The sequence below is a fragment of the Sinomonas flava genome (assembly GCF_039531875.1).
In the GTDB taxonomy this organism is placed as follows: Bacteria; Actinomycetota; Actinomycetes; order Actinomycetales; family Micrococcaceae; genus Sinomonas; species Sinomonas flava.
Map to the genome: position 1 here is coordinate 10,300 of NZ_BAAAQW010000003.1, position 57,671 is coordinate 67,970.

The 57,671-nt window shown below is 70.6% G+C and carries 50 protein-coding genes (1 of these 50 running past the window's edge); 11 read left to right on the top strand and 39 right to left on the bottom strand.

Annotated elements, in window-relative coordinates:
- Positions 1-108: 108 nt before the first annotated feature.
- From ABD298_RS02745 to ABD298_RS02770, 6 genes are all read right to left on the bottom strand, one after another.
- Positions 109-846: a GntR family transcriptional regulator gene (locus ABD298_RS02745; protein WP_425564340.1), complete on the bottom strand. Its 738-nt coding sequence runs from the start codon at positions 844-846 to the stop codon at positions 109-111.
- Positions 847-1,073: 227 nt separating this feature from the next.
- Positions 1,074-1,475, bottom strand: a complete 402-nt coding sequence (locus tag ABD298_RS02750; protein WP_344298177.1) for a cytochrome c oxidase subunit 4 — start codon at positions 1,473-1,475, stop codon at positions 1,074-1,076.
- On the bottom strand, positions 1,472-3,199 hold the full coding sequence (ctaD, locus tag ABD298_RS02755; RefSeq protein ID WP_344298178.1) for an aa3-type cytochrome oxidase subunit I: 1,728 nt from the start codon (positions 3,197-3,199) through the stop codon (positions 1,472-1,474). The genes ABD298_RS02750 and ctaD overlap by 4 nt, the downstream gene beginning before the upstream one ends.
- A gap of 6 nt (positions 3,200-3,205) precedes the next feature.
- Positions 3,206-4,063 carry an aa3-type cytochrome oxidase subunit II gene (gene ctaC, locus ABD298_RS02760; RefSeq protein ID WP_344298179.1) on the bottom strand — a complete coding sequence of 286 codons (858 nt, stop codon included), beginning with the start codon at positions 4,061-4,063 and terminating at the stop codon, positions 3,206-3,208.
- Positions 4,064-4,276: 213 nt separating this feature from the next.
- Entirely contained in the window at positions 4,277-4,642 is a 366-nt protein-coding gene (locus tag ABD298_RS02765) for a HesB/IscA family protein (RefSeq protein ID WP_208712586.1), read from the bottom strand.
- Between the two features lie 109 nt (positions 4,643-4,751).
- Complete coding sequence (locus tag ABD298_RS02770; RefSeq protein WP_344298180.1) at positions 4,752-6,158, bottom strand: dipeptidase; 1,407 nt, start codon at positions 6,156-6,158, stop codon at positions 4,752-4,754.
- Positions 6,159-6,221: 63 nt separating this feature from the next.
- Between ABD298_RS02770 and ABD298_RS02775 the strand changes: the two genes are divergently transcribed.
- Positions 6,222-6,809 carry a DUF3043 domain-containing protein gene (locus ABD298_RS02775; RefSeq protein WP_208712588.1) on the top strand — a complete coding sequence of 196 codons (588 nt, stop codon included), beginning with the start codon at positions 6,222-6,224 and terminating at the stop codon, positions 6,807-6,809.
- A 74-nt stretch (positions 6,810-6,883) separates the two neighbouring features.
- Here the strand turns inward: ABD298_RS02775 and ABD298_RS02780 are convergent, their stop codons facing one another.
- On the bottom strand, positions 6,884-7,966 hold the full coding sequence (locus tag ABD298_RS02780; protein ID WP_344298181.1) for a quinone-dependent dihydroorotate dehydrogenase: 1,083 nt from the start codon (positions 7,964-7,966) through the stop codon (positions 6,884-6,886).
- 64 nt (positions 7,967-8,030) lie between these two features.
- On the opposite strand from ABD298_RS02780, the gene ABD298_RS02785 reads away from it, so the two are divergent.
- Complete coding sequence (locus tag ABD298_RS02785) at positions 8,031-9,035, top strand: alpha/beta hydrolase (protein WP_344298182.1); 1,005 nt, start codon at positions 8,031-8,033, stop codon at positions 9,033-9,035.
- Here ABD298_RS02785 and ABD298_RS02790 read toward each other — a convergent pair.
- The 3 genes from ABD298_RS02790 to leuA form a co-directional block, all read right to left on the bottom strand.
- A complete protein-coding gene (locus ABD298_RS02790; RefSeq protein WP_344298183.1) occupies positions 9,032-9,850 on the bottom strand; it encodes an isoprenyl transferase in 819 nt (272 codons plus the stop codon). The two genes, ABD298_RS02785 and ABD298_RS02790, sit on opposite strands and share 4 nt — an antisense overlap.
- Before the next feature lie 71 nt (positions 9,851-9,921).
- The gene (gene recO, locus ABD298_RS02795) at positions 9,922-10,686 is read right to left on the bottom strand and encodes a DNA repair protein RecO (protein ID WP_344298184.1); all 765 of its coding nucleotides are present in this window, start codon (positions 10,684-10,686) and stop codon (positions 9,922-9,924) included.
- Between the two features lie 88 nt (positions 10,687-10,774).
- Positions 10,775-12,523 carry a 2-isopropylmalate synthase gene (gene leuA / locus ABD298_RS02800; protein WP_344298185.1) on the bottom strand — a complete coding sequence of 583 codons (1,749 nt, stop codon included), beginning with the start codon at positions 12,521-12,523 and terminating at the stop codon, positions 10,775-10,777.
- Between the two features lie 217 nt (positions 12,524-12,740).
- On the opposite strand from leuA, the gene ABD298_RS02805 reads away from it, so the two are divergent.
- Positions 12,741-14,705, top strand: a complete 1,965-nt coding sequence (locus tag ABD298_RS02805; RefSeq protein WP_344298186.1) for a M13 family metallopeptidase — start codon at positions 12,741-12,743, stop codon at positions 14,703-14,705.
- Positions 14,706-14,735: 30 nt separating this feature from the next.
- Here the strand turns inward: ABD298_RS02805 and ABD298_RS02810 are convergent, their stop codons facing one another.
- The 5 genes from ABD298_RS02810 to ABD298_RS02830 form a co-directional block, all read right to left on the bottom strand.
- On the bottom strand, positions 14,736-16,154 hold the full coding sequence (locus ABD298_RS02810) for an LCP family protein (protein ID WP_344298187.1): 1,419 nt from the start codon (positions 16,152-16,154) through the stop codon (positions 14,736-14,738).
- Between the two features lie 233 nt (positions 16,155-16,387).
- Positions 16,388-17,341 (bottom strand): GTPase Era, encoded by a 954-nt coding sequence (gene era / locus ABD298_RS02815; RefSeq protein ID WP_344298188.1) that lies wholly within the window; start codon positions 17,339-17,341, stop codon positions 16,388-16,390.
- On the bottom strand, positions 17,334-18,632 hold the full coding sequence (locus tag ABD298_RS02820; protein ID WP_344298189.1) for a hemolysin family protein: 1,299 nt from the start codon (positions 18,630-18,632) through the stop codon (positions 17,334-17,336). The genes era and ABD298_RS02820 overlap by 8 nt, the downstream gene beginning before the upstream one ends.
- Positions 18,629-19,102 (bottom strand): rRNA maturation RNase YbeY, encoded by a 474-nt coding sequence (gene ybeY, locus ABD298_RS02825; RefSeq protein ID WP_344298190.1) that lies wholly within the window; start codon positions 19,100-19,102, stop codon positions 18,629-18,631. The genes ABD298_RS02820 and ybeY overlap by 4 nt, the downstream gene beginning before the upstream one ends.
- Positions 19,099-20,247 (bottom strand): PhoH family protein, encoded by a 1,149-nt coding sequence (locus tag ABD298_RS02830; protein ID WP_425564284.1) that lies wholly within the window; start codon positions 20,245-20,247, stop codon positions 19,099-19,101. Before ABD298_RS02830 ends, ybeY begins: the two co-directional genes overlap by 4 nt.
- Before the next feature lie 211 nt (positions 20,248-20,458).
- Here ABD298_RS02830 and ABD298_RS02835 point away from each other — a divergent pair, with 211 nt between their 5' ends.
- Complete coding sequence (locus tag ABD298_RS02835; RefSeq protein ID WP_344298191.1) at positions 20,459-21,403, top strand: GerMN domain-containing protein; 945 nt, start codon at positions 20,459-20,461, stop codon at positions 21,401-21,403.
- Positions 21,404-21,460: 57 nt separating this feature from the next.
- Here the strand turns inward: ABD298_RS02835 and ABD298_RS02840 are convergent, their stop codons facing one another.
- Genes ABD298_RS02840 through hrcA form a run of 3 tightly spaced genes read right to left on the bottom strand, consistent with a single transcriptional unit; the run spans position 21,461 to position 24,408 of the window.
- Positions 21,461-22,249 carry a 16S rRNA (uracil(1498)-N(3))-methyltransferase gene (locus tag ABD298_RS02840; protein ID WP_344298192.1) on the bottom strand — a complete coding sequence of 263 codons (789 nt, stop codon included), beginning with the start codon at positions 22,247-22,249 and terminating at the stop codon, positions 21,461-21,463.
- Between the two features lie 2 nt (positions 22,250-22,251).
- Positions 22,252-23,379 carry a molecular chaperone DnaJ gene (gene dnaJ / locus ABD298_RS02845; protein WP_344298193.1) on the bottom strand — a complete coding sequence of 376 codons (1,128 nt, stop codon included), beginning with the start codon at positions 23,377-23,379 and terminating at the stop codon, positions 22,252-22,254.
- 12 nt (positions 23,380-23,391) lie between these two features.
- A complete protein-coding gene (gene hrcA, locus ABD298_RS02850; protein ID WP_344298194.1) occupies positions 23,392-24,408 on the bottom strand; it encodes a heat-inducible transcriptional repressor HrcA in 1,017 nt (338 codons plus the stop codon).
- A 156-nt stretch (positions 24,409-24,564) separates the two neighbouring features.
- Between hrcA and ABD298_RS02855 the strand changes: the two genes are divergently transcribed.
- Together ABD298_RS02855 and ABD298_RS02860 are read left to right on the top strand one after the other, a co-directional pair.
- On the top strand, positions 24,565-25,416 hold the full coding sequence (locus ABD298_RS02855) for a DUF3097 domain-containing protein (RefSeq protein ID WP_344298195.1): 852 nt from the start codon (positions 24,565-24,567) through the stop codon (positions 25,414-25,416).
- A gap of 90 nt (positions 25,417-25,506) precedes the next feature.
- Entirely contained in the window at positions 25,507-25,911 is a 405-nt protein-coding gene (locus ABD298_RS02860) for a DUF4870 domain-containing protein (protein ID WP_208712604.1), read from the top strand.
- 42 nt (positions 25,912-25,953) lie between these two features.
- Here the strand turns inward: ABD298_RS02860 and hemW are convergent, their stop codons facing one another.
- Both hemW and lepA read right to left on the bottom strand, forming a co-directional pair.
- Positions 25,954-27,192, bottom strand: a complete 1,239-nt coding sequence (hemW, locus tag ABD298_RS02865) for a radical SAM family heme chaperone HemW (protein ID WP_344298196.1) — start codon at positions 27,190-27,192, stop codon at positions 25,954-25,956.
- On the bottom strand, positions 27,193-29,055 hold the full coding sequence (gene lepA / locus ABD298_RS02870) for a translation elongation factor 4 (protein WP_344298197.1): 1,863 nt from the start codon (positions 29,053-29,055) through the stop codon (positions 27,193-27,195).
- 66 nt (positions 29,056-29,121) lie between these two features.
- Here lepA and ABD298_RS02875 point away from each other — a divergent pair, with 66 nt between their 5' ends.
- Together ABD298_RS02875 and rpsT are read left to right on the top strand one after the other, a co-directional pair.
- On the top strand, positions 29,122-29,589 hold the full coding sequence (locus tag ABD298_RS02875) for a type II toxin-antitoxin system PemK/MazF family toxin (RefSeq protein WP_425564341.1): 468 nt from the start codon (positions 29,122-29,124) through the stop codon (positions 29,587-29,589).
- A 165-nt stretch (positions 29,590-29,754) separates the two neighbouring features.
- Entirely contained in the window at positions 29,755-30,015 is a 261-nt protein-coding gene (gene rpsT, locus ABD298_RS02880; protein WP_344298199.1) for a 30S ribosomal protein S20, read from the top strand.
- Positions 30,016-30,134: 119 nt separating this feature from the next.
- Here rpsT and holA read toward each other — a convergent pair whose 3' ends face one another.
- From holA to ABD298_RS02920, 8 genes are all read right to left on the bottom strand, one after another.
- Entirely contained in the window at positions 30,135-31,172 is a 1,038-nt protein-coding gene (gene holA, locus ABD298_RS02885) for a DNA polymerase III subunit delta (RefSeq protein WP_344298200.1), read from the bottom strand.
- A 52-nt stretch (positions 31,173-31,224) separates the two neighbouring features.
- Positions 31,225-33,027: a ComEC/Rec2 family competence protein gene (locus ABD298_RS02890; RefSeq protein WP_344298201.1), complete on the bottom strand. Its 1,803-nt coding sequence runs from the start codon at positions 33,025-33,027 to the stop codon at positions 31,225-31,227.
- Positions 33,024-33,896: a ComEA family DNA-binding protein gene (locus ABD298_RS02895; RefSeq protein WP_344298202.1), complete on the bottom strand. Its 873-nt coding sequence runs from the start codon at positions 33,894-33,896 to the stop codon at positions 33,024-33,026. The genes ABD298_RS02890 and ABD298_RS02895 overlap by 4 nt, the downstream gene beginning before the upstream one ends.
- Positions 33,897-33,982: 86 nt before the next feature.
- Positions 33,983-34,981, bottom strand: a complete 999-nt coding sequence (locus tag ABD298_RS02900) for a DegV family protein (protein ID WP_344298203.1) — start codon at positions 34,979-34,981, stop codon at positions 33,983-33,985.
- 13 nt (positions 34,982-34,994) lie between these two features.
- Positions 34,995-37,505, bottom strand: coding sequence for a leucine--tRNA ligase (gene leuS / locus ABD298_RS02905; protein ID WP_425564285.1), 2,511 nt, complete (start codon positions 37,503-37,505; stop codon positions 34,995-34,997).
- A gap of 214 nt (positions 37,506-37,719) precedes the next feature.
- Positions 37,720-39,252 (bottom strand): glycerol kinase GlpK, encoded by a 1,533-nt coding sequence (gene glpK, locus ABD298_RS02910; RefSeq protein ID WP_344298205.1) that lies wholly within the window; start codon positions 39,250-39,252, stop codon positions 37,720-37,722.
- 56 nt (positions 39,253-39,308) lie between these two features.
- The gene (locus tag ABD298_RS02915; RefSeq protein WP_344298206.1) at positions 39,309-40,061 is read right to left on the bottom strand and encodes an MIP/aquaporin family protein; all 753 of its coding nucleotides are present in this window, start codon (positions 40,059-40,061) and stop codon (positions 39,309-39,311) included.
- Between the two features lie 89 nt (positions 40,062-40,150).
- Positions 40,151-41,875 (bottom strand): glycerol-3-phosphate dehydrogenase/oxidase, encoded by a 1,725-nt coding sequence (locus ABD298_RS02920; protein WP_344298207.1) that lies wholly within the window; start codon positions 41,873-41,875, stop codon positions 40,151-40,153.
- A 105-nt stretch (positions 41,876-41,980) separates the two neighbouring features.
- Between ABD298_RS02920 and ABD298_RS02925 the strand changes: the two genes are divergently transcribed.
- The 3 genes from ABD298_RS02925 to ABD298_RS02935 are packed head-to-tail and all read left to right on the top strand — an operon-like array spanning position 41,981 to position 45,022.
- Positions 41,981-42,994: a sugar-binding transcriptional regulator gene (locus ABD298_RS02925; protein ID WP_344298208.1), complete on the top strand. Its 1,014-nt coding sequence runs from the start codon at positions 41,981-41,983 to the stop codon at positions 42,992-42,994.
- Between the two features lie 25 nt (positions 42,995-43,019).
- The gene (locus ABD298_RS02930) at positions 43,020-43,937 is read left to right on the top strand and encodes an alpha/beta fold hydrolase (RefSeq protein ID WP_344298209.1); all 918 of its coding nucleotides are present in this window, start codon (positions 43,020-43,022) and stop codon (positions 43,935-43,937) included.
- The gene (locus ABD298_RS02935) at positions 43,934-45,022 is read left to right on the top strand and encodes a glycosyltransferase family 4 protein (RefSeq protein WP_344298210.1); all 1,089 of its coding nucleotides are present in this window, start codon (positions 43,934-43,936) and stop codon (positions 45,020-45,022) included. Before ABD298_RS02930 ends, ABD298_RS02935 begins: the two co-directional genes overlap by 4 nt.
- Before the next feature lie 68 nt (positions 45,023-45,090).
- Here ABD298_RS02935 and ABD298_RS02940 read toward each other — a convergent pair whose 3' ends face one another.
- The 11 genes in view from ABD298_RS02940 to ABD298_RS02990 are tightly spaced (at most 43 nt apart) and all read right to left on the bottom strand, a layout consistent with a single transcriptional unit that may run on beyond the window.
- Positions 45,091-47,223, bottom strand: coding sequence for a primosomal protein N' family DNA-binding protein (locus ABD298_RS02940; RefSeq protein ID WP_344298211.1), 2,133 nt, complete (start codon positions 47,221-47,223; stop codon positions 45,091-45,093).
- 17 nt (positions 47,224-47,240) lie between these two features.
- Complete coding sequence (metK, locus tag ABD298_RS02945; RefSeq protein ID WP_255405676.1) at positions 47,241-48,476, bottom strand: methionine adenosyltransferase; 1,236 nt, start codon at positions 48,474-48,476, stop codon at positions 47,241-47,243.
- Positions 48,473-49,738 carry a bifunctional phosphopantothenoylcysteine decarboxylase/phosphopantothenate--cysteine ligase CoaBC gene (coaBC, locus tag ABD298_RS02950; protein ID WP_344298212.1) on the bottom strand — a complete coding sequence of 422 codons (1,266 nt, stop codon included), beginning with the start codon at positions 49,736-49,738 and terminating at the stop codon, positions 48,473-48,475. The genes metK and coaBC overlap by 4 nt, the downstream gene beginning before the upstream one ends.
- A 17-nt stretch (positions 49,739-49,755) precedes the next feature.
- Positions 49,756-50,031: a DNA-directed RNA polymerase subunit omega gene (gene rpoZ, locus ABD298_RS02955; RefSeq protein ID WP_208712620.1), complete on the bottom strand. Its 276-nt coding sequence runs from the start codon at positions 50,029-50,031 to the stop codon at positions 49,756-49,758.
- A gap of 38 nt (positions 50,032-50,069) precedes the next feature.
- Entirely contained in the window at positions 50,070-50,690 is a 621-nt protein-coding gene (gmk, locus tag ABD298_RS02960; protein ID WP_344298213.1) for a guanylate kinase, read from the bottom strand.
- 43 nt (positions 50,691-50,733) lie between these two features.
- On the bottom strand, positions 50,734-51,051 hold the full coding sequence (mihF, locus tag ABD298_RS02965; protein WP_208712621.1) for an integration host factor, actinobacterial type: 318 nt from the start codon (positions 51,049-51,051) through the stop codon (positions 50,734-50,736).
- Between the two features lie 15 nt (positions 51,052-51,066).
- The gene (gene pyrF / locus ABD298_RS02970) at positions 51,067-51,942 is read right to left on the bottom strand and encodes an orotidine-5'-phosphate decarboxylase (RefSeq protein WP_344298214.1); all 876 of its coding nucleotides are present in this window, start codon (positions 51,940-51,942) and stop codon (positions 51,067-51,069) included.
- Entirely contained in the window at positions 51,935-55,270 is a 3,336-nt protein-coding gene (gene carB, locus ABD298_RS02975) for a carbamoyl-phosphate synthase large subunit (RefSeq protein ID WP_344298215.1), read from the bottom strand. Before carB ends, pyrF begins: the two co-directional genes overlap by 8 nt.
- A complete protein-coding gene (gene carA, locus ABD298_RS02980; RefSeq protein ID WP_344298216.1) occupies positions 55,270-56,466 on the bottom strand; it encodes a glutamine-hydrolyzing carbamoyl-phosphate synthase small subunit in 1,197 nt (398 codons plus the stop codon). The genes carB and carA overlap by 1 nt, the downstream gene beginning before the upstream one ends.
- Positions 56,463-56,990 carry a PH-like domain-containing protein gene (locus ABD298_RS02985; RefSeq protein ID WP_344298217.1) on the bottom strand — a complete coding sequence of 176 codons (528 nt, stop codon included), beginning with the start codon at positions 56,988-56,990 and terminating at the stop codon, positions 56,463-56,465. Before ABD298_RS02985 ends, carA begins: the two co-directional genes overlap by 4 nt.
- On the bottom strand, positions 56,990-57,671 hold the 3' portion of the coding sequence (locus tag ABD298_RS02990) for a dihydroorotase (RefSeq protein WP_344298218.1). 659 nt of this gene lie beyond the right edge of the window; 682 of the gene's 1,341 nt are visible here — the last part of the coding sequence; its start codon lies off the right edge, out of view; the stop codon is at positions 56,990-56,992. The genes ABD298_RS02985 and ABD298_RS02990 overlap by 1 nt, the downstream gene beginning before the upstream one ends.

Consider the following 57,671-nt stretch of genomic DNA (forward strand, 5'->3'; position numbering starts at 1 on the left):
GGTGCTGTGCGGGAGTGGTGACTGAGAGCGGTGTCCGCTGCGCCGTCTCCAGTTTCAGGCCGCCCCGCTCCCGCGCGGACCGAGCCCTGACACGCCACAGAAGGGGGGTCAGAGGCCCGTGAACCTCTTGGCGGAATAGCTGCGGGGCGAGCGTGCGCCAGGGCGCTGGAGCGGCACCCAGAGCTTGTAGCGGTCGGCCCGGTAGTAGGAGACCGAGTAGTCCACGACGGACTTCGAGACGTAGGCATGCCGCTGGATCTTCAGCAGCGGCGCTCCCATGTCGACGTTCAACAGGCGGGCCGTCGACGGCGAGGCCGCCGTTGCCTCGATGGTGTCCTCGCCCCACTCCATGACGAGTCCGTACTGCTCGCTCAGCACCTGGTACAGGGACGTGGGCGGCGGACCGTCGACGAAGCCGGGGACACGGCTGGCGACGATGTAGTTCTCGTCGACGCTCATGGGCTCCTTGTCCGCAAGCAGGAGGCGACGGAACCGCACCACCGGTGTGCCCTCGTCGACCTGCAGCTCACGCGCCAGGTACGCGGACGCACCGATCTGCTCGAAGCTCAGGACCCGCGCGTCCGGCACCATCCCGCGGCGCTGCATCTCCTCGCTGTACGAGGTCAGCTTCATCTGCAGGTCGAGCTTCGGGCGGCTGACGAACGTGCCGAGGCCGACGATCCTGTCGAGCACTCCCTCGGCCACGAGGGCGTCGATGGCCTGCCGCACGGTCATGCGCGCCACGCCGAAGCGCAGGGAGAGGTCTCGTTCCGAGGGCAGGGCGGCACCCGGAGCCAACCGGGTGCTGATGTGCGATCGGAGGATCTCACGGAGCTGAACGTACATCGCCGTCTTGGAGGCGCGGTCCAGCTGGCCCTCAATGGCCTCTGCGTTGTCCACAGGACTCCTCATTTCTGGTTCCGACTCCATCGTGCCACAGGGCCCGGAATCGGCGGGAACGCCACCGGTGGTGAGGTCGCCCGCACAGTGCGCGCACGCAAACAAGGCCTGGGGCCAGCGTCCCTAAGGATGCCGGCCCCAGGCCTTATCAGAGCAGTGTTGGTGAGCGGTGCTCAGTGGGCGTGGTCGCCGCGGCTGTACTCGAAGACCCAGCCGACCAGCGCCACAAGCCCGAGCCCGGCGCCGATGAAGAGGATCCACCAGCCGACAGCCACGCCGAGGAACGCGATTGCGCACGCGGCGCCGAGGACCAGCGGCCACCAGCTCCATGGGCTGAAGTGCCCCTGCTCGCCGGCGCCCTCGTGGATCTCAGCGTCCTCGCGGTCCTCGGGACGCATGCCGACGCGCTTCGCGGTCACTCCGAGGTAGCTGCCGATCATCCCGGCGAGACCGCCGAGGAGGAGCATGCCGAGGATGCCGACCCACTCGGTCCAGTTGACGAGGAACCCATAGACGATCGCAACCGGGACGAAGAAGAATACGCCCGTGCCGAAGAGCCAGGATTCGATTTTCACTTGGTGCTGTCCTTACGGTCGGCGGAGGTCACGGCTGCGGCGGCGGTTCCTGCGTGCTGGATCGCACCGGCCATCGAGAGCTCCGGGTGGTGCAGGTCCAGTGCGGGGCGCTCCGAGCGGATGCGCGGCAGGGACGTGAAGTTGTGGCGCGGCGGCGGGCACGAGGTCGCCCACTCGAGCGAGGCGCCGAAGCCCCACGGATCGTCCACGGTGACCTTCTTGCCGCTGCGCGCCGTGATGTACACGTTCCAGAAGAACGGGATCAGGGAGGCGCCCAGGACGAACGAGGCGATCGTCGAGAACTGGTTCATCGCCGTGAAGTTGTCCTCGATCAGGTAGTCGGCGTAGCGACGGGGCATGCCCATGACGCCGAGCCAGTGCTGGATGAGGAACGTGCCGTGGAACCCGATGAGCAGGAGCCAGAAGTGGATCTTGCCGAGCCGCTCGTTGAGCATCTTGCCCGTCCACTTGGGCCACCAGAAGTAGAACCCTGCGAACATCGCGAAGACGACGGTGCCGAACACGACGTAGTGGAAGTGGGCCACCACGAAGTAGGTGTCGGAGACGTGGAAGTCCAGCGGCGGGGAGGCCAGGATGATGCCGGTCAGGCCACCGAAGAGGAAGGTGATGAGGAAGCCGAGGCTCCACAGCATCGGGGTCTCGAACGTGATCGAGCCGCGCCACATGGTGCCGATCCAGTTGAAGAACTTCACGCCGGTCGGAACGGCGATGAGCATCGTCATGAAGGAGAAGAACGGCAGCAGCACCGCGCCCGTGACGTACATGTGGTGCGCCCACACCGTGACCGACAGGGCGGCAATGGCAATGGTCGCGAACACGAGGCCCTTGTAGCCGAAGATCGGCTTGCGGCTGAAGACCGGGAAGATCTCGGAGACGATGCCGAAGAACGGCAGGGCGATGATGTACACCTCCGGGTGGCCGAAGAACCAGAAGAGGTGCTGCCAGAGGACGGCACCGCCGTTCTCAGGATCGAAGATGTGCGCGCCGAAGCGGCGGTCTGCGCCGAGGCCGAACAGGGCCGCCGCGAGCGGCGGGAACGCCATGAGGACCAGGATGCCGGTGATGAGCGTGTTCCAGGTGAAGATCGGCATGCGCCACATGGTCATGCCGGGAGCGCGCATGCAGATGATCGTGGTGATGAAGTTGACGGCGCCCATGATCGTGCCGAAGCCCGATAGCGCGAGGCCGAAGACCCACAGGTCGCCTCCCACGCCCGGAGTGAACGTTGTGTTCGACAGCGGCGCATAGGCGAACCAGCCGAACGAGGCGGCGCCCTGAGGGGTGATGAAGCCGGCGACCGCGATGGTGGAGCCGAAGAGGAAGAACCAGAAGGCCAGGGCGTTCAGACGCGGGAACGCCACGTCGGGGGCGCCGATCTGGAGCGGCATGATGACATTCGCGAAGCCGGCGAAGAGCGGAGTCGCGAACATCAGCAGCATCACCGTGCCGTGCATGGTGAACAGCTGGTTGTACTGCTCCTTGGTCTGGAGGATCTGCATGCCCGGCTCGAAGAGCTCAGCGCGGATGAGCAGGGCCATGACGCCACCGAGGCAGAAGAACACGAACGAGGCGATCAGGTACATGTACCCGATGGTCTTGTGGTCCGTGGAGGTGATCCAGTTGACGACGATGCGTCCCTTGGACTTCGGCACCACCGGCGCGCTCAGGGCGCCGGCTGAAGGCGACTGTGTATAGGTAGCCATGGTCCCTTACTTCTCGTTCAGGTTCGGGTTGCGGTCGTACTTCTCATCCAGCAGGCCCTTGTCGAGGCCGGCCAGGTGTGACTGGAACTCCGCCTCGGAGACGACCTTCACGCGGAACAGCATCTCCGAATGATACTCACCGCAGAGCTCGGCACACTTGCCGTCGTAGGTGCCCTCCTTCTGCGGGGTGAAGTACATCGTGTTGGGCTTGCCAGGGATCATGTCCCGCTTCTGCAGGAACGCAGGCACCCAGAAGGAGTGGATGACATCGCGCGAGGTGAGCTCGACGGTGACCGACTTGTTGACCGGCAGGTACAGCGTCGGCAGGGTGTCGAGGTTGTATGGCTGGCCAGTCAGGTGGGCCTGGACGCCGCCCTCGTGGACGTCCTCCTTGATGACGCCGCCCTGCTTGTAGTTGAAGTCCCACGACCACTGCTTGCCGACCACGTTGACGGTCACGTCGGGGTTCTGCTGCGGGGTGTCGACGGCGCGCTGGTCACGGTCGGTGAAGTAGAAGAACGTCACGATGAGGAACAGCGGGATCGCCGTGTAGAAGATCTCGAGCGGCAGGTTGTAGCTGATCTGGCGGGGGAAGCCGGTCGCGCCCTTGCGGCGGCGGTAGGCGACAACGCACCAGAGCATGAGGCCCCACGTGATGAGGCCGATCACCATGGCCGCGATCCACGAGTTCACCCAGAGGTCGGTCAGGATCCCCGTGTTGCTCGTGGTATCCCGCTCAGTGGGTAGCCAGCCACGCTGGACCTCGGATGAACATCCAGACAGTGCGAGCGCACTGGTCACGGCGACCGCCGAGACCGTGATGATGCGAGTGCGCTGGCTGCTGGTTCGGTTCTGCGACCTCACAGACGGCCCTTCCTCTTGGTGCTTCTCTCCGGTGACGGCGCAGCAGGCGAGCCAGCGCGCGCGAGACCGGGTGACATAGTTTTACTACTCGGTGTAGAGCTTACAACCATCCCCGGCGAATATCCCACATGTCCCGGACACGCGTCGGCCGTGCGTCCCGGAGGCCTTTGGGGTCCCGGTGCGCACGGCCGAATGCATGGCTCGAAATGCGGCTCAGTGGAAGGAATCACCGCATGCGCAGGAGCCCTGCGCATTGGGGTTGTCGATGGTGAAGCCCTGCTTCGAGATCGTGTCCTCGAAGTCGATGGTGGCGCCCGCGAGGTACGGCACGCTCATCTTGTCCACGACGACCTCGACGCCGTCGAAGTCTCGGACGGCATCGCCGTCGAGGAGGCGCTCGTCGAAGTAGAGCTGGTAGATGAGGCCCGAGCACCCGCCGGGCTGGACGGAGACGCGCAGGCGGAGGTCGGTGCGGCCTTCCTGCTCCAGGAGGCTGCGGACTTTGCCTGCGGCCACCTCGGTCAGGGTCACCTCGTGCGAGGCGAGCGCCTCGGAGGTCTCGTTGGTTGCAGTGCTCATTCCCTACCTTCTCTCGGTGCCACGGTGGCGGCGGGGCCGCCGGCGTCACGGGGCCTTCCATCCATGCTACGACTCCCCTCTCGCCCATCGCCAACCCTCTGGGCACAGATCACATGGCGCGTCCGAGTCCTGCCAGGAGCAGCGCCTCCGCGACGATGCACTTCTCGAAATCGCCCAGATGGAGGGACTCGTTGGCGCTGTGCGCGCGGGAATCCGGATCCTCGACGCCGGTGATGAGGACATCCGCGTCCGGGAAGACCTCCTTCAGGTCCGCGATGAACGGGATGGATCCGCCCATTCCGGTGCGGACCGCGGGCACCCCCCAGGCCGCTGCAAGCGCCCACAGCACGGTGCGGGCCGCTGCCGTCTCCGTGTCGGCGAGGTAGGCGCTCCCCTGCTCACCCGGAGTGAATGTCACGCGCGCTCCAAAAGGCGCGTGGTGCTCGAGGTGCCGCCGCAGGGCATCCATCGCCGCCGAGGGGTCCTGGCCCGGCGCGAGGCGGAGGCTGAACTTCGCCCGGGCACGTGGCTGGATCGTGTTGGAGGCGACGGCGACGCTCGGGACGTCGATGCCGATGATGGACAGTGCGGGCCGGGCCCACAGGCGCGCCGCGACGCTCCCACTGCCGGCGAGCCGGACCCCGTCCAGCACGCCCGCATCGCGCCGGTACTGGTCCTCGGGATAGTCGACGTCGGGATCATCCCCGGCGGTGAGGCCCGCCACCGCGACATTCCCCTCCTCGTCGTGGAGGGTCGCGATGAGTCTGGCCAGGAGCGTGGGCGCGTCGAGGACGGGGCCGCCGAACACACCCGAGTGGACCGCGTGCTCGAGGACCGAGACCTCGAAGGTGCCGTCGACGAGTCCTCGGAGACTCGTGGTGAGGGCCGGCTGCCCGACGGACCAGTTGCTCGAGTCCGCGACGACGATGACATCCGCGGCAAGCCGGTCGCGGTAGGTGTCCAGGAACGACCGGAAGCTCGGCGAGCCGGCCTCCTCCTCCCCCTCGATGAAGAGCGTGACCCCGACACCGCTGCGCTCGCCGAGGACCTCCTGGACCGCCCGGCATGCACCGAGGTGCACGAGCAGGCCAGCCTTGTCGTCCGCGGCGCCCCGTCCGTAGAGCCTGTCGCCGCGCTCGGTGGCAATGAACGGCTCGGAGTCCCACAGTTCGAGGTCGCCCGGGGGCTGGACATCGTGGTGGGCATAGAGCAGGACGGTCGGCTGGCCTGGGTCCGCTGGGCGGCTGGCCACCACGGCCGGACCGCCCAGCGTGCCGTCCGCCATGGGCGCACGGAGGATCTCGGCGTCTTCGAACCCGGCCGCGCGCACGAGGCGGAGCACCTCCTGGGCGCTGCGTTCCAGTTCTGCCGAAGGAAAAGCCGGCCATGCGATGCCGGGAACCGCGACAAGCGCGGACAGCTCGGCGACGGTTTCGCCGAAACGACGGGCGACGGCGTCGCGCAGCGCCGCGACCTCGTCTTCGGACAGGGGCGGCTCGATCGCATCTGAAGGCATGGCTTGACAGTACAAGGGGCGCCGTCCCCCATCAACGCTCCGCCCGGCCGGTATTCTAGGGAGGTGTTTGGACGCAAGAACGAGCCCGCCGCCGAGAGCCCCGGGCAGCCCGAAGAGGACCCCGCCCAGCCCCTGACGGGCAAAGGCACGCCGACCCCCCGTCGCAAGGACCAGGAGGCGGCCCGCCGGCGCCCCCTTGTCCCGACTGACAGGAAGGCCTCGAAAGCCGCCGAACGGCAGGCCGCCGCGGACGAGCGCGTCCGCGTGCGGCGCGCCCTCGAGACCGGGGACGAGCGCCACATGCCCTGGCGCGACCGCGGCCCGCAGAAGCGCTTCGCCCGCGACACGGTCGACGCGAGGTTCAACCTCGGCGAGTACCTCATGTTCGCCGCGCTCGCCTTCGTCGTCGCATCCTTCATCATTCCCCAGGACAGCCAGATGCAGATCTACATCCTGAGCTCGTTCTGGGTCGTGTTCCTCCTCGTCTTCGCGGACACGTTCTGGCTGTCGCGCCAGCTCAAGAAGCGGCTCACCGCCAAGTTCGGCGCGGTCGAGCGTGGGACGGTCTGGTACGGGAGCATGCGGGCCCTCCAGTTCCGCCCACTTCGGCTGCCCAAGCCGCAGGTGAAGCGGGGACAGTACCCCTCCTAGGCATCGCCCACCGCTGACCGCGCGACGGCGCGGCACCCACCCGGGTGCGGCGCCGTCGTCGTGCGTGGGGTCCCTCAGGCGCGGACCGCCGGGGCGCTGTGCCGGGCGAGGCCGCGGTTGACCTGTGCGGCCCAGAAGGGGCCCTCGTAGAGGAACGCCGTGTAGCCCTGCACGAGGGTGGCCCCGGCGTCGAGGCGCTCCCGGACGTCGTCTGCGGTCTCGACCCCGCCCACAGCGACGAGTGCGAGGCGGTCACCCACCGCGGCCTTGAGGCGCCTGAGCACCTCGAGCGAGCGGGCCTTGAGCGGCGCCCCGGAGAGGCCGCCTGCGCCGGCGGCCTCGACTGTCCCGGCAGGGCTGGCCAGGTTCTCGCGCCCAATAGTCGTGTTGGTGGCGATGATCCCCTCGAGGCCCAGGTCCAGGGCGAGGCGTGCGACGTCGTCGACATCCTCGTCGGAGAGGTCCGGGGCGATCTTGACCAGGAGGGGCACACGCCGGCCGGCGGCCCACTCGGATTCCTCGCGCACTGCGGCCAGCAGCGGGCGCAGGGACTCGGCGCTCTGCAGGAGCCGCAGGCCCGGGGTGTTGGGCGAGCTGACGTTCACCACCAGGTAGTCCGCGAGGGGGGCGAGCTCGCGTGCGCTCGCGCGGTAGTCGTCAACCGCGTGCTCGAGCTCGACCGCCTTCGTCTTGCCGATGTTGACCCCGATCACCGGCCGGCGCGCACCGTAGCGGGCCTCGAGCGCGGCGCGGGCGGCCGCGATCCGGGGAGCGACCGCAGCGGCGCCGTCGTTGTTGAACCCCATGCGGTTGACGACGGCGCGGTCCTCGATGAGGCGGAACAGGCGTGGCTTCGGATTGCCCGGCTGCGCCTGGCCGGTGATCGTCCCCACCTCGATGTGACCGAAGCCCAGCTCTGCGAGGGCCTCGATCCCCCGGCCCTCCTTGTCGAAGCCAGCCGCGAGGCCGAACGGTGACGGGAAGGAGACGCCGAAGGCCTCCGTTGCGAGCGCCGGCGCCGGCGCGGTGAACCGTTCCAGTACGCGGCCCAGGCCGCACGCGTGCACGGCACGGATCGCGCCGAAGCCGATCCGGTGCGCGCGCTCGGCGTCCATCCAGGAGAAGGCAGCACGGAAGAAGAGGGGGTAGAAGCGCATGGCTCTAGTCTCCCATGGCGGGACCGGCCTACCCTCGGATCGAGGAGCGCCGGAAAGGAACACGATGCTCGACTGGACTGACGACTTCCTCGGCCCCGGCGTCGAGGCGGCGCCGCTCGGGCGGGGACAGCACGGTGACTCGGGCACCCTCATCCGGTTCGCCCCCCACCGTCCGGCAGACGGTAGCGCGCCCGGCGCGCCCGGCGTCGGCCCCCAGCCGCCAGGCGCGCTCCTGTACGTGCACGGCTGGAGCGACTACTTCTTCAACCAGGAGCTCATGCACTTCGCCACGGACCGTGGCTACCGGTTCTACGCCCTCGACCTCCCGGAGCACGGGCGGAGCCTCACGGCGGGCGAGATGCCCGGCTTCGTGGGATCGACAGAACACTACCTCGAGAGCTTCGGCGTAGCAGTCGAGGCGGTGCGGGAGGACAGCGGCGCGCCGCCCGTCCTCATGGGGCACTCGACCGGAGGCCTTGCCGCGGCGCTCTACGCCCAACGCCATGAGCACCGGCTCGCCGGCGTCGTGCTCAGCAGCCCGTGGCTCGTGGCGCACGGCGGCGCTGCAACCGGCCGGCTCCTCGAGGCTGCGCTGCGCCCCGCCGCCATGAGGTGGCCGCGCGGGCGGCTGCCGCTGCCAGCGCGGGGCTACTTCTGGCGGGCTGTGGCCAAGGAGGCGGGCGGCGAGTGGGAGCTGCGGGAGGACCTCCGTCCCCGCAACGCCTTCCCGGTGCGGCTCGGGTGGCTCCACGGCGTGCTCGAGGGCCAGCGGATGCTGCGCACGGGCCCGCGCCTCCGGCTGCCGGTGCTCCTGCTCGCCTCAACCACCTCGGACACCGGCCTCGTCTGGCGCGAGCACATGCGCGAGCGCGACGCTGTGCTGTCCATCGCACCCATGCGGCGCGCCGCCGCGGGACTCTGCGACAATCTCGACGAAGCGCTCGTCGAGGGCGGCCTCCACGATGTCCTGCTCTCGAGCGGTGCTGCGCGGGCGGAAGCGTACGCTCGGCTCGGGCGCTGGCTCGACGGGCTCCGCGCCACGGCGCGGGCGACGCCGTCGCAGTCCTAGCCGACAGGCGCGCGGTCGACTGCGCCGCCGTAGCGCCGGTCGCGGCGGGCGTAGATCTCCACGGCCTCCCACAGAGTGCGGCGGTCCACGTCCGGCCAGAGGGTGTCGAGGAACACCATCTCGGCGTAGGCGGACTGCCATAGGAGGAAGTTGCTCAGCCGCTGCTCGCCCGAGCTGCGGAGGAAGAGGTCCACGTCCGGGAGGTCAGGCTCGTCGAGGTAGCGCTGGACGGTCTTCTCGGTCACCGAGCGGGCGCTGAGACGGCCGGCCTCGACCTCGCGCGCAATGGCTGCCACGGCGTCGGCGATCTCGGCCCTGCCCCCGTAGTTGACGCACATCGTCAGGTGGCACACGGAGTTCCCACGCGTGTACGCCTCGGCCTCCTCGAGCTCCTTGATCACCGAGCCCCAGAGCTTCGGCCGCCGCCCGGCCCAGCGGATGCGGACGCCCCACGAGTCCAGCGTGTTCCGCTGGCGCCGGAGCACGTCCTTGTTGAAGCCCATGAGGAACCGCACCTCCTCCGGGGAGCGCTTCCAGTTCTCGGTGGAGAACGCGTACACCGACACGTACTCGATGCCGAGCTCGATGGCGCCGGCCATGACGTCCAGGAGCGCCGGCTCCCCCGCCTTGTGCCCTTCGATCCGCGGCAGGCCGCGCTGGTTGGCCCAGCGGCCGTTGCCGTCCATCACGATGGCGACATGCCGTGGGACGAACTCGCGCGGGATGTCCGGCGCCTTCGCACCGCTCGGGTGCGGGTAGGGCGCGACCGGAGCGGTGCGTTCCGAGCGTGCTCGGCGGGGGGCGGCGGGGCTCAAGGGATGGTCACCTTCGGGCTCGGGGGCGGGTGGGTTTCAAGGGCTTCGCGCACGACGGCGGCGCCTCGCCGTCAGGGGACGGTCGGCTCCCGTTCGACGAGCCGGAGCGCGCCGACGGCACGTTCGAGATGCCACTGGGCGTAGGCCGCGACCAGTCCGGCCGCCTCGCGCCGCGCGCCCGGCTCGGAGGCGTCCGCTGTGGGCCAATCCCCCGCGAGGAGCGCGGCGAGGAGCCGCACCGTGTCAGGGGCGGGAGCCGGGGAGCCCGGAGGGCGACAGTCTGAGCAGACGATGCCGCCCAGGGCCGCGCTGAAGGCTCCGTGCGGGCCCGGCTCGCCGCACCGCGCGCAGTCTGTGAAGCTCGGTGCCCATCCGGCGGTGGCGAGCGCCCGCAGGAGGTACGAATCGAGGATGAGACCCGGCGCGTGGGCCCCCCTGCTCAGCGCGGCCAGTGCGCCGACCAGGAGCAGGTACTGGGAGGCCGAGGCGTCCGAGTCGGAGGCGGTGAGGCGCTCGGCGATCTCCGCCATCGCGGCGGCGACCGTGTAGCGAGGGTAGTCCGCTGCGATCGTGGTGCCGTAGCTGGCCCGGGCCGCCGCCTGTCCGACGATGTCGAGGGAACGGCCGTGGACGAGCTGCAGGTCTGCGACCATGAACGGCTCGAGCCGGGCCCCGAAGCGGCTCCTGGTCCGCCGTGCACCGCGCGCGACGGCCCGGACCTGGCCATGCTGGCGTGTCAGGAACACGACGATCCTGTCGGCCTCGCCGAGCTTGTACGTGCGCAGCACGACGCCGTCGTCCCGGTAGCTCCGGGATGCGAACGTCGACTCGGCCATGGGTGCCATTCTCCCACGGCAAGGGCTCTGGGACGTGCGACGGCGGCGGGAGGCACCCGCCGCCGTCGCACGCTGGCCAGGTGGCCGCTCAGGCCGCTTCGGCGTCCCGCAGGGCACGGTTGACTGCGGAGACGACAGCCTTGAGCGAGGACATCGACGTGTTCGCGTCGATCCCCACGCCCCACAGCACGCGCTCGCCGACCGCGCACTCGACGTACGCCGCGGCCCGGGCGTTCCCGCCCTCGGACAGCGCATGCTCGCTGTAGTCGAGGACTCGCACGTCGACGCCCTCCTGGGCGAAGATGTCCAGGAGCGCGGCGATCGGGCCGTTTCCGGTGCCCGTGCGGCGGACCTGGGTGCCGTCGACGCGCAGCGTGGCGTGCAGCGTCATCGTCCCGTCCTCGGTCGTCTCGGTGTTGAACGAGACGACGCCGTACCGGCCCCACTGTTTCCCGCCGTCCACCGAAGCTGCGGGCAGGTACTCGTCGCTGAAGATATTCCACAGCTCCGCGGCACTCACCTCGCCGCCGACCGTGTCGGTGCGGCGCTGGATCACGCCGGAGAACTCGATCTGCGCGCGCCGCGGCAGGTCGAGGTGGTGCTCGTTCTTCAGGAGGTAGGCGACGCCGCCCTTGCCCGACTGGGAGTTGACGCGGATGACCGCCTCGTAGCTGCGGCCCAGGTCCTTCGGATCGATGGGCAGGTAGGGCACCTGCCAGGGGAAGTCGCGCACGTCCTTGCCCGCGGCCGCGGCGTCCCGCTCGAGGGCCTCGAAGCCCTTCTTGATGGCGTCCTGGTGCGAGCCGGAGAACGCAGTGAAGACCAGGTCCCCGCCGTAGGGCACGCGCTCGCCGACCGGCAGCTGGTTGCAGTACTCGACCGTCCGGCGGATCTCGTCGATGTCCGAGAAGTCGATCATCGGATCCACGCCCTGGACGAACATGTTCAGGCCCAGTGTCACGAGGTCCACGTTGCCGGTGCGCTCTCCGTTTCCGAACAGGCAGCCCTCAATGCGGTCAGCGCCCGCCATGTACCCGAGTTCGGCGGCAGCCACGCCCGTCCCGCGGTCGTTGTGCGGGTGCAGGGACAGGATGATGCCCTCGCGCGGGTGCAGGTTCCGGCTCATCCACTCGATCGAGTCTGCGTAGACGTTCGGCGTGGCCATCTCGACCGTCGCCGGGAGGTTGACGATCACCTGGTTGTCGGCGCTCGCCTCGAAGACCTCGGCGACGGCATTGCACACGCGGGCCGCGTACTCGAGCTCGGTGCCGGTGAACGACTCTGGCGAGTACTCGTACGTGATGTGCGTGTCGGGGATGGTCTCCTCGTACTTCTTGCACAGGAGTGCGCCCTGGACGGCGATGTCCAGGATCCCGTCCTCGTCCTGGTTGAACACGACGCGCCGCTGCAGGATCGATGTCGAGTTGTAGAGGTGCACGATCGCCTGCTTGGAGCCGGCCAGGGCCTCGTAGGTGCGCTCGATCAGGTGTTCCCGGGCCTGGGTGAGCACCTGGATCGTGACGTCGTCCGGGATGTGGTTGCCGTCGATGAGCTGGCGCACGAAGTCGAAGTCGGTCTGGGACGCGGACGGGAACCCGACCTCGATCTCCTTGTAGCCCATGTCGACGAGGAGCTTGAACATCTTGAGCTTGCGGGCGGGGCTCATGGGGTCGATGAGCGCCTGGTTGCCGTCCCGGAGGTCGACCGCGCACCAGCGCGGGGCCTTCTCGATCCGCTTGTCGGGCCACGTCCGGTCCGGCAGTTCGACGGTGATCTGCTCGTGGAACGGGAGGTAGCGGTGGACCGGCATGCCCGAGGGCTTCTGAGCGTTGCGCATGGTTTTACTGTAGGCCTTTCTTCGCTGCTGGGATCCACGGCGGCCGGGCACGTGAACACTCCGCGGCGGGGGCGGCCTGCGCTGGATCAGCGCTGCGCGATCACCCTCGGCGATCAGCGACGTGAGGCCCCGCCACGGCAGCTAAGAAGAAGCAGCGCGGTTGGCACATCGTCACCATAGCATCCCTAAGATGAAGCAACCCCATACAGGAGGCACGATGACAAGCCAAGCCGCGCCGTCCGGCGTCGACCGCCAGTACTTCGACGACACCGTCCGTCCCCAGGACGACCTCTACCGCCACGTCAACGGCGGATGGCTCCGCTCCACCGAGATCCCGGCGGACCGCGCCCTCGTGGGCACGTTCGTCCAGCTGCGCGACCTGTCCGAGGAGAACGTGCGCGCGCTCATCGAGGACCTCGCCTCCGCCGAGCACCCCGCGGGGTCCGACGAGGAGAAGATCGGCGCGTTCTACCGGTCCTTCATGGACGCCGACGCCGTCGAGCGGCTCGGCGCGCAGCCGCTCGCCCCGCTCCTGGCCGAGATCGACGCCGTCGAGGACATCTCCTCGCTCGTGGCGGCCTCCGCCCGCCTCGGCCGCGGGGGCGCCGACGGCCTGCTCGGGTACTACGCGGCTCCCGACGCCGGCCAGCCCGACCGTGTGGTGCTCTACGTCTCCCAGAGCGGGCTCGGCCTCCCCGACGAGTCGTACTACCGGGAGGAGAAGTTCGCCGCGATCGTCGAGGCCTACGAGGCGTACCTGGCCGACATGTTCGCCCTCCTGGGCTCGGCGACCGCCGCCCAGGACGCCGCGGACGTGCTGGGCCTCGAGCGGCGCATCGCGGCCCTCCACTGGGACCGGGTCACATTGCGCGACCCGCAGAAGACGTACAACCTCCGGACCGAGGCCCAGGCCGTCGAGGCGTTCCCCCACTTTGCCCTCTGGGCCGAGGAGACCGGGGTGGCGGCTGACGCGCGGGCCGAGCTCGTCGTCGGGAACCCCGACTACCTCGCCGGGATCACCGCGCTGCTGGACGACGTCCCCCTGCGCACCTGGAGGCTCTGGCTCACTGGCCACCTCCTCGGCTCGACCGCGCCCTACCTGTCCTCCGCCTTCGTCGACCGGCACTTCGCCTTCTACGGCACCGTGCTGTCCGGGACACCGGAGAACAAGGAGCGCTGGAAGCGCGGTGTCGCGGCAGTCGAGGCCGGTCTCGGGATGGCGGTGGGCCGCCTGTACGTCGCCCGCCACTTCCCCGAGGAGCACAAGGAGTCGATGCGGGCTCTCGTGGACAACGTCGTCGAGGCCTATCGGCGCAGCATCTCCGTGCTGCCGTGGATGGGCGCCGAGACGCGTGAGCGCGCGCTCGCCAAGCTTGCAGCCTTCCGTCCCAAGATCGGCTACCCGGACGAGTGGATCGACTTCTCGCCGGTGGTCGTGGACGAGGCCGACCTGCTCGGGAACGTCCGCCGCGCCCACGCCGCGGAGCTGGACCGCCTGCTCGACGAGATCGGCAAGCCGGTGGACCGGGTCAAGTGGCTCATGACCCCGCAGACGGTCAACGCCTACTACCACCCGCTGATGAACGAGATCGTCTTCCCGGCCGCCATCCTCCAGGAGCCGTTCTTCCACCCCGAGGCGGACCCTGCGGTCAACTACGGCGGCATCGCGGCCGTGATCGGGCATGAGATCGGCCACGGGTTCGACGATCAGGGTTCCCAGTTCGACGGCGACGGCGCACTGCGGAACTGGTGGTCCGACGAGGACCGTGCGGCCTTCGAAGCGCTCACGGGCAAGCTCGTGGACCAGTTCGAGGTCCTCTCCCCCGCGGAGACCCCGGGCAGCACCGTCAACGGGCGGCTGACGCTCGGCGAGAACATCGGCGACCTCGGCGGCCTCGGCATCGCCTACAAGGCCTACCGGCTGAGCCTCGAAGGGCAGGAGCCCCCGGTGATCGACGGCCTCACCGGCCCGCAGCGCTTCTTCGTCTCGTGGGCGACAGTCTGGCGCCAGGTGTGCCGCCCGGAGGAGACGCAGCGCCGCCTCTCGATCGACCCGCACTCGCCGAACGAATTCCGCACGAATGCGATCGTGAAGAACCTCGATGCCTTCCACGAGGCCTTCGACGTGGCCGACGGCGACGCGATGTGGCTGGACCCCGAGGAGCGCGTCACCATCTGGTGAGTGCGGCCCCGCCGCGGCGGACGCTAGGTGTCAGTGGCCGAAGGCCGCCTGGCACGTGGCGTCCGCCGCGGTCTGCGCCACGACATTCTCCGGGACCGGGGCACTGTACTTCTCCCCGGCCGTGAAGTCCGAGCCGACGTAGAACTGGACGCCGCGGATGGCCGTGGAGGGCTGGACCTGGGCGGCCGGGAGCCCGAAGCGCGCGGCGATGTCAGTGGCGACGTCTTCGAATCCGGTGCTGTAGTACACGACGGTGGTGGCGCTGGGAGCGGCCGCGAACGTCTGCAGCTGGGCGAACCCGTCCGCCTTGAGGTGGCCGAGGATCTCCTGGGCTCGGCCTTGGACACCCGAGCCGTTGGCCACGCTGACCGGCTGGATCGCCTTGTTGTAGGCCGGAGGCGCGCTCCTCGGCGCCGCGCCGGTCTCCGTGGGCGCTGCGGACGCCGAGTCCGACGGCGACGCCGGCGCCGCACCCTTGGGCGCCGTGAGGTCGCGGCCCTCGCGCATCGCCTGGAACAGCCCCTCGGCGTCGGGCTCCTTGATCTGGACCCGGTTCGGGTCGTTGACGTACGGCTCCCAGGGCACTGTCACGAACGCGACCTTGGACAGGTCCACGTCCTTGAGCCTGCTCCCGATGGTCAGGAGGGACCTCGGGTTCGCGAGCCCGCTGTCGACCGTCAGGTTGCGCGTGATCGTGTCCGCGATGGAAAGCATCTTCGGCACGTCGGTCAGCGTCCCGTCAGACTTCACCTTGCGGGCGAGCGAGGCGAGGAAGGCCTGCTGCGACTTGATCCGGGACAAGTCGCTCCCGTCCCCCACTCCGTGGCGGCTGCGCAGGAACGCGAGGGCCTGTTCGCCCTGGACCGTGTTCGTCCCGGCGTTCAGCTTCAGGCCTGAGGCCGGGTCGTCGACGGCGGCGTTGACACACACCTGCACGCCGCCGATCGTGTTCGAGAGTTCCTTCACGGCATTGAAGTCCGCGAGCAGGAAATGGTCGACCGTGAGCCCGGTGATCTTGTTGATCGTATCCAGCAGGCAGCCCGGGCCGGCCTCGCTCATGGCGGAGTTGAGCTGGCCTGCGCTCTGGGCCGGATACGTCTGCTTGGTCTTGGGATCCGTGCACGCGGGAATCGGGACCATGAGGTCCCGGGGAAAGCTCGTCATGGAGATCTGGCGGTTGTCTGCCGAGATGTCCATGAGGATCATGACGTCGGAGTTGCCATAGCCGGCACTGTCCGCCTGGGAGCCGTACTCCTTGTTCGCGCCGTCGCGCGTGTCCGAGCCCATGATCAGGATCTGGAGTCGGTCGTTCGCGTCGCTTGACGCGTCGGCGGTGGCGCTCCCCGCCGAGAGCGGCGCCTGCTTGAGGTTCGACTGCAGCCTGAGCACCCAGTACCCGGCGAACACGATGACGCCGAGCAGCACGAAGGCCGCGACGGCTGCCGTCACGCGGAGCCAGAGGCGTTTCTTTCCGGGGGTGCGGGCATGCCGCGGCGTGGGGGAACCATCCCGACGCGCATGGTGCACGCCGCCGAGCCGCGGCGCGGCGTCATCAGCTCGTCGAGCCAAGGAGGGGGCCTTCCGTCAGGGTCCTGAGTCACTCCATGTTACTCGGTCGCCCTGTACGGCCGCTGGGAGACGCGGCTGGAGCGTCACGGTGTGGCCTACCCGAGTGAGGCCGTCTAGAAACCGAGCCTGCCCAGCTGCTTGGGGTCCCGCTGCCAGTCCTTGGCGACTTTGACGTGGAGGTCCAGGTAGATGCGCGTGCCGAGCAGCGCCTCGATCCCGCGCCGCGCGGCAGTCCCGACCTCGCGGAGCCGCGAGCCTCCCCGACCGATGATGATGGCCTTCTGCGACGGCCGCTCCACGAATAGGTTCACCCGGACGTCGAGCAGGGGGTTGTCCTCGCTGCGGCCCTCCCGGGGCACGATCTCCTCGACCACGACGGCGAGCGAGTGCGGGAGCTCGTCGCGCACGCCCTCGAGCGCCGCCTCGCGGATGAGCTCCGCGACCATGACCGCCTCGGGCTCGTCCGTGAGCTCGCCGTCCGGGTACAGCGGTGGTGAGGAAGGCATGTGGCCGATGAGGACGTCTTCGACCGTCTTGACCTGGTAGCCGTCCTGGGCCGAGACCGGCACGAGGTCGCTCCAGCCCTCTCCGCCGACAACCTCCCGGCCCAGAGCCTCGACGGCGAGGAGCTGCTCGGCCAGTGCGGCACGGTCCACGAGATCGGCCTTCGTCACGAGCGCCACGATCGGCTTCCGGGGAACCCCTGCCAACTGGTTCGCGATGTACCTGTCCCCGGGGCCGATCCGTTCGTTCGCCGGAATGCAGAACCCGATGGCGTCCACCTCCGAGAGGGTCTCGGCCACGAGGTCGTTCAGTCGCTGGCCCAGGAGGGTGCGCGGCCGGTGCAGGCCTGGCGTGTCGACGAGGATCAGCTGGCCGTCGGAGCGGTGCACGATCCCGCGGATCGTGTGCCGCGTCGTCTGGGGCTTGGCCGAGGTGATGGCGACCTTCTGGCCGACGAGCGCGTTGGTCAGAGTCGACTTGCCCGCGTTCGGCCGCCCGACGAGCACCGCGAATCCGGCCCGGTAGTCCGGCGCTGTGCCGTGTCCTGCGGAGGTCTCAGCCATGGTTGGTCCCTGCTTCTTCGTTCTCGTCGGTGGTGGTCGGTTCGTGCACTCGTTCTGCCAGGATGTGGCTCACCCGGTTCCGCCGGCCTTCGATGCGCTCGGCGGTGAGCTGCACCCCGTGGATCTCGGCGGAGCTCCCCACGATCGGCACCCGCCCCAGAGCCTTGGCCAGGAGGCCGCCCACGGTCTCGACCTCGTCGTCCTCGATGTCGAGGTCGAACAGCTCCCCGAGGTCATCGAGGCTCATCCGGGCGGCAACCCGGAACCGCCCGTCGCCGAGGGGGACTGATTCGGCCGCGTCGTCGTCGTACTCGTCGACGATCTCGCCGACGATCTCCTCGATGAGGTCCTCCAGGGTCACGAGGCCCGCGGTCCCGCCGTACTCGTCGACCACGATCGCGAGGTGGATCGACTCCCTCTGGAGTTCCTTGAGCAGCTCGTCCACGGGCTTGGACTCAGGGACGAATCGGGGTTCCCGGGCAAGGTCCTCGACGCGCCCGGCGGCCGCGGCCGGGTCTTGGTGCAGGCGGGCGGCGACATCCTTCAGGTAGAGGATGCCCACGACGTCGTCGAGGCTTTCGCGGAACACGGGCACGCGGGAGCATCCGGAGCGGAGGAAGAGGCTCATCGCCTGCGCGAAGGTGGAGCCGGCCTCGATCGAGATGATGTCGGTGCGCGGCACCATCACGGCGCGCACGAGCGTCTCCCCCAGCTCGAACACGGACTGGAGCAGCTCCGCCTGCTCCTCCTCGAAGTCCTCGGCATCGCTCGCGCGCTCGACGAACTCGCGGAGCTCGGTCGAGCTGTAGGTGGCTTCCTCGCTGCCCGGATCGGTTCCGGTGGCCCGGCTCCCGAGGGAGACCAGCCAGCCCGGGACCGGCCCCAGCGCGATGCGCAGCCCGCTCACGAGGGGGGCCGAGGCGACCGCCACCGGCAGCGCGTGCTGGCGGCCGAGCTGGCGCGGGGAGACGCCGACGAGGAGGAACCCGACAAGCGCCATGACGGCGGTGGCGGCCAGGCCCGCCAGCCACACGTTGTCGAGCAGGCTGAAGGCGAGGACCGCCACCGCAACAGCCGCCGCAGTCTCGAACCAGATGCGCCAGAACCGCAGGGCGTGCAGGTGCGGGACGGGGTCCCCGAGGATCCTTGCGAGGGCGGCCGCCTGGCCCGCTTCGATCCGCTCCTCGGCGTCGTGCCGCGGGAGGAAGGCGAGCGCGGCCTCCGCGGCCGTGAGGAGCCCCGCGAGGGCTACGAAGACCAGCGCCAGGACAGAGAGGAGGACCGGGGTCACGCCACCGTCTCGCTCGGGGCAGGGCGGCCGAGGAACTCGGTGAGCAGCTCCCTCTGGAGCGTGAACATCTCGTCCCTTTCCTCCGGCTCCGCGTGGTCGAAGCCCAGGAGGTGCAGGATGCCGTGGGTGGCGAGGAGGAGCATCTCGTCGTCGGTCGAGTGCCCCCCGCGCTTCGCCTGTTCCGCGGCGACCTGGGGACAGATGGCGATGTCGCCCAGCATCCCCTGCGGGGTCTGGCGGCCGGGGGTCCCCGGGGTCAGCTCGTCCATCGGGACTGAGAGCACGTCGGTCGGCCCGGGCTCGTCCATGAGCTCGACGTGCAGGCGCTCCATCGCCTGCTCGTCCACGAGGAGGACCGAGAGCTCGGTCTGGGGATGGAGCCACAGGCGCTCGAACACGAAACGGGCCAGACGGACGAGTGCCTCCGCGTCGACGGCCACGCCGGACTCGTTGTTGACTTCGATGCTCACTGGTCCAGCTTAGTCGGCGTCGGACCGTCGGGCGCCTGGGTGCGGGCCCGGGCACGACGGCGCTCCTGTGCGGCGCGCTGCTCGTCGTCCCAGCGCCCGTATGCGTCGACGATGTCGCTCACGAGCCGGTGCCGAACGACGTCGGAAGCCTCGAGGACGGAGAAGCTGACGTCCTCGACGCCGGCCAGGATCTGCTGCACCACGCGCAGCCCGGAAGCCGTCCCCGACGGGAGGTCGACCTGCGTCACGTCCCCCGTGACCACCATCTTGGAGCCGAACCCCAGACGGGTCAGGAACATCTTCATCTGCTCGGGGGTCGTGTTCTGCGCCTCGTCGAGGATGATGAACGCGTCGTTGAGGGTGCGGCCGCGCATGTACGCCAGCGGCGCGACCTCGATGGTCCCCGCAGCCATGAGCCGCGGGATGGACTCGGGGTCCATCATGTCGTGCAGCGCGTCGTACAGCGGGCGGAGGTAGGGGTCGATCTTGTCGCTCAGTGTTCCCGGCAGGAAGCCCAGCCTCTCCCCCGCCTCGACCGCCGGCCGCGTGAGGATGATCCGGCTGACGTCCTTGTGCTGGAGTGCCTGGACGGCCTTGGCCATCGCCAGGTAGGTCTTGCCGGTGCCGGCGGGCCCGATGCCGAAGATGACCGTGTGTGCGTCGATCGCGTCGACGTAGTTCTTCTGGTTGGCCGTCTTCGGGCGGATCGTGCGGCCCCGGCTGGAGAGGATGTTGTGGGTGAGCACCTCGGACGGGCTTGATACCGTCTGGGTGCGCAGCATCGACACGAGCTGGGCCAGCGAGGCGGTGGTCACGGCCGTGCCCTGGCCGGCCATCGCCGAGACCTCCTCGAAGAGCCGACGGATGTGCGGCACCTCTTCAGGAGGGCCGACGATCGTGAGCTCGTTGCCGCGCGCGTGGAAGGAGACTGCGGGGAACTGCTCCTCGATGAAGCGCAGCGCTTCATCGTGCGGGCCGAGGATCTGGACCATCTCCTCGCTCGAGCCGAATCGGAGCACCTCGGTGCGTGCTGCCGGGGTCGTGTGCGGGAAGTCCGCTGTCACAGGCCGTCTCTCTCCTCGTCCGGGCCGAACCCTCGCGTCGACCCTACGCCGGGCCGCTCGCGTGCCGCCCGTGGCGCCCATCCTACTGCCGCGGCGCCGTCCGGCGACCCGATGGGAGCCAGAGGCTGGCAACGTCTCAATCGCGCATCACTTGGGACACGGCTGCCTCCACGGGGGCTTCCGCGCGCCGGTGCTGTGCCAAGCTGGAATGTGGCCCGGGCACCCCGACGGCGTCCCGGCTGCCCCGGACACGAGCGACGCCCTCGGGGCGACGACGATCAGCGGAGGATGCATGGGACCCACAGCGCTGCGCGCGCGCTGCCGGCTCTGGCCGGCTGTGCCTGCGGTGCTCGCGGCTGCCGTGGTCTCGCTCGCGGGCTGCACGGCCGTCGGGTCACCCCAGCCGAGCATCGCCGCCGGGGCCACCGCGAGCCAGGTCCCCGGCAACACCCAGCCCTCGGCACCCCTCGAGACATCCCAGACCTCGGCGAAGGCCCCGGTGTACTGGCTGGGGCGGGCCAAGGACGGCGTGTACCTGTACCGCGAGTTCCGGGACGCGGGCGGCCAGGACAATCCCATCGCGACCGCCCTGCGCCTCATGATGTCCCAGAAGCCGCTCGACCCTGACTACTTCAGTCCCTGGCAGACGCCGAAGAAGCTCGCCGCGTCGGTCTCGGGACGGAACGTGATCACCGTGGATGTGTCGGCGGACGCCTTCAACACCGGCGTGGACGAGCCGACAGCCCAGCTCGCGGTGCAGCAGCTCGTCTACACCGCGACAGCGGCCGCTGCGAGTGCCGGCCTCATCGACTCGGACCAGCCGATCTCGGTCATGCTCCTCGTCGATGGGCACACCTCCCAGCTCGCCTTCGAGCGGGTGCAGCTCGGCCAGCTCATGCAGCGCGACCCCTCGATGCTGGCCCCGGCCTGGATCATCGACCCCCAGGAAGGCGTGGGGCTCGACGGGCCGCTGAAGGTGTTCGGCAGGTCGACCCGGGCGGACCAGGAGCTCGGCTGGCAGGTGCTCCGCAGGGATTCGCCGGGCAAGTCCTCCGTCTACCTCAGCGGGACCGTGGCCCCGGGCACCCAGAGCTCGCGTCCCGGCGAATTCACCTTCACGGTCAACCTGCCCCCGGGCGACTACGAGGTCCGGGTGCTGCCCAAGGAGGAGGCCTCCGCCGTCCCCAACACCGGGAACACCGCCTGGGACTCGAAGGACGTGCACGTCGGGCCCTGAGGAATCGGCCCCTCACCCGGCAGTGGACCGCGGCTGCGCGCGCAGCTCTGTGTGCGGCTAGGAGTCGGCGCGGCCGTCCCGCGCCCGCCAGCGGCCGAGCCGGTCGCCGGCCAGGGCAAGCGCAGCCGGGCCCGCCGTGGACGAGCGCAGGACATGCGGGCCGAGGAGCGCGAGCCGCGCGCCCGCGGCAGTGAAGCGGGCCAGCTCGTCGGGGGTGATCCCGCCCTCGGGCCCGACGACGAAGAGCACCTCGCCCTCGTCGCCCTCCTGGGCCGCAAACGTCTCGAGGACCGTGGACAGCGGCTCGACCGCATCTTCGTGGAGGACGACGGCGAGCCTCGCCGAGGCGATCCGCTCGGCCAGCCGCGCGCCGTCGTGCGCGGCCTCGACGGCGGGCACGACGGCGCGGCGCGCCTGCTTGGCCGCCGCCACCACGACGGAGCGCCACTTGGCGAGGGCCTTCTCACCGCGCTCGCCCTTCCACCGCACGATCGAGCGCTCGGCCTGCCACGGGATGACGGCGTCGACGCCGAGCTCGGTCGCCGCCTCGGCCGCGAGCTCGTCGCGGTCGCCCTTGGCGAGGGCCTGGACGAGCACGAACCGGAAGGGCGGCCGCGGCTCACGGGCGACCCGCTCGACGCCGACGGTCAGCGTCTGGCCTTCCGCCCCGGCGACGGTGCCGACGGCCCGGACGCCCGCGCCGTCGGCCAGGTCAACCCCTTCGCCCTTGGCGAGGCGCTTCGCGGCGACGGCGTGGCGGCCCTCAGGGCCTCCCACTTCGACGAGGTCTCCGGGCTGGATCCCGTCGAGCATTCCAGCCGGGACGTAGAAGAGGGGCCGGGACATCTCTAGAGGTTGCCCAGCTTGTCGCGCAGCTTGGCGAAGACTCCGCCGCTGGCGACGAGCTTGCCGTCGCCCACGTGCTCGCCCCGCAGCTTCGCGAACTGGCGCAGGAGCTCCTCCTGCTCGGCGTCGAGCTTGGTCGGCGTCTCGACACGGATGTGCACGAGCAGGTCGCCTCGGCCCGAGCTGCGGAGCCGGGCGACGCCCAGCCCGTGGAGGGTGACGACGTCACCGGACTGTGTGCCCGGGCGCAGAGTGATGGTCTGCTCGCCGTCGAAGGTCTCGAGGCTCAGCTCGGAGCCCAGGGCTGCAGCGGTCATCGGGACGCTGACGGTCGCGTTGAGCTGGTCGCCGTCGCGCGTGAACGTCGAGTGCGAGGCCACGCGGATCTCTACGTACAGGTCTCCCGAGGGGCCGCCAGCTGTCCCTGCCTCGCCCTGGCCGGCGAGCTGGATGCGGGTGCCGGTCGACACGCCCGCCGGGATCTTGACGGTGAGCGAGCGGCGGCTGCGGACGCGGCCCTCGCCGCCGCACTCGTTGCACGGGCTCGGGATCTCGGTGCCGAAGCCCTGGCAGGTGGGGCACGTGGCCAGTGTCATGACCTGGCCCAGGATCGAGCGGACGGGCCGCTGGATGTGGCCGCTGCCGCCGCACACGGTGCAGCGCACGGGTTCCGTGCCCGGCTCACAGCACGAGCCGTCGCAGCGCTCGCAGGTCACGGCCGTGTCCACCTCGAGCTTCTTGTTGACCCCGAAGACGGCGTCCTTGAGCTCGATCCGCACCGCGATCAGGGCGTCCTGGCCGCGCCGCACGCGCGAAGCCGGGCCGGCCTGCGCGCCGCCCCCGCCGAAGAACGTCTCGAAGATGTCCTGGAACGCGAAGCCGGAGCCGTTGTAGGCGCCGCCGAAGCCGTTGTCGGTGCCGTTCTCATTGCCGGTGGTGTCGTAGACGCGCCGCTTCTGCGGGTCCGACAGGACCTCGTAGGCGTGGGTCACCGCCTTGAACTGCTCTGAGGCCTCCTCGCCCGGGTTGATGTCCGGGTGGAGCCTGCGGGCCAGCTTCTTGTAGGCCTTCTTGATCTCCTCGGTGGTCGCGTCGGTCGGAACGCCGAGGGTTTCGTAATGGCTGCTCACGGTCTTCTTTCTCTAGCTTCCAGCGAGAATCTTGGAGAGGTACCGGGCGACGGCGCGGACCGCGGCCATGCTGGCCGGATAGTCCATGCGCGTCGGGCCGAGGATGCCCAGCTTGGGGCCGTCGTCCCCGCCGTACCCGGTGGCCACGACAGAGGTCTCGGCAAGGCCGTCGTAGGCGTTTTCGCGCCCGATGGTGACGGCGACCCCCCGGGGGTCGTTCGCCATCTCGGACAGCAGGCGGAGCAGGACGACCTGCTCCTCGAGGGCTTCGAGCACGGGCGAGATGCTCTGGAGGAAGTCGCTGTTCGACCTGGCCAGATAGGCCGTGCCCGCCATGACCATGCGGTCTTCACGGCTCGACTCGGCCAGGAGGGACAGGCCCCGCCCGAGCTCCGCCGCGAGCGACTGGTCCGCGGGGGCCAGCGACCCGACGACGCGGCCGAGGGCCTCGCCGAGTTTCACGACCGGGGCGCCGACCAGCCCCGCGAGGAGCTTCTCCCGCAGGGCCGCGAGCCGGTCGCGGTCCACCTCCTCGGAGACCGTGTGGACGCGCTGCTCCACGGTCCCGGTGTCTGCGATGAGCACGAGGAGGATCTGATGCGGTGCCATGAGCACCGCCTCCACGTGGCGCACCCGGGCCCGGCCGAGCTGGGGGTACTGCACGACGGCGACCTGGTTCGTCAGCTGCGACAGGAGGCGAACGGTACGCTCGAGCACGTCGTCGAGGTCGTCGGCGCCGTCGAGGAGGCCCTGGATCGCGTGCTTCTCCGCTGGGGAGAGGGGGCGCACGGCGGCGAGGTGGTCGACGAAGACGCGGTAGCCCTTGTCCGTCGGGACGCGTCCTGCGCTCGTGTGGGGAGCCGTGATGAGGCCGTCGTCCTCGAGTGCGGCCATGTCGTTGCGGATCGTCGCACTCGAGACGCCGAGCTTGTGGCGGTCGACGAGTGCCTTGGAGCCGACCGGCTCCCTGAAGTGCACATAGTCCTCCACGATGGCCCGCAGCACCTCGAGCTTGCGCGGCTCGCTCACATCCCACCTCCTGCTCGCATGGCCGGTTGCGTTAGCACTCTCTCAGAGCAAGTGCTAAGTCTATTATGCCCACGCACCGTTTCCGCACGGTCATGTGCCCCGCGCCACGCAAGGATGAGCGCACCGTCCGAGCGGCGGGGCCGTAGGATCCGACGGGTGGACCGACTCTCCTATGACAGCTGGGGCCCTGCAGACCTGAGCGCCCCCTCCCCACGCGGGCTGCCCACGGTCCCTGCCTCGGTCGGCCTCGTCCTCGAGGACGCCGAGAGCGGATGGGTGGGCGCCGTCACACGCATCGAGAAGTCCGGCGGGATGCACCTCATCACCCTCGAGGACCGGCGGGGCCGCTCACGGTCCTTCCAGCTGGGGTACGGCTTCCTTGTGGACGGCCGCCCGGTCCGGGTGGGCCCGCCGGCACCCCAGCGGACCGCGGCCCCTCCCGCCCGAACGGCCTCGGGGTCGGTCCGGGTCGAGGGCATGCGCGCACAGGTTGCCAAGGCCAGCCGCATCTGGGTCGAGGGCAAGCACGACGCCGAGCTCGTCGAGAAGGTCTGGGGAGACGACCTGCGCGTTGAGGGAATCGTCGTCGAGCCACTGCACGGTGTGGACGACCTCGCGGCCGCCATCGCGGACTTCGGGCCCGGCCCGGAACGCCGGCTGGGCATCCTCGTGGACCATCTGGTGGAGGGATCGAAGGAGTCCAGGATCGCAGCGGAGGCCATGCGGAGCCCCGGGGCGGCAGGGAACGTCCTCATCGTCGGCCACCCGTACGTGGACGTGTGGCAGGCCATCAAGCCCTCCACGCTGGGGATCCCTGCCTGGCCGGCGGTGCCGCGGGGCACCGACTGGAAGACCGGCATCCTTGCCGCCTTCGGCTGGCCCCGCAGCACGCCCGAGGACTTCGGGCTCGCGTGGCAGAAGCTGCTGGGCACCGTGCGCACCTACGCGGACCTTGAGCCCTCCCTGCTGGGACGCGTCGAAGAGGTGATCGACTTCCTGACCGCCTGAGCGCACAACCTTGGATATCCTTGGAATGCCCTCGGGCAGGCCGTCTGGTGCGGCCACCGCACGACGACACCGAACAGGCAGGGACATCCAGTGGCCGAGTACCCGCAGGACCGACGCGACGGAGAGAGCGAATACCACGGCGCGCCAGCCCGTGCCATGCCGCTCACGGCGGCTGAGGACCGCCAGTGGGCGACGCTCGCTCACTTCGGCGGGATCCTCGGGTGCCTGCCGTCACTGCTGATCTACCTGGTCTTCAGGGACCGCGGGCCCTTCACGGCCCAGGAGTCCAAGGAGGCGCTCAACTTCACGCTCCCGCCGACCGCCGCCGCCGTGGTCTGCAACATCCTGGCGCTCATCCCGGTGGTCGGGAACGTGTTCGCGGTCCTGGCGACGCTCGTGTGGATCGCGCTCACGGTCTTCTCCGTGATCGCCGGCATCCAAGTCAACCGCGGCCAGCCGTACCGCTACCGCTACAACCTCCGGCTCATCTCCTAGGAACCGCGGGCACGCGCCGGAACGACGGGGGCATGGTCTGATTCAGGCGAGAAGCCGGCGCACCACCGCGTCCGCGAGCAGGCGCCCGCGCAGCGTGAGCACAAGCCGCCCCCGGAGGGCCGCCGCACCCTCGACGAGCCCCTCGGCGATCAGGCCCGCAACCTCGGAGCGGCTCTCCGGCCCGAGCTCCGCCACAGGCAGGCCTGAGGCTAGCCGGATCTGCAGGAGGACCCGCTCGACGTGGCGCGTCTCGTCGTCGAGCGTCTCCCGGCCAGCCGCAGGGGAGGTTCCCTCGCCCAGCCGCGCGGCGTAGGCGGTGGGATGCTTGACGTTCCACCAGCGGACTCCGCCGACGTGGGAGTGGGCTCCCGGGCCGATCCCCCACCAGTCCCCGCCGTTCCAGTAGGCAAGGTTGTGCCGGCAGGCGTACCGCACCGATCCGGCATCCCCCCGGGCCCAGTTGCTCACCTCGTACCAGCTGAAGCCCGCGTCGGCGAGCACGGCGTCGGCGAGCTCGTACTTCTCGGCGTGGTCGTCGTCGTCGACGTCGAGGACCTGACCGCGGCGGATCTGCGCAGCGAGCTTCGTCCCCTCCTCGACGATGAGCGCATAGGCGCTCACGTGGTCGGGTTCGCAGGCAAGGGCCGCATCGAGTGACGCGCGCCAGTCATCGAGGCTCTCCCCCGGCGTGCCGTAGATGAGGTCCAGGCTCACGTCAAGGCCTGCCTCCCGCGCCCAGCGCACCGCCTCGGGCACGCGCGACGGCGTGTGGGTGCGGTCGAGGACCCGCAGCACGTGCGGGACGGCGGACTGCATCCCGAAGGACACCCGTGTGAAACCGGCCGCCGCGAGGGTCACGAGCGACTCCGGCGTGACCGAGTCCGGATTTGCCTCGGTCGTCACCTCGGCGCCGGGCTCGAGGCCCCACTCCTCCACGGCCGTCGTGAGGATCGTGGCGAGGTCCTCCGCCGGCAGGAGGGTGGGCGTTCCTCCGCCGAAGAAGACGGTCGACAGGGGACGACGCGGCACGCCGGAGGCGTCGAGGGCCGACGCCGCGAAGCGCACCTCGGACGCCGCGGTAGCGGCGTACGCGTCCTGCGAGGCTCCGCCGCCGAGCTCCTTCGCCGTGTACGTGTTGAAGTCGCAGTACCCACAGCGGACGGCGCAGAACGGGATGTGCGCGTAGAGCGAGAAGCCCCGCCCCGCGGCGCCGGCCGCAGCCTGCGGCGGCAGGGCGCCGTCGGCCGGCGCGGGGTCCCCGAGCGGCAGTGTGCTGGGCACTTACTTCTTCGCTCGATCCTTCGAGTCTTTCGACTCGTCCGTGGTGAGCGCCGCGATGAAGGCCTCCTGCGGGACCTCCACGCGCCCGACCATCTTCATGCGCTTCTTGCCTTCCTTCTGCTTCTCGAGCAGCTTGCGCTTACGGGTGATGTCGCCGCCGTAGCACTTGGCGAGGACGTCCTTCCGGATCGCGCGGATGTTCTCGCGGGCGATGATGCGCGAGCCGATCGCGGCCTGGATGGGGACCTCGAACTGCTGGCGCGGGATGAGCTCCCGGAGCTTCGCCGTCATCATCGTGCCGTACGAGTAGGCCTTGTCCCGGTGGGTGATGGCGCTGAAGGCGTCCACCTGCTCGCCCTGGAGGAGGATGTCGACCTTGACCAGGTCGGCGGCCTGCTCGCCGTCGGCCTTCCAGTCGAGCGACGCGTAGCCGCGGGTCTTGGACTTGAGCTGGTCGAAGAAGTCGAAGACGATCTCGGCGAGGGGGATCCAGTAGCGCAGTTCCACGCGGTCCTCGGACAGGTAGTCCATGGCCTTCATCTGGCCGCGGCGGCTCTGGCACAGCTCCATGATCGCGCCGACGAACTCGTTCGGGGCGAGGATCGTCGCGGAGACCATCGGCTCCCGCACCTCTTTGACCTTGCCGGTGGGGAACTCGCTCGGGTTCGTGACCGTGACGACCGACTTGTCCTCGAGCGTGACCTCGTAGATGACGTTGGGGGCGGTGGAGATCAGGTCGAGGTTGAACTCGCGCTCAAGGCGCTCCCGCACGATCTCGAGGTGCAGGAGGCCGAGGAAGCCGACGCGGAAGCCGAAGCCGAGGGCGGCCGAGGTCTCCGGCTCGTAGACGAGCGCGGCGTCGTTCAGCTTGAGCTTGTCCAGCGCGTCGCGCAGGTCCGGGTAATCCGACCCGTCGAGGGGGTACAGGCCCGAGAAGACCATCGGCTTGGGGTCCTGGTAGCCGCCGAGCGATTCCGCGGCGGGCTTGGACAGGTTGGTGATGGTGTCGCCGACCTTGGACTGGCGCACATCCTTCACGCCCGTGATGAGATAGCCGACCTCGCCCACGCCCAGGCCCTTCGACGGGATGGGCTCCGGGGAGATCACGCCGATCTCGAGCAGCTCGTGGCTGGCCTTCGTGGACATCATCTGGATGCGCTCGCGCGGGTTGAGCGAGCCGTCCACGACGCGGACGTAGGTCACGACGCCGCGGTACGTGTCGTACACCGAGTCGAAGATCATGGCCCGGGCGGGGGCCATCGCATCACCGACCGGTGCAGGGATGGCCGCCACGATGCGGTCCAGGAGCCCCTCGACGCCGACGCCGGTCTTCCCCGACACCTTCAGCACGTCTGCCGGATCCCCGCCAATGAGGTTCGCGAGTTCCTCCGCGTATTTCTCGGGCTGGGCTGCGGGGAGGTCGATCTTGTTCAGGACCGGGATGATCGTGAGGTCGTTCTCCATCGCGAGGTAGAGGTTCGCGAGCGTCTGCGCCTCGATCCCCTGCGCCGCGTCGACCAGGAGGACGGCTCCCTCGCAGGCAGCGAGCGAGCGGGAAACCTCATACGTGAAGTCGACGTGCCCAGGCGTGTCGATCATGTTCAGCGCGTAGGCGGTGCCGTCGACCTCCCAGGGCATGCGCACGGCCTGGGACTTGATGGTGATGCCGCGCTCGCGCTCGATGTCCATACGGTCCAGATACTGGGCCTTCATGTCCCGGGGCTGGACGACGCCCGTGAACTGCAGCATGCGGTCGGCAAGGGTCGACTTGCCGTGGTCGATGTGCGCAATGATGCAGAAGTTGCGGATGATCGACGGATCCGTCGCGGCAGGCACCGGGGCGGTGCGGGCCATGGGAGACACTGTGAACGGTCCTCACTTCGGGCGGGGAGTTGCTGACTTCCCAGTGTCCCATAGGCTGTGGCTGTGCTGCGCAGCCTTCTCCACCGTGCCCTGTCCGCGGTCCGCGCCGTCGCCCGTGGCGGCAGCCCGACCGGCTACGCCGGCGACTTCACCGGGACCGCGACGGTCGACTACCGCCCCAGCGCGGATGGCGCGCCGGACCCCGGCGAGATCGTCTGGACGTGGGTGCCCTATGAGGAGGACCACGGACAGGGAAAGGACCGGCCGGTGCTCATCGTTGCCCGGCGGCGAGGACTGCTGCTCGCGCTCATGCTCACGAGCAGGGACCGCGTGCCCGGCAACGGCCGGGAAGGCGACCCAGACTACGTGGACATCGGGGCAGGCCGCTGGGATCCACGGCGCCGTCCCAGCGAGGTCCGGCTCGACCGCGTCCTGCAGATCGATCCCCGGACGGTGCGGCGCGAAGGAGCAATCCTGGACCGCGCCCGGTTCGACCGCGTCGCGGACGGGCTGCGCCGCCACGGCTGGCGTTGACCGGTGCTCGGCCGCCTGTCCGTCTGGTAGCATTGTCTGCTGTGTGTCCGTGCAGGTCGGCGGGCACTGAAGACCGGCTGCCATAGGCATCCCCACGCCGCTCAGTCGATGGCCGGTCCGAAGCCCTCTAGACCCGTGTTGGCATCAACAAGAGAGTTTTCATAAGTGGCAAACATCAAGTCCCAGAAGAAGCGCATTCTCACCAACGAGAAGGCGCGTCAGCGCAACGTGGCGGTCAAGTCCGAGCTGAAGACGGCCATCCGCGCCGTCAACACCGCTGTCTCGGCTGCCGACAAGGACACCGCCGTTGCTGCTCTGGCCCACGCGAGCAAGAAGCTCGACAAGGCCGTGAGCAAGGGCGTCATCCACAAGAACCAGGCGGCCAACCGCAAGTCGGGCATCGCCAAGAAGGTCAGCTCGCTCTGAGCTGAGGTTCGCTTCCGGCCGGGGGCCGGCATCCTGACGAAGGATGCCGGCCCCCGGCTTTTTCCGTACCCGAACGACGGAGGCGGAAGCGGGAGTGGGCCGGCCAGCACCGCCCGCGCTCAGCGGGCCCGCGCGGCCGAGGCAACGATCCCGAGCGCCCGTTCGACGGCATAGGCCGGGTCCCGGGCGAGCCCCTTGACCTCGGCGTCGGCCTCGGCGATCGCCCTGATGGCTGCCGCGAGGCTCTGGGGCGTCCAGCCGCGGATGTCGCGCTGGGCCTGCTCGACGAGCCACGGCTGCATGCCGAGGTCACGCGCGACGGCCTGGGCCGAACCGCGCGCACCCGCGACGCGGGCGAGGGTTCGGAGCTTGGAGGCGATGGCCGCGACCATGGGAACAGGGTCGACGCCGGTCTCGAGGGCATGCCGGAACGCCGACAGGGCCCTCGCCCGGTCGCCTGCAAGGGCGGCGTCTGCGACCTTGAAGGCTGTCGCCTCGACGCGGCCCCCGTAGTACTTCTCGACGGTCGCGACGTCGATGGCAGCCGAGGCATCCAGCGTCAGCTGGGCGCAGGCTGCGGCAAGCTCGGCGAGGCTGCTGCCCACCGCGGCAACGAGCGCCTCGATCGCATCGCGCTCGATCCGGCGCCCGGATCCCTTGAACTCGGCCGCGACGAAGGATGCCTTGTCGCTGTCCTTCTTCAGGGGCTGGCAGTCGATGACAGGCGCTCCTGACGCGCGGACGGCGTCGAGGAGCTTCTTCCCGCGGGTTCCGCCTGCGTGGCGCAGGACGAGGACGACGTCCTGGTCCGGCGAGGCGGCATACGCGAGGCCGTCTTTGAGGAACTCCTCCGACATCGACTCGAGCCCGTGCACCTCCACGAGCTTCCTCTCGCCGAAGAGCGAGGGCGAGGCAGCAAGCAGCAGCTCGCCCCCTGCGTAGGAACCGGCATCCAGTCTGGTCACCTCCAGATCCGGACTGACGGCCCGCGCACTCGACCGGATGGCGTCCATGGCCCGCGCGGCGAGGTAGTCCTCCGGACCGGTCAGCAGGACGATCGGGGCGGGTGCGGCTTCACGCCAGCCGACGGTCCCCCCGCGACCCGAGCCTGCGGCGGGCCCGCGTCCAGTTGGCCGCTGCGTGCGGGAGGCGGCCATCACCGCCGCCTCCGCGAGCTCGCTGTCGCCATGAACACTGCACCCGTCCTCGTCACCCGTCAACTCTGCCACGACCGGGCCGCAGACCCAATCCGAGGATTCCGGCCAGACGGCGGACACGGGCCCACTGCACCAGGAGCAGCTCCACCGCCCACCGCACCAGTCCAGCTGCCCGCGCGCGTCCCGCGGGCACCATGGCAGTCCACAGCAGCAGGATGTTCAGCCCCGAGAACGCCGCCATCGCGGCCGCACCGGCGACGCCCTCCGGCCACGGCAGGGCTGCGCCCGGGACGGCGGCGAAACCCGAGGCAATGAGGGCGAGCAGTTGGGCGGCGGCCCCGCCAACGCCGGCAGCCGCGATCGCCAGTGGCTGGGCAGTACCCAGCGCCAGTGCCACCGTGCCAGCCACCGTGATCACCGGCACGAGCGGGGCGACCACGATGTTCGATATCAGGGACAGGCTCAGGAACGCGGGCTGGATCAGGACCGTGATTGGTCCGCATAGGAGCTGGGCCGAGAGCGGAACCGAGATCGACAGCGCCATCCACAGCGGCAGGCGCGCGGCCAGCACTGCGGAGAGCGGCGGCCCGAGCAGGACGATGCCGAGCGTGGCCATGACCGAGAGCAGGAAACCGAGGCTCGCCCCGAGCGGCGGGTCCGCGAGGACGAGGACGAGGACCGCCGCCGAGAGCGCCGAGCAACTGCGCCCCGCGCGCCCCGTGGCGAGCGCGACGAGACCTACGGCGCCCATCACGGCCGCCCGGAGGACGCTCGGCTCCGGCCCGACCACCAAGGCGAAGGCGAGGAGGACTGCGGCGCACCCGCTCAGCGCGGCCCAGCGCGGCGCCCTCAGCGCCCGGAGGGTCAGGAGGGCTGCGCCGAGCAGGATCGTGAAGTTGGCCCCGCTGACCGCCGTGAGGTGCCCGAGGCCGACCTCGCGCATCGCTGCCTCGAGTTCGAGCGGAAGCACGCTCGTGTCCCCGACGGTGATCCCGCTCAGGAGCCCTGCTGCCTCGGGCGACAGCCAGTCCGAGGAAGCGCGCAGGGCCGCCCGCGCCTCCGCAGCGGCACCGAGCGCTGCATCCGTGCCCAGGACCCGGGGGCGGCTGCTGATGCTCAGGAGCGCAGCCCCCGACGGCTCGCGGGCAGGTGTGACGGTTCCCGCCACACTAACCCGCTGCCCTGGACGGAGGCCTGAGAGGTCCTTGCCGCCTGCCAGCAGGATGCGTGCCGAGGAGGCGAATTCGACACCCTGCCCGGTGGCCCGCTCGAGGCGCGCGCCGGCGAGGAAGCGGTCTGCTGAACCGAACCGCCCGCCCTGCGCCTGCTGGCGCGGTTCCGCCGAGACCAGGACCACCGCCCTGGTCTGCCCGCCCACGGTCAGGAGCTCGCCTGCGGGGCCCGCACGCTCGGCCGCCGCGTGAGAGGCCGCCGCCGTCAGTCCCGCGACCAGGGCGAGTGCGGCGCAGCCGGGCAGGACGAGGGCGCGGGCCGCCCGCCGCGCACCGAGCAGCCCAGTCCCGGCGATGCCGGCCGCGACGACGAGCAGGACGATGACGACGCAGGCCATCCCTCCTCCCCACCCGGGGGCGCCGTCCAGATGCTGTCCGAGGAAGGGTGCCGCCGCCGCTCCCGCCCAGGCCGAACCACCGATCGGCACGAGCCTCAGGTCGCGGAACCGGCTCGTGGACTGCACGGGCGCCGGTTCGTCCGAGGACGCCCATAGCCGGGCCGTCCACTCCCGGAGGCAGCCGAGGCCGCCGGGGCGCTCGGCGGGCAGGTTGTGCGCCGCGACGCCTCGGGCCGCCGCAGTCCGGTAGCGATCCCACGCCGCGCCTCTCTCTGCCCCGCTCATCCGACGGTCACCAGGGGCAGGAGGGACTCGAGCATCTTGGGGCCCACTCCGTCGACCGCGTCGAGGTCCTCCGGCGAGCGGAAGCGGCCGTGGGCCGTCCGGTAGTCGATGATGCGCTGGGCGAGGACTGGGCCGACGCGCGGGAGCGTGCCGAGTTCCTGTGCGGTGGCCTGGTTGATGTTCACCTTCGCCGCAGGGGCGCTCGCGGCCCCGGAGCCCGCATGCGTGCCCGCTGCCGCGCCGGTTCCTGAGGCGGGCGCCGGGTCGGGTTCCTCGCCCGAGCGCGGCACCTGGAGCCGCGATCCGTCCTCGACGGGCGCCGCGAGATTGAGCCGGTGCGCGTCGGCATCCGGGAGCGCACCGCCGGCCGCCGCAATGGCCTCGTGGATGCGCGAGCCACGTGGCAGCCGGATCACGCCCGGCGATGCCACCGCGCCGGCCACGTGCACCACAAGATCGGAGTCCGTCGCCGCGGCCCCGACGGTTGGCCGTCCCGGAGCCGTGCGGTCCGCGGGGACCGGGCCGCCCGCCTCCGCTGCCTCCGCCGTGCCCGAGCCGACAGAGTGGACGGAGGGCGAAGCCGTCCGGGAGCTCCACCACCAGGCGCCCCCGGCCGCCGCCCCGATCGCGCACAGGAGCACGACGAGGCGCGCCGAGAGGAGGAGGCGGCGCCGGGGAAGAGCGCCTTCGCAGTCCTCGGGCTGGCTGTCGCGCTGCGGAGGGCCGTCCTCCGCGTCGCCCGCGGGAGGATCGGGGTCCGTCGGCTCGAGGAGTCCGGGCGTGGGCGGCAGGGCGCCCGGGAACAGCTCGTCCCAGCGGTGCCGGGCTCCGCCCCGCGCCGCTCGACGATCCCTCCCCGCCCGAGCCATGGGGCTACGGTTGCACGGTCGGCACCCGGTGGCGTCCCCGCGGCCGCCTATGTGGACAGGCCCCCGCGAACATGGGCTGTGGAGGACTAGTTGTCTCCGGCCGCTGGCGCATCCGCCGGGACGTCCTGCCCCCCGACCGCCGCCGGGGCGACGACCACGGCCAGGACCCCCAGCCCCGTGTGGGCGGCGAGGACGGCCGGCAGAGGCGACAGCACGACGTCGTCCGCCTCCTTCCCTACCGAGCGGGCGAGGGTCCGCGCGAACTCCTCGGCCTCGGGGCGGTTGCCGAAGTAATGCACCGCAACCTCGGCGGAATCCAAGGCCGAGACGGCGGACGCCGCGAGCTCCTCCAGCCGCTGGACGGCGCGGGCCGCGGTGCGCACCCGCTCGAGGGGGACGATGAGGCCCTCGCGGAGGGTCAGGAGGGGCTTGATCGACAGCATCGTTCCCACGAGCGACGCAGCTGCGCCGATGCGCCCGCCCCTGCGCAGCTGCTCGAGGCTCGGGACGTAGAAGAGGACCTCCGAACCGCCGAGGCGGGCCAGGGCGGCCGACTGCACCCCGTCGGCGTCGGCTCCCGCCTCAGCGGCACGGACTGCGTCCCGGACAGCGAACCCGAGTGCCATGGCTGCGGAGCGGGAATCGACGACCTCCACCGGGATGCCGACCCGCTGGGCGGCGAGCCGCGCGGCGTCGGCGGTGCCGGAGAGCTTCCCGGACAGGTGGAGCGACACGACAGCCTCGAACCCGGCGTCCTCGAACCCGCGGTACACCCGCTCGAACTGGCCCGGAGCGGGCCTCGAGGTGCGCACGGGCCGCCCAGCCGCGAGGGCGAGGCTGAGCGCGGTGTCGACGTCCGCCCCCTCGGTGAAGATCTCGTCCCCGGCCATCACGGGCAGGTCCACGACTGCGAAACACCCGAGCTGGAGGAAAGCATCGGTCCACTCCGGCGGCAGCGCGGCCGCGGAGTCGGTGACGACGGCGACCCGCGGCGCCGGGGTCGGCGCCGGTGCGGGCCCGGGGCGCAGCCGTTCCCAGCGCCGCCTCAGCCAGCCGAGGGCGTCGGGCCCCTGTCCGTCAGCCACTCGGCGCCGCAGATCAGGCCGGGACGATGTTGACCAGCTTCGGCGCGCGCACGATCACCGTGCGGATGCCGCGGCCGTCCAGGATGCGCTCGACGTTCGGCGACGCGAGCGCGAGCTCCCGCAGCTCGTCCTCGGAGATCCCCGGGGCCACCTCGAGCCGGTCGCGCACCTTGCCCTGGACCTGCACGACGGCGGTGACGGTCTCCTCGACGGTCAGCGCCGGGTCGTGCTGGGGCCACGCGGCGTTCGCGACGGAGGGCTCGTGGCCGAGCGCGGCCCACAGGTCCTCCGCGGTGTACGGGGCGAAGAGGCTGAGCATGATCGCGATCGCCTCGACAGCCTCGCGCACGGCGGGATCCGCACCGCCGGGGCCCGAGTCGATGGCCTTGCGGGTTGCGTTGACCAGCTCCATGGCCTTGGCCACGACAACGTTGAACTTCCGCGACTCGAGCAGTTCGGTCGCCTCGGCGAGGGTCCGGTGCGTCACCGCGCGGAGCGCGCGGTCGCCCTCGGCCGGATCGGTTCCGGGAGCGCTCGTGACGTCCTGGCCGAGCCGCCACGCACGGGCGAGGAACTTGGCGGAGCCCGACGGCGAGACGTCCGCCCAGTCGACGTCGTCCTCCGGCGGCGAGGCGAAGACCATGGTGAGGCGGACGGCGTCCACCCCGAACTGGTCGAGCTGCTCCCCGAGGTCGACGCCGTTCCCGAGCGACTTGCTCATGGCCTTGCCGCCGTTGAGGACCTGGCCCTGGTTCATGAGCGCGGCGAAGGGCTCGTCGAAGTCGATGAGTCCCATGTCCTTGATGACCTTGGTGAAGAACCGGCTGTACAGCAGGTGCAGGATCGCGTGCTCGACGCCGCCCACGTACTGGGCGACCGGCATCCAGTTCTTCGCGGCCTCGGGGTCGAACGGGCCCCCGGTGTACTGGGGCGAGAGGTACCGGAGGTAGTACCAGGACGAGTCGACGAACGTGTCCATCGTGTCCGTGTCCCGCTTCGCGGCCCCGCCGCAGGACGGGCACGTGACGTTGACCCAGCCCTCGGCGGCCGCGAGCGGGGACGTGCCCTTCGGCGCGAGCTGCTCGCCGCGGAGGTCGTCCGGCAGCCGGACCGGCAGCTGGTCGTCCGGGACGGGCACTTCGCCGCATTCGGCGCAGTGGATGATCGGGATGGGCGCGCCCCAGAAGCGCTGCCGGGAGAGCAGCCAGTCCCGCAGGCGGTAGTTGACGGTGCCCTCGCCCGTGCCGGCGTCGTTCACGATCTCGATCGCCTTGGCGATGCCCTCGGCCTTGCTGAGGCCGTCGAGGGGTCCCGAGTTGATGATCGTGCCTTCGCCGACGGTGGCCACTCCAGTGGCCGCCGGGTCCTCCTCGCCGGTGTCGAGGACGGGCCGGACGGGCAGGTCGAACGCCTTGGCGAAGTCGAGGTCGCGCTGGTCGTGGGCCGGCACAGCCATGATCGCGCCCGTGCCGTACTCGGCCAGGACGTAGTCCGCCGCCCACACGGGAAGCTTCTCGCCGCTGAGCGGGTTCACGGCGTAGCGGCCCAGGAACACGCCGGTCTTCTCGCGGTCGGTGTTCTGCCGCTCGATCTCGGACAGGTTCTTCACACGGTCCTGGTACTCGCCCAGGGCCTGTGCCTGTTCGGGCGCGACGAGGTCCCCGGCGAGCTCGGCGTCGGCCGCGACCACGAAGAAGGTCGCCCCGTAGAGCGTGTCGGGGCGGGTCGTGAAGACCGTGACCGTGCGCTCGGGACGGCTGTCCGTGGCCTCGACGGTGAAGTCGACGTGCGCGCCTTCGGAACGGCCGATCCAGTTGCGCTGCATCGCCAGGACGCGCTCGGGCCAGTGGCCCTCGAGCTCAGCCATGTCGTCGAGCAGGCGGTCGGCGTAGTCGGTGATCTTGAAGTACCACTGGTTCAGGGCCTTCTTGGTCACGGGGGTGCCGCAGCGCTCGCAGGCCCCGTTGACGACCTGCTCGTTGGCGAGCACGGTCTGGTCCTTCGGGCACCAGTTCACGGGGTGGTTCTTGCGGTACGCGAGGCCGCGCTCGTAGAACCGCAGGAACAGCCACTGGGTCCAGCGGTAGTACTCGGGGTCTGAGGTGTGGAGGCGGCGGGACCAGTCCAGGCTCAGGCCGTACCGCTTGAACGAGGCCGCCTGGGTGTCGATGTTCGCGTACGTCCACTCGGAGGGGTGCGCGTTGCGCTTGATGGCCGCGTTCTCCGCGGGCAGGCCGAAGGAGTCCCATCCGATCGGGTGCAGGACGTCGTAGCCCTTGAGCCGCCAGTAGCGCGCCACGACGTCGCCCATGGCGAAGGCCTCGGCATGGCCCATGTGGAGGTCCCCGGAGGGGTAGGGGAACATGTCGAGCACGTAGCGGCGCTCACGGCTGCCGTCGTCCTTGGGCGTGAACACGCCCAGCCTGTCCCACACCGCCGGCCACTTGGCCTCCATCGCGGCGAAGCTGTACGTACTCTCCGACTGCTCCGCGACCCGCTCTTCGCTCACCGTGCTTCTCTCCACTTGTCGTCCACTTCCTGCACCGCTCGGCTCCACACACACAAAAGCCCCTCGCACGGAGGGGCGGCCGCTCGCTGTCCCGGATGCCCCGGGGCGCAAGCGGCTAGCGAAGGAGGAGGATGCCACGCATGCGAATATGCTACCCCAGCACCTCCCCCGGGCCCGGCGCGCACGACGGCGACCACTCGCCGTCGTGCGCGGGTGCGGGCCGGCTGGACTACTTCACGTCCTCGTCGACCCAGTCCATCGACTTGGTGACGGCCTTCTTCCAGAGCCGCAGCTGGCGGTCGCGCTCGGCCGGATCCATCTGCGGGCTCCAGCGCTTGTCCTCGCCCCAGTTCGCGGCGCACTCGTCGAGGTCCTTCCAGAATCCCACGGCGAGCCCGGCCGCGTACGCCGCACCGAGCGCGGTCGTCTCGATGACCTTGGGCCGGACGACGTCCACGCCGAGGATGTCGGCCTGGAACTGCATGAGCGCGTCGTTGGCGACCATGCCGCCGTCGACCTTGAGCTCGGACAGCGGCACGCCGGCGTCCGCGTTGACGGCGTCGAGCACCCCACGGGTCTGGAACGCGGTCGCCTCCAGCGCGGCGCGGGCGATGTGGCCCTTGTTGGCGAACCGTGTGAGGCCGACTATGGTGCCGCGGGCGTCGGGGCGCCAGTAGGGCGCGAAGAGGCCCGAGAACGCGGGCACGATGTACACCCCGCCGTTGTCCTCGACGCTCCTGGCGAGGCTCTCGACCTCAGGCGCGGTGCGGATCATCCCCAGGTTGTCGCGCAGCCATTGCACGAGGGAGCCTGTCACGGCGATCGACCCCTCGAGGGCGTAGTGGGGCGCCGCGTCGCCGAGCCTGTAGCCGACCGTGGTGAGGAGGCCGTTCTTCGAATGGACGATCTCCTCGCCGGTGTTGAAGATGAGGAAGCTGCCCGTGCCGTAGGTGCTCTTGGCCTCGCCGGCAGCGAACGCTGCCTGCCCGAACGTCGCGGCCTGCTGGTCGCCCAGGATGCCGGCGATGGGGACTTCGCGCAGCAGCTGGGAGCTGTGGACTGTGCCGTAGACCTCGGAGGAGGACTTGATCTCCGGCATCATCGACGCGGGCACCCCGAAGATGTCGAGGATCTCCTTGTCCCAGGAGAGCTTCTCGAGGTCCATGAACAGGGTGCGGGAGGCGTTCGTGACATCTGTCGCGTGCACCCCGCCGTGCGCGCCGCCCGTGAGGTTCCACAGCACCCAGGCGTCGGTGTTGCCGAAGAGGAGGTCTCCCCTCTCGGCTCGCTCCCGGGCGCCGTCGACGTTGTCGAGGATCCACTTGATCTTGGTGCCTGAGAAGTACGTGGCGAGCGGGAGTCCCACGGTCGCCTTGAAGCGGTCGACGCCGCCCTCGGCCGCGAGCTGGTCGACGATCGCCTGCGTGCGGGTGTCCTGCCAGACGATGGCGTTGTAGACGGGCTTGCCCGTGTGCCTGTCCCAGACGACCGCGGTCTCCCGCTGGTTGGTGATGCCCACGGCAGCGATGTCGTGCCGGGTGAGGTTGGCCTTCGAGAGGGCCTGCCCGATGACCTCGCGTGTGTTGTCCCAGATCTCGGTGGGATCGTGTTCGACCCAGCCGGCCTGGGGGAAGATCTGCTCGTGCTCGAGCTGGCCGGTGGAGACGATCGATCCGGAGTGGTCGAACACGATGGCCCGCGTGCTCGTGGTGCCCTGGTCGATCGAGATGACGTACTGCGGGGTGTCGGTCTGCTCAGACATTCATTGCTCCTTTGGATGAGGGTCTGACGTGGAGGGGTGAAGGTGTTCCGGCTGCCTCAGGAGGCAATCGAGGTGAAGAGGTCGGGCACGGCGCGTGCGAAGAGGCCGGCGAGCGCGCCGCCGAGGAGGGGGCCGACGACGGGGATCCACGCGTACGCCCAGTCGCTGCTCCCCTTGCCGCGGATGGGCAGCACGGCGTGGGCGATGCGCGGGCCGAGGTCGCGGGCGGGGTTGATCGCGTAGCCGGTCGGGCCGCCGAGGGAGGCTCCGATGCCGACCACCAGGAGGGCGACGGCGAGCGGCCCCAGACCCGAGGGGGTGCCTCCAAAGGCGAGGATCACCTCGACCAGCACGAAGGTTCCGATCACCTCGCTGACGAGGTTCCAGCCGCTGCTGCGGACAGCCGGGACGGTGGAGAAGGTTCCGAGCGTGTTGGCGGGGTCGTCCTCATGGTCGAAGTGTGGCTTGTAGGCGAGCCAGCACACAACAGCCCCGAGGAATGCGCCGACCAGCTCCCCGGCGATGTAGGTGAGCGTCGAGGTGACGTCGACGGGGACGCCTGGCGCGTATTCGGACTTGCCGGTGAGCAGGAGGCCGAGGGTGACGGCTGGGTTGAGGTGGGCACCCGAGCGTGCGGCGACGTAGACACCGGCGAACACGGCGATGCCCCAGCCCCACGTGACCATGAGGAAGCCGCCGGCGTTGCCTTTGGTTCCCTTGAGCGCCACGTTGGCGACCACGCCGCAGCCGAGCAGCGTGAGCATGCCGGTGCCCAGGACTTCGGACAGGAAGACCAGTCCCAGAGACATCATTGACTCCTTGAGGTGGTGGTTCGGATGGGGTGTCAGACGAGTCAGACGAGTCAGACGAGTCAGACGAGTCAGACAAGTCAGACAAGTCAGACAAGAAGGTGGGCGACGTGGACCCGGTGCCGCTCCGCGAGCGTGGCGACGGCGCGCTGGGCTTCGCGGCGGGTCTGCTGGTCGTCCCAGCCCAGCGGCCCTGCGAGATGGGCTGCGACCTCCTCGACCAGCTCGCCGGTGACAAGACCGCGGAAGGCCAGGGACGTCCGGCGGATGAGGACGTCCTCGACGTGGGCGACCTGCTCGCGCTCCGCCATCCACAGCAGCTCGCGCGCGCTGAGCTCGCGCGTGCTGTGCAGGGCCTGGTCGGCGCCGGCCCTGAGGAAGTCGACGACCTCCGCGGCGCGGGTTCCGTAGCGGGTCAGCAGGACCTCGGCCCGCGCGCGGTCCAGCCCCCGTGCCGTCTGGGCTGCGAGCCAGCGCTCGACCCCCTCCGGCGTGGACGGGTAGTCCCGGCCGCCACCGATCGGCAGGTCCTCCGTGGTGGTCCTGCGGGCGGTGCCGAGCAGGCCCATTACCTCGTCGGCGAGGTGTGCGGACAAGGCCCGGAAGGTGGTCCACTTCCCGCCCACGAGGCTCAGCGCGGGCTGGGTTCCGCCGGGCAGCTGAGACCGTTCGATGCGGTAGTCCCGCGAGACGAATCCCGGTGCGGTGTCGTCGTGGCGGGGCAGCGGGCGAACGCCGGAGAAGGTGTAGACGATGTCTGACCGGTCCACGGTGAGTGCAGGGAACACGTGGCGGATGAGGTCGAAGAAGTAGTCGATCTCTGCATCCGTGCAGGTCGGGTCGAGGTCGTCGCCGGCGTCGATGTCGGTGGTGCCGACGAGCACCCGGTCGCCCATGGGGTAGATGAGCACGATCCGCCCGTCGCTGTGCTCGAAGAAGATCTCCCGGCCAGCGCAGGCGGCGATCAGTCCGGGGTGGTCCAGGACGATGTGCGAGCCCTTCGTCCCGCCCATGAAGCGCGTCGAGGCGCCGAAGGCGCTGTTGGTGCGGTCGACCCAGGCGCCGGTGGTGTTGACTACCACGTCGGCGGAGAACGGGAACTCCTCACCGGTCAGCTCGTCGCGGAGCAGGACCGCGCCGTCGGACACGCCCACCGCCGAGGTGTAATTGGCGGCCCTCGCGTGCAGGCCGGCGGCGAGGCCGTCGCCGAGGACGTCGAGGGTGAGCCGCTCGGGGTTGTGCACCGAGGCGTCGAAATAGGTCGCGGTGTACTTCACGTCGCCACGCAGGCCGGGAAGCTCGGCAAGGGCCCTCTTGCGCCCCAGGAAACGGTGCCGCGGGACCGCCCGTCCGCCCCGGGAGAAGGCGTCGTAGAGGCTCAGCCCGAGCCTGATCAGGACGGCGCCCCGGGCACGTGGCTTGCCAGAGCGATGCGTGAGGAACCGAAGAGGTGCATTGAGGACCCCGGAGAATGTGCTGAAGACCGGGATGGTGGTCTCCAGCGGCTTGACGTAGTGCGGCGCGATGCGGAGCAGCCGGTTCCGTTCGACCACTGATTCCCGGACCAGGCGGAACTCGCCGTTCTCGAGGTAGCGGATGCCTCCGTGGATCATGTGGGACGACGCTCCTGAGGCGCCGTGGCAGTAGTCCCCGCGCTCGACCAGGGCGACGTCCACGCCCTGCAGCGCGAGGTCCCGGAAGGTCCCGACGCCGTTGATGCCGCCCCCGATGATGAGGACGCTCGCCCGCGGCGAGGCCTTGAGCGAAGCCCTCGCCGACGATGGGGTGCGGAGGTTGGTGGTCTGCTCGTTCATGGTTGCCTTCCGTGGCCGTGGCGTGCTGTGGGGTATGCCACCTATGGTTTGAGGAGGTGCACGAAAAGGTCAACGACTATGCACATACGTGCAGAATGGGCTCAGATGGACCCCACTGATAGCGGCTCCGCCGCCTCCGAGGCAGGCCCGCGCGCACAGAATCCCGTCACCCGCAAGCACAGGGACGCGCTGCTCGCCGCCCGGCTCTACTACCTCCAGGACCTGACCATGGAGGGAATCGCGCGCCAGCTGCGCACCTCGCGGTCCACCGTCTCGCGCCTGCTGGCCTTCGCCCGCGACGAGGGGCTGGTGCAGATCCAGATCCACAGTCCCATCGACTCGGCAGCCGAGCTCGAGACCGCCGTGTCGCGGCGGTTCGGGGTGCAGTCCCACGTGGTCCCCCAGGTCGACCACCTCACGGAGGCCGAGACGCTGGACCGTGTGGCCATGTACGCGGCCAGGACGCTGACGCCGCTGGTCCAGTCCGGCGCCGTGATCGGCATCGCCTGGGGGTCGACGCTCAGCGCCATGAGCCGCCACCTCACGCGGCGGCCCACCCACGGGGCGACGGTCGTCCAGCTCAACGGCGCCGCCAACACCCAGACGATGGGCCTGGGCTACGCGAGCGAGATCATGCGCCGGTTCGCCGACGCCTTCGACGCGGACGTCGAGGAGTTCCCGGTTCCGGCGTTCTTCGACCGGCCCGAGACCAAGGAGTGGATGTGGCGCGAGCGCAGCGTGCGGCGCGTGCTCGACGTCCAGGACCGCATGACGCTGGCCGTCTTCGGCATCGGGTCGGCGAAGGCCGACGTGCCCAGCCACGTGTACTCCGGCGGGTACCTCGACAGGGCCGACCTCGAGTCGCTCGAGGCCGAAGGAGTGGTGGGCGACGTCGCGACGGTGTTCTACCGGGCCGACGGCTCTTCGGAAGGGATCGACCTCAACCTCCGCGGCACAGGGCCAGACCTCGCGGGACTGCGTCGCGTGCCGCGCAGGCTGTGCATCGTCTCGGGCATCGCCAAGTCCGCGGCGCTCCGCGGCGCCCTCAACGCCCGCCTCGCAACGGACCTCATCGTCGACGAACCCACCGCGCGGGACCTGCTTGCCGAGCAGGCCTGACGCCGCCGGCCGGTAGGGTGGTCGCATGACCGCCTCCCCCACGGCGCCCGACTTCCTCTCCGACCAGCTCGCCCTGCGGGAACGCCGCGTGCGGGTGCCTGCCGACGGCGCGGACACGGCCGTGTTCACCTACGAGCCCTCCCCTGCCGACGACGCCGCGCCCACCATCCTCGCCGTCCACGGCTTCCGCGGCACCCACCACGGCCTGCTCCGGGTCGTCGACCAGCTTCCGGGCGTGCGGTTCGTCATGCCGGACCTTCCGGGGTTCGGGGAGTCCGGCGTCCTGCCGACGGGTGAACACTCGGTCGAGGGCTACGGACGGTGGCTCGGGTCGCTCGCCGACGAACTCGTGCTCGGCCCCGACACCGTCCTCCTCGGCCACTCGTTCGGGTCGATCGTGGCAGCGCACTTCGCGGCCGCCCATCCCGGCCGCTTCCGCCGGCTCATCCTGGTCAACCCCATCTCGGCCCCGGCGCTCGAGGGCCCTGCCGCCATCGCGAGCCGGCTTGCCGAGCTCTACTACTGGAGCGCGGCCAAGCTGCCCGAGAGCGCCGGAGCGGCGCTGCTGCGGAGCCCCGCGGTCGTGCGCGTGATGAGCGGGATCATGGCCAAGACGAAGGACCCCGACCTGCGCGCATTCATCCATGCCCAGCATCACGCGCACTTCAGCGAGTTCGCCAACCGGGCCTCGCTGCTCGAGTCGTTCAAGGCATCGATCTCGCACCATGCCGCGGAGACGGCGGACAGGCTGGACCTCCCCGTCCTGCTCATCGCCGGCGAGAAGGACGAGGTGGCCGACCTCGCAGACGTGCGCAGGTTCCACGAGCGCTGCGCGGACTCGCGCCTGACGGTGGTCCCCGGCGTCGGGCATCTCATCCACTACGAGACTCCCGAGCCCGCGGCCGCCGCCATCGAGGAGTTCCTGGCGGAGGGAGGCGCATGAGGGTCCTCATCGACGCCCGCTTCACGCGGACAGACCAGCACGACGGCATCAGCCGCTTCGGCTCGAGCCTGATCGAGGCGGTCGCGCGCAAGGCGGAGGTGGCCGTCCTCATCAACGACGACCGGCAGCTCGCGCTCCTCCCTGACGTGCCCCACGTCAAGGTCACGAGCCCGCTCTCCCCCGCCGAGCTGTTCATCGCCGCGCGTGTCAACGCGCTCGCGCCGGATGTCGTCTTCTGCCCGATGCAGACGATGGGGACCTGGGGGCGGCGGTACCCCTTGATCCTGACGCTGCACGACCTCATCTACTACGAGCACCCCGAACCCCCGGGATTCCTGCCCGGACCGGTGCGCCTCCTGTGGCGGCTCTACCACAAGGCGTACTGGCCGCAGCGGCTCCTGCTCGACCGCGCCGACGTCGTCGCCACCGTGAGCCACACGACGCGCCGGCTCATGTCGGAGAAGCGGCTCACGCGGCGGCCGGTGCGCATCGTCGGCAACGCGCCCCAGGGAGGGCGCACTCCCCGGCGCCCGGAGGACGGCTCGGACAAGACGCTGCTCTACATGGGTTCGTTCATGCCGTACAAGAATGTCGAGACGGTGGTGGCGGGGATGGCGGAGCTGGGCGACTACGAGCTCCATCTCCTCTCGCGCATCTCCCCCGCCCGCCGGGCCGAGCTCGAAGCGGCCGTCCCGCCCGGCGCCAGGGTCGTCTTCCACGGCGGCGTGAGCGAGTCGGAGTACGAGGCGCTGCTGTGCCGCACCACCGCGCTCGTGAGCCTCTCGCGCTCCGAGGGCTACGGCCTGCCCCTCGTGGAGGCCATGAGCCTCGGCACGCCCGTCATCGCGAGCGACATCCCGATCTTCCGCGAGGTGGGCGGCTCTGGAGCGTTCTTCGTCGATCCGGACTCCCCCGCGGAGTTCGCCCGGGCGGTCCGCGCCCTCGAGGCGCCGGGAGCGTGGGAGGCCGCATCAGCCGCAGCGCTCGCCCAGGCGGGTACGTTCAGCTGGGATGCCTCCGCAGACGCCCTGCTCGCAGCCGCCGAGGAGGCCGTCGCAGCGTTCGCCGCGCGCAGGCGGGGCTGAGGCGGCGCGCACGCGCTGACGGACGACGGCGCAGCCCCGCCTGACGCCTGCACCTCACCGCATCCGCGTCAGAGCACGTCGGGCGAGTCGACCCGCACCTGCACAGGGCCGGTCTCGCGGCGGGCGGCGAGCGATGTCCGCACGTGCCGGAGTCCGCGGGTGAGGGCCGCCCCGGACGAGATGGGGAAGAAGACCAGTGCCCTGACGGTGGCTGCCTGCTCGTGGGGTCCGGGCCCCTCGGGTTCCCTCTCGACAGGTCCGGCCACCCGGACCCCCGGGATGTCGAGAAGAGGCCGTGCCGCGGCGAGGAATGCCTCCACGTCGGGGGCCGCCCCGGTGAGCGCAGCGACGCGGACCGCCGGCGGCAGCCCGAGCTCGCGCCGGAGGTCGAGCTCGCGCGCGGCGAAGCCCGCAGGGTCCCACCGGACCAGCGCCGCGACCGCCTCGCTCTCGCCCGCGGTGATGACCACGCGCCCGCCGTCGCCCGCTGCCCGGACCAGGGCCGCGGCATTGAGCCACCGGCGCAGGGCCTCCTCGGGCGCGCGCAGGCTCTCACGTCTCAGCAGCGTGTCGCCGTCGAGGAGGACCGCTGCCGCGTAGCCGGACGGCGCGACAGGCTCGGCGCCCACGGTGGCGACGACGAGGGCGGGTGCATCCGGCACCTCGGCCTTGACAGCGTCCCCGGACGAGGTCACCACGACGGCCCCGGGGAAGGCCCGCCCGAGCTCCTCGGCGGTCCGGAGGGCGCCCACAGCGGTGCGCCGCAGCCCGTGTCCGCCGCACACCCGGCACGTGAAGTCCCGCTCGGGCGTCGCGCACCAGCGGCACTCGACGGTCCGCTCGCGCCCGGCCGCTCGCTCGGCCAGAGGGCCGGCGCAGTGCCGGCAGCGCGCGGGTTCCCGGCAGCGCGTGCAGGCGAGCGACGGCGCGTAGCCGGCCCGAGCGACCTGGACGAGCACGGGGCCGTCTGCGAGGGCATCGCGGGCGAGCTGCCACGCAGCGTGCGGGAGCCGGGCTATCCGGGCGAGCGGGTCCCGCGCCGATTCGACGCTGTCGGCGGTGCTCGTCACGCGCGGCAGAGAGCGGCGCAGGACAGACCGCTCCGCGGCGATGCGCTGGAGCCATCCCGTGGCCGCGAGCCGCTCGGACTCGGCGCTGACCGTGTGGCCTGCGATCAGCACCGCGCAGCCGGTCTGCTCGGCGCGCAGCAGCAGGACCTCGCGGGTGTGGAAGTACGGCGCGCGGGGTTCGGCGTGGAGGTCGTCCCCGTCGTCCCAGCACACCACCAGCCCCAGACTGGGCACGGGTGCGAAGGCAGCGCCGCGCGTTCCGACGGCGACATGCGCGCGTCCGGCGAGCAGCTCGAGGAAGCCCCGGGACCGTGTGCTCGGGCCGTCCTCGGCAGCGAGGCGGACGACGCGCTCGCCGGGCAGCGCAGCCTCGAGGGCGGCGTGGGCTCGCGCGAGGTCCCTGCGGTCGGGCACGACGACGAGCGCGCCCCGCCCGGACGACCTCGCCGCGGCGACCGCTCCGGCCACGAGCTGGGGCCACGCCGCGGGACCGTACCCATGCACGGCCGAGAGGACCGCCCGTGGGCTCCCCCCGGCGGCGAGGTGCCGCAGGAAGGCCGCGCCGTGGCGGAGCTCGGTCCAGCCGGCGGCCGCCGACGCGTCGGGCACATGATGGGGCGGGTCCGCTGGCCGCGTGACCGCACGAGGCTCCCCAGCGGCGTCGTGCGTCTCCTGCCCCTCTCCCGCGGCGAGGTCGAGGGCGAACTGGGCCTCGACCTTCGCCGCCCGCGGGGGCACGGCGAAGCGTAGGACATCCCCGAGGGCGCCGGCCCAGCGCTCTGCGACGGCGGACGCGAGCTCGGCCACCTCGGGAGTGAGCACGGGCAGCGGCGAGAGGACCGCGGCGATCGGCGCGAGGCGGACACCGGCGTCGGAGGTCTCACGGCGCTCGAGGATGAACCCGACATGCTCCTGCCCAGCAACGCGGACCTTCACGCGCACGCCGGGACGGGCCGCGTCATGGAGCTCCTCGGTGACGAGGTAGTCGAACGGGCGGTCCAGCTGCGGCAGCGGCGACTCGACGCTCACCCGCGCGACGGGAAGCTCGGGGGCCGGTCGCGGAGCGGAAGGAGGCGGGACGGCGGGGAAGCCGCTCAGGAGCGAGGGCTGGACGGGTTCGCGCTCGGGCACCGCTCGTCGCCCGGTGCTCACTCGCCGAAGAAGTCCCTGAGGTCCTGCACGCGGTCGAGGCGCTCCCACGTGAAGTCCGGCTCCTCGCGGCCGAAGTGGCCGTGGGCGGCGGTCTTGGCGTAGATCGGGCGCTTGAGGTCGAGCGCCTCGATGATGGCCCTCGGGCGCAGGTCGAAGACCTCGTTGATGGCGGCGCTGATGCGCAGCGGGTCGACGCTCTCGGTGCCGAAGGTCTCGACATAGATTCCGACCGGGCGTGCCTGGCCGATCGCGTAGGCGACCTGGACCTCGGCGCGGCGAGCGAGTCCGGCCGCAACGACGTTCTTGGCGACCCACCGCATCGCGTACGCGGCCGACCGGTCCACCTTCGAGGGGTCCTTGCCTGAGAAGGCGCCGCCGCCATGACGGGCGAATCCGCCGTAGGTATCCACGATGATCTTGCGTCCCGTGAGGCCCGCGTCCCCGACGGGGCCGCCGATGATGAACGCACCGGCCGGGTTGAGGATGCTCCGCGTGTGCGCCGACTCGAGGTCGCTCATGGCGAGCACCGGCTTGATGACGTGGTCGGCGAGGTCCGCGCGCAGGGTGGACAGCTCGGTGCCCTCGGCGTGCTGGCTGGAGATGACGACCGTCTCGACGCTCACCGGCCGGTCGCCGTCGTACCCGACCGTGACCTGGGTCTTGCCGTCCGGGCGGAGGTAGGCGAGCTCGCCGCTCTTGCGGACCTCCGTGAGACGCTCGGAGAGCCGGTGGGCGAGCCAGATGGGGGTCGGCATGTACGTCTCGGTCTCGTCCGAGGCGTAGCCGAACATGATGCCCTGGTCGCCGGCGCCCTGGAGGTCGTACTCGTCCTCGTCCGTGCCCTCGCGGGCCTCCAGCGAGGTGAAGACTCCCTCGAAGATGTCGGAGGACTGCTGGCCGATGGAGACGGAGACGCCGCAGCGCGCGCCGTCGAACCCGTTGGCCGAGGAATCGTAGCCGATGCCGAGGATCGTGTTCCGCACGATCTGCGGGATCTCCACGTACGCATCTGTTGTGACCTCGCCCGCCACGTGCACGAGGCCCGTCGTCGCCATCGTCTCGACCGCGACCTTCGACTCCGGATCCGCCGCCAGGAGGGCGTCGAGGATCGCGTCGCTGATCTGGTCGCAGATCTTGTCGGGGTGCCCCTCCGTCACGGATTCAGAGGTGAAGAGGCGCAGGGCGGTGCTGTCAGACGAGTGTCCGACGGCGGCTTCGGGTGCGTGAGTCACTGGTCCACTCTACTGGGTGTCTGCTGGGCCTCGAGTTCGCGCGTCACGCGCCGTATGACGGCAGCGGCGACCTCGTCCTTCGACCCTTCCGCGTGCTCGGGCTCGCTTCCGTCGCGCGCGAGGATGGTCACGGAGTTCTCGTCGCGCCCGAACACCCGGTCCGTTCCGACCTCGTTCAGGACGAGCAGCTCGCAGCCCTTGCGCTCGAGCTTGTCGCGCGCATAGTCGAGCACGCTCGCACCGGCGTCGCCGGTCTCGGCGGCGAAGCCGACGATGAGCTGCGGGCGCCCGGCGGCGTTGCGGCGCTGGACGAGCTCGGCGAGGATGTCGGGGTTCCGCACGAGGGTGATGACGGGGTCGGCGGTATCGTCGCGCTTCTTGATCTTGCTCGCGTGCTGCTCGGCGGGACGGAAGTCGGCCACGGCGGCGGCCATCACGATCACGTCCGCGTCCGGGGCGCGCTCCACCATGGCGTCCCGCAGCTCGAGCGCGGAGTCCACGCGCACGAGGTCGGCTCCCTCCGGGGGCGCGACGTCCAGGTGGGCCGCGACGAACGTCACCTCCGCTCCCGCGGCGAGAGCCGCCCTGGCGAGGGCGGCGCCCTGCTTCCCGGACGAGCGGTTGCCGAGGAACCGCACCGGGTCGATCGGCTCGCGGGTCCCGCCGGCCGAGACCAGGATGCGGCGGCCGGCGAGCGGCCCGCTCCGGAGGGCGGCGCCGTCGTCCGCCTGGGCCGCGGGGAGGACGAGGCCCATCGCGGCGGCGAAGATTTCCTCGGGCTCGGGGAGCCGGCCGGGGCCGCTGTCGGGTCCGGTGAGCCGGCCGACGGCGGGGTCGAGGACGGTGACGCCGCGCTCGCGCAGGAGCGCCACGTTGGCCTGCGTGGCAGGGTGGCGCCACATCTCGGTGTGCATCGCGGGAGCGAGCAGGACGGGGCACCGGGCCATGAGGAGGGTGTTGGTCAGGAGGTCGTCGGCGTGGCCGCCCGCCGCGCGGGCCAGCAGGTCTGCCGTGGCAGGCACGACGACGACGAGCTCGGCCTCGTGGCCGAGGCGGACGTGGTTGACGGTCTCAACGGCCTCGAAGACGCCGGTGCGCACCGGCTTCCCGGAGAGCGCCTCCCAGGTGGCCTTCCCGACGAACGCCAGGGCGGCCTCGGTCGGCACCGCGGTGACGTCATGCCCCGCCTCGGTGAAGAGGCGCAGGAGCAGGGCCGCCTTGTAGGCCGCGATCCCGCCTCCGATGCCCAGGACGATGCGCACTCCGCGCCCCCTCTCCCCTACTGGTCCTCGGACTCCACGGGCTGCTCGATGGGGTTCGCGACGAGGAGGCCGTCGTTGATCTCGCGGAGGGCGATCGAGAGCGGCTTCTCGTTGAGCTTGGTGTCCACGAGCGGGCCGACGTACTCGAAGAGGCCCTCGTGCAGCTGGGCGTAGTAGGCGTTGATCTGGCGTGCGCGCTTCGCACCGAAGATCACGAGGCCGTACTTCGAGTCGGACTTGGTCAGGAGGTCGTCGATCGGGGGGTTGATGATGCCTTCGGGGTTCGAGGACATGATGGCTCCAATGCTCGTTGCGGGAGGGTGTGCTGGCGCTAGCGCGTCGTCTGTCGCGCGTGCGGGGTCAGTCCCATGAGGGACACAAGCTCGTCGGCCGCGCGCTTCACGTCGTCGTTGACGACCGTGACGTCGAATTCCGACTCGGCAGCGAGCTCTATTTTAGCCGTTTCGAGGCGACGCTGCTGCTCCTCCGGGCTCTCGGTGCCGCGGCCGACCAGCCGGCGCACCATTTCGTCCCAGCTCGGAGGGGCGAGGAACACGAATCGGGCGTCCGGCATCGCGGCCTTCACCTGGCGGGCGCCCTGGAGGTCGATCTCGAGGAGGACGTGCTTCCCGGCCGCAATGGCCTCCTCGACGGTCCGGCGCAGGGTGCCGTAGCGGTTCCTGCCGTGGACCACCGCCCACTCGAGGAATGCGCCCTCCTCCACGAGCCTGTCGAACTCCTCGGGCGCGACGAAGAAGTAGTGGACGCCGTCCTGCTCCCCCTCGCGCGCAGGGCGCGTGGTGGCTGAGACAGACAGCCACACTTCGGGATACGTGTCGCGGATGTACGTCGACACGGTGCCCTTGCCGACCGCCGTCGGACCGGCCAGTACTGTGAGCCCGATGTCCTTGCCACCCGGCGTGCCGGCGGCTGGGGCGTGTGCCTGGTCCACTCTGTCCTCTCGATCGTGCTGCGGCGCCTGCGGGCTCCGCACGTCAGTTCGCTCCCAGAAAATCTACCAGCGCCCGGCGCTGGTGCGCCCCGAGCCCCCGGAGCCGCCGGCTCGGCGCGATGCCCAGCCCCTCGAGGATGGCGAGCGCGCGCACGGGGCCGACGCCGTGGAGCGACTCGAGCATGTCCGTCACCTTGAGCCGTGCGAGGGCCTCGTCGGTCTGGGCGCGCTCGAGCACCTCTCCCACCGTCGCCTCGCCCGACCGCAGCAGCGCCTTGGCCTCCGCCCGCGCGACCCGCGCCGCCACCGCCTTCTCGAGGGCGTCGCGCCGCTGGGCGGGGCTGAGCGGAATCAGGGCCACGGGCTCACCCTACGCTCAGCCGGCGAGCTCTGCGAGGGTGCGCTCCGCCCGCTCGCGCACCCCGGCGGCGGTGGGGCCGCCGGTGAGGATGTCCCTGCTCGAGGTCCCGAGCACCTGCCCGTAGGCCGCCCCGAAGGTCGTGCGCAGGTCCGCCGGGGTCGCGCCCTGCGCGCCGAGGCCGGGGGCGAGGATGGGGCCCGCCATCGCCGCGAGGTCGAGCCCCAGCGCGTCGACGGCACCTCCCACGGTCGCCCCGACAACGAGCCCGACCGAGCCGTGGCCCTCGGGCGAGCCCGCATAGCGCCGGTTCTCGGCAGCGGCGGCATCGACGATGCGGCGCGCCACCGAGGCGTCCCCGCCGACGTGCTGCACGGAGGCGCCCTCGGGGTTGGAGGTCAGGGCCAGCACGAAGACGCCGCGGCCGGTCTCAGCCGCGAGGTCGAGGGCCGGTCGGAGGGACTCGAAGCCGAGATAGGGGCTCAGCGTCACGGAGTCTGCCGCCAGGGGGGAGCCGTCGCGCAGCCAGGCGTCCGCGTAGGCAGCCATCGTCGAGCCGATGTCCCCGCGCTTCGCGTCGGCGATCGTGAGCATGCCCGCGTCTCGGGCGGCGGCCAGAAGCTCCTCGAGCACCGCCAGACCGGCCGAGCCGTGGCGCTCGTAGAGCGCGACCTGCGGCTTGAGCGCGGCGGCCACGTCGGCCACCGCCTCGAGCACGGTGAGGGAGAAGCGCCGCAGCCCGTCGGCGTCGTCCGCGAGCCCCCACGCTGCCAGGAGCGACGGGTGCGGGTCGACGCCGACGCACAGGGGGCCGCGCGCGGCCGTGGCCGCCGCGAGGCGCTCGCCGAACGGCGCGCGCCCCGCGGCAGTCGCTCCGGCCGGAGCCTCAGACACCAGCGGACTCCGGCACGTCGTGCGGCTCCCCGCGGAGGGCGGCCGCGTGCTCCTGGAGACTCGTGACGCTCCACTCGAAGCTGCGCATCGCCTCGATCGCGAGCACCGCGAAGTTGAACTCCGCGACGGTCGTGATGCACGGCTTGCCGTTCGAGGTGGCGGCGGCGCGGATCTCGTAGCCGTCGCCGCGCGCGGCCCCGCCGGACGGCGTGTTGATCACCATGTCGATCTTGCCGTCGTTGATGAGGTCCACGATCGTGCCCTCGCTGTTGGCCTCTGCGCTCGCCGAAGCCGAGCCGTCGGTGACCTTGCGGACCACGGACGCCTGGATGCCGTTGCGGTTCAGGACCGCGGCGGTACCGGAGGTCGAGACGATCTCGAAGCCGAGGTCGGCGAGCTTCTTGACGCCCAAGATCACCGAGCGCTTGTCCCGGTTGGCCACGGACACGAAGACCCGCCCGGAGGTCGGCAGGGAGCTGTTCGCCGCGGCCTGGCTCTTGGCGAAGGCCGTGTCGAAGTGCTTGTCGATGCCCATGACCTCGCCGGTCGAGCGCATCTCTGGGCCGAGGAGGCTGTCCACCACGGTGCCCTCGGGAGTGCGGAAGCGGCTGAACGGCAGGACCGCCTCCTTGACCGCCACCGGGGCATTGGCGGGCAGCACCGCGCCATCGCCGGTCTCCGGCAGCATGTGGTACGCGCTCCGCAGCTGCTTGATCGTGACGCCAGTGCCGATGAGCGCCGCGGCCTTGGCGAGCTGCACCCCAGTGGCCTTGGATACGAAGGGCACCGTGCGGGACGCGCGGGGGTTCGCCTCGAGGACGTACAGGACGTCGGAGGCGATGGCGAACTGGATGTTGATGAGCCCGCGGACCCCGACGCCGCGCGCGATCGCTTCGGTCGCGGCGCGCACCCGCTCGGCCACGTCGGTTCCGAGCGTGACCGGCGGCAGCACGCAGGCCGAGTCGCCCGAGTGGATGCCGGCCTCCTCGATGTGCTCCATGATGCCGCCGACGTAGAGGTCGGTGCCGTCGTAGAGGGCATCGACGTCGATCTCGACCGCGTCCTCGAGGAAGCGGTCGATCAGCACCGGGTGGTCCGGAGTGATCTCGGTGGCGTTGGCGATGTAGCGGGCCAGGTTCGGCTCGTCGTACACGATCTCCATCCCGCGGCCGCCCAGGACGTAGGACGGACGGACGAGCACGGGGTACCCGATCTCGTCGGCGATCCGCTTGGCCTCCTCGAAGGAGACGGCGGTGCCGTTCTTGGGAGCGATCAGGCCGGCGTCGTCGAGCACCTTCGCGAAGGCTCCGCGGTGCTCGGCGAGGTCGATCGCCTCCGGCGACGTGCCGAGGATCGGCACGCCGGCGTCGGCCAGCTGCTGTGCGAGCTTGAGCGGGGTCTGGCCGCCGAGCTGGACGAACACGCCCAGCACCCCGCCCGTACGCTCCTCGGCCGCGATGACCTCGAGCACGTCCTCGAGCGTGAGCGGCTCGAAGTACAGGCGCGTGGAGATGTCGTAGTCCGTCGAGACGGTCTCCGGGTTGCAGTTGACCATGACGGTCTCGTAGCCGGCCCTGCGCAGTGCCATGGTGGCGTGGACGCACGAGTAGTCGAACTCGATGCCCTGCCCGATGCGGTTGGGGCCCGAGCCGAGGATGACGATCGAGGGCTTCTTGTGCAGCTCGACCTCGTCCTCCTCGTCGTAGGACGAGTAGTGGTAGGGCGTGTAGGCAGCGAACTCGGCGGCGCAGGTGTCCACCGTCTTGTAGACCGGGCGGACGCCGAGCGCCTGGCGGACGCCGCGGACAACGGCCTCGGCCGAGTGCGTGAGGGCCGCGATCTGCTCGTCAGAGAAGCCGTGGCGCTTGGCGAGCCGCAGCACGTCCTCGGTCAGCGCCGGGGCGGCCTTGATCTCGGCAGCGACCTCGTTGAGCAGCTGCAGCTGGTCGAGGAACCACGGGTCGATGCCCGTCGCCTCGTGCAGTTCCTCGACGCTCGCACCGCCGAGCAGCGCGCGCTGGACTTGGGCGAGGCGCTGGGTGGTGGGGCGCTTGGCCTTCTCCACGAGCTCCGCGACCTCGTACTCGGGCACGGAGGAGAAGTCGAGCTGCGCGCCCTTCTGCTCGAGGGAGCGCAGCGCCTTCTGGAGCGCCTCGGTGAAGTTGCGCCCGAGGGCCATCGCCTCGCCGACGCTCTTCATCGTCGTCGTCAGCGTCGGGTCCGCGGCAGGGAACTTCTCGAACGCGAAGCGAGGGACCTTCACGACGACGTAGTCCAGCGTCGGCTCGAAGCTCGCCGGCGTCTTCTGGGTGATGTCGTTCGGGATCTCGTCGAGCGTATAGCCGAGCGAGAGCTTCGTGGCGATCTTCGCGATCGCGAAGCCCGTGGCCTTCGACGCGAGCGCCGAGGAGCGGGAGACGCGCGGGTTCATCTCGATCACGACGACGCGCCCCGTCTTGGGGTCGACGGCGAACTGGATGTTGCATCCGCCGGTATCGACGCCGACCTCCCGGATGACGGCGATCGCCACGTCACGCAGCTTCTGGTACTCGCGGTCGGTCAGCGTCAGGGCCGGGGCGACGGTGATGGAGTCGCCGGTGTGCACGCCGACCGGGTCGAAGTTCTCGATCGAGCACACGACCACGACGTTGTCGTTCTTGTCCCGCATCATCTCGAGCTCGTACTCCTTCCAGCCGAGGATGCTCTCCTCGAGGAGCACCTCGGTGGTCGGGCTGTACTGCAGGCCTTGGCCGACGATCCGGCGCAGGTCCTCCTCGTTGTAGGCGAGCCCCGACCCGAGGCCGCCCATCGTGAAGGACGGGCGGACCACCATGGGGTAGCCCAGGTCCTCGGCCGCGGCGAAGGCCTCGTCCATCGTGTGCACGATGTGGCTCTTGGCGCTCTCGGCGCCGCAGCGCTCCACGACGCCCTTGAACTTCTCGCGGTCCTCGCCCAGCTCGATTGCGGCGATGTTCGCGCCGATGAGCTCGACGTCGTACTTCGCGAGCACGCCGTTCTTGTCGAGCGCGATAGCGGTGTTGAGCGCGGTCTGACCACCCAGGGTCGGCAGGACGGCGTCGGGGCGCTCCTTGGCGATGATCTTCTCGACGACCTCCGGGGTGATCGGCTCGACGTAGGTCGCGTCGGCGAACTCGGGGTCCGTCATGATCGTCGCCGGGTTGGAGTTCACGAGGATGACCCGGAGGCCCTCCTCCTTGAGCACGCGCAGGGCCTGGGTGCCGGAGTAGTCGAACTCCGCGGCCTGGCCGATGACGATCGGGCCTGAACCGATGACCAGGACGCTCTTGAGATCCGTACGCTTCGGCATTACTTGGCTTCCTCGGTCTCGGGGGTGGCGGTGGACTTCTTGTTCGACGCCATCAGGTCGATGAAGCGGTCGAACAGGTATGCGGCGTCGTGCGGGCCGGCCGCGGCCTCGGGGTGGTACTGGACCGAGAACGCGGGGATGTCGAGGCACGCGAGGCCCTCGACCACCTGGTCGTTGAGGCTGATGTGGGAGACCTCGACGCGGCCGAAGCGCTCCTCCGGGGCGACCCTCGCGCCGTCGAGCGGCGCGTCCACCGCGAAGCCGTGGTTCTGGCTCGTGATCTCGACCTTGCCGGTCCGGCGGTCCATGACGGGCTGGTTGATTCCACGGTGGCCGTAGCGCAGCTTGTACGTTCCGAAGCCGAGCGCGCGGCCGAGGATCTGGTTGCCGAAGCAGATGCCGAAGTAGGGCATCTTCTCGTCCAGGACCGACCTGAGCAGTCCCACCTGGGCATCTGCCGTGGCGGGGTCGCCGGGGCCGTTCGACATGAAGACGCCGTCGGGGTTGATGGCGCGCAGGTCCTCGATGGTGGCGGTGGCGGGGAGGACGTGGACCCGGACGCCCCGCTCGGCGAAGCGGTGCGGCGTCATGGACTTGATGCCGAGGTCGATCGCGGCGATCGTGAAGCGCGGGTCCCCGTCCCAGCCGTGGTCGGCGGGCTCGACCACGTAGGCTTCGTCGATGCTGACCTCCTCGGCGAGGCGCGAGCCCTCCATGGGCGCGCTTCCGAGGACGTCGTCGAGGAGCTCGCGGTCGGAGCGCTGGGCGGCCTCGCCGGAGAAGATGCCGGCGCGCATCGTCTTGTGCTCGCGCAGGTGGCGCGTGATGGCGCGCGTGTCGACGCCCTGGATGCCGACGATGCCCTGGTCCTCGAGCTCCTCGTCCAGGCTGCGCTCGCTGCGCCAGTTCGAGGGTCGACGCGCGGGGTCACGCACGACGTACCCGGCGACCCAGATGCGGCGGGACTCCGCGTCCTCGCCGTTCACTCCGGTGTTCCCGATGTGCGGGGCCGTCTGCACGACGATCTGCCGCGCGTAGGACGGGTCGGTGATGGTCTCCTGGTAGCCGGTCATTCCGGTTGCGAAGACCGCCTCGCCGAGCGAGGTGCCCACCGCCCCGTAGCTGTGCCCGCGGAACATCTTCCCGTCCTCGAGCACCAGGACGGCTGGCTGCCGCTGCTTCGCCTTTTCAGTCACGATTCACTCTTTCCCTGACCCGCGCCGTCACCCGGCGCGGAACCCATCAAATCCTCGATTGCTGCCACAAGGGCATTCTTCTCTTCGGCGTACCGGGGCCGGAAGCCCGTGTCCACCGGGTGCCCACCGAGCTGCCAGCCCACGACGACGAGCCCGTCCTTCTCGACGAACTTCCCCGCCATCCCGGACTCGAGCCGGACATCCCGCAGGTCCCCGGCCGGGACGAAAAGGGGCCCGGCCCCGGACCGGTCGAAGACCAGTCCGGCATCCGCCACCACCGCGTCGGCGGTGGTCCGCACGCCGAGGCCGTGCACCGCGATCCGGTCGAGCCAGTCCCCGGCGCTCGTCGTCACGACGTACTGGCCGGGGCAGCGGAGCCTCTCCGCGCCCGTGTCCTCCGGGACCGGCGCGGGGGCAGGCACGCCACTCTGGCGTCGGAGACGTCCGCGCCAGCCGACCCACACGAGCGCGACCAGCACGACGGCGATGCCCAGCATGAGCAGGCCCGGGCCGAGCCGCTCCATCAGCGGGCCTCGGCCGCGTGGTCCCCCACGAGCGCGGGGTGCGGCGTGTTGAGGGCGCCGTCGAGCACCGTCGCGTGGCCGCGGAAGAACGTGGCCACCACGCGGCCGGGGAGCTCGCGGCCTGCGAAGGGCGAGTTGCGGCCCTTGGTCGCCTGCACGGCGGGGTCCACGGTCCAGCGCGCGGCCGGGTCCACGAGCGTCACGTTCGCGGGCTCGCCCTCGGCGAGCGGCCGGCCCTGGTCCGCGAGCCCGCCGATCCGTGCCGGCACCTCGGACATCGCGCGGGCGACGCCGCGCCAGTCCAGGAGGCCCGTCTCCACCATGGAGTGCTGGACGACGGACAGGGCCGTCTCGAGCCCCGTCATGCCCATCGCGGCTTGGGCCCACTCGCACTCCTTGTGCTCGCTCGGGTGCGGCGCGTGGTCGGTGCCTACGACGTCGATCGTGCCGTCGGCGAGGGCCTGCCGGAGGGCCTCGACGTCGCTGGGCGTGCGCAGCGGCGGGTTGACCTTGTACACCGGGTCGTACGTGCGGACGAGCTCGTCCGTGAGCCAGAGGTGGTGAGGGGTCACCTCCGCTGTGACGTCGATGCCGCGGGCCTTGGCCCAACGGATGATCTCGACCGAGCCGGCGGTGGAGACGTGGCAGACGTGCAGCCGCGACCCGACGTGCTGCGCGAGC

Bases quoted from the DNA above. Each gene is read 5' to 3' on its own strand.
- glpK (WP_344298205.1), bottom strand. From the start codon at position 39,252: ATGTCTGAGCAGACCGACACCCCGCAGTACGTCATCTCGATCGACCAG.
- ABD298_RS02785 (WP_344298182.1), top strand. From the start codon at position 8,031: ATGCTCGACTGGACTGACGACTTCCTCGGCCCCGGCGTCGAGGCGGCG.
- ABD298_RS02920 (WP_344298207.1), bottom strand. From the start codon at position 41,875: ATGAACGAGCAGACCACCAACCTCCGCACCCCATCGTCGGCGAGGGCT.
- ABD298_RS02930 (WP_344298209.1), top strand. From the start codon at position 43,020: ATGACCGCCTCCCCCACGGCGCCCGACTTCCTCTCCGACCAGCTCGCC.
- ABD298_RS02805 (WP_344298186.1), top strand. From the start codon at position 12,741: ATGACAAGCCAAGCCGCGCCGTCCGGCGTCGACCGCCAGTACTTCGAC.
- rpoZ (WP_208712620.1), bottom strand. From the start codon at position 50,031: ATGTCCTCGAACCCCGAAGGCATCATCAACCCCCCGATCGACGACCTC.
- ABD298_RS02765 (WP_208712586.1), bottom strand. From the start codon at position 4,642: ATGAGCACTGCAACCAACGAGACCTCCGAGGCGCTCGCCTCGCACGAG.
- ABD298_RS02890 (WP_344298201.1), bottom strand. From the start codon at position 33,027: ATGAGCGGGGCAGAGAGAGGCGCGGCGTGGGATCGCTACCGGACTGCG.
- era (WP_344298188.1), bottom strand. From the start codon at position 17,341: ATGGCTGAGACCTCCGCAGGACACGGCACAGCGCCGGACTACCGGGCC.
- ABD298_RS02840 (WP_344298192.1), bottom strand. From the start codon at position 22,249: ATGTCCCGGCCCCTCTTCTACGTCCCGGCTGGAATGCTCGACGGGATC.
- ABD298_RS02925 (WP_344298208.1), top strand. From the start codon at position 41,981: ATGGACCCCACTGATAGCGGCTCCGCCGCCTCCGAGGCAGGCCCGCGC.
- ABD298_RS02745 (WP_425564340.1), bottom strand. From the start codon at position 846: ATGTACGTTCAGCTCCGTGAGATCCTCCGATCGCACATCAGCACCCGG.
- holA (WP_344298200.1), bottom strand. From the start codon at position 31,172: ATGGCCGCCTCCCGCACGCAGCGGCCAACTGGACGCGGGCCCGCCGCA.
- ABD298_RS02835 (WP_344298191.1), top strand. From the start codon at position 20,459: ATGGGACCCACAGCGCTGCGCGCGCGCTGCCGGCTCTGGCCGGCTGTG.
- ABD298_RS02895 (WP_344298202.1), bottom strand. From the start codon at position 33,896: ATGGCTCGGGCGGGGAGGGATCGTCGAGCGGCGCGGGGCGGAGCCCGG.
- ctaD (WP_344298178.1), bottom strand. From the start codon at position 3,199: ATGGCTACCTATACACAGTCGCCTTCAGCCGGCGCCCTGAGCGCGCCG.
- ABD298_RS02935 (WP_344298210.1), top strand. From the start codon at position 43,934: ATGAGGGTCCTCATCGACGCCCGCTTCACGCGGACAGACCAGCACGAC.
- ABD298_RS02985 (WP_344298217.1), bottom strand. From the start codon at position 56,990: ATGGAGCGGCTCGGCCCGGGCCTGCTCATGCTGGGCATCGCCGTCGTG.
- ABD298_RS02780 (WP_344298181.1), bottom strand. From the start codon at position 7,966: ATGCGCTTCTACCCCCTCTTCTTCCGTGCTGCCTTCTCCTGGATGGAC.
- ABD298_RS02915 (WP_344298206.1), bottom strand. From the start codon at position 40,061: ATGTCTCTGGGACTGGTCTTCCTGTCCGAAGTCCTGGGCACCGGCATG.
- leuA (WP_344298185.1), bottom strand. From the start codon at position 12,523: ATGCGCAACGCTCAGAAGCCCTCGGGCATGCCGGTCCACCGCTACCTC.
- carB (WP_344298215.1), bottom strand. From the start codon at position 55,270: ATGCCGAAGCGTACGGATCTCAAGAGCGTCCTGGTCATCGGTTCAGGC.
- ABD298_RS02830 (WP_425564284.1), bottom strand. From the start codon at position 20,247: ATGGGCGCCACGGGCGGCACGCGAGCGGCCCGGCGTAGGGTCGACGCG.
- recO (WP_344298184.1), bottom strand. From the start codon at position 10,686: ATGGCCGAGTCGACGTTCGCATCCCGGAGCTACCGGGACGACGGCGTC.
- ABD298_RS02770 (WP_344298180.1), bottom strand. From the start codon at position 6,158: ATGCCTTCAGATGCGATCGAGCCGCCCCTGTCCGAAGACGAGGTCGCG.